Annotated in this window: 43 protein-coding genes (1 of these 43 running past the window's edge); 14 read left to right on the top strand and 29 right to left on the bottom strand. The window is 54.4% G+C overall.

The annotated features are described in order from the left end of the window. The 5 genes from uvrB to ACFE7X_RS16375 form a co-directional block, all read right to left on the bottom strand. The coding region (gene uvrB / locus ACFE7X_RS16355) for an excinuclease ABC subunit UvrB (RefSeq protein ID WP_375436758.1) at nucleotides 1-1,696 on the bottom strand (1,696 nt) is incomplete at its 3' end. A gap of 146 nt (nucleotides 1,697-1,842) precedes the next feature. Beyond that, a complete protein-coding gene (locus ACFE7X_RS16360; protein WP_375436759.1) occupies nucleotides 1,843-2,268 on the bottom strand; it encodes a hypothetical protein in 426 nt (141 codons plus the stop codon). Between the two features lie 51 nt (nucleotides 2,269-2,319). Next, nucleotides 2,320-2,706 (bottom strand): DUF6970 domain-containing protein, encoded by a 387-nt coding sequence (locus ACFE7X_RS16365; protein ID WP_375436760.1) that lies wholly within the window; start codon nucleotides 2,704-2,706, stop codon nucleotides 2,320-2,322. 36 nt (nucleotides 2,707-2,742) lie between these two features. Then, a complete protein-coding gene (locus ACFE7X_RS16370) occupies nucleotides 2,743-4,401 on the bottom strand; it encodes a hypothetical protein (RefSeq protein WP_375436761.1) in 1,659 nt (552 codons plus the stop codon). Then, nucleotides 4,382-5,053, bottom strand: a complete 672-nt coding sequence (locus tag ACFE7X_RS16375; protein WP_375436762.1) for an RNA polymerase sigma factor — start codon at nucleotides 5,051-5,053, stop codon at nucleotides 4,382-4,384. The genes ACFE7X_RS16370 and ACFE7X_RS16375 overlap by 20 nt, the downstream gene beginning before the upstream one ends. Before the next feature lie 404 nt (nucleotides 5,054-5,457). Between ACFE7X_RS16375 and wrbA the strand changes: the two genes are divergently transcribed. Continuing rightward, nucleotides 5,458-6,072 carry an NAD(P)H:quinone oxidoreductase gene (wrbA, locus tag ACFE7X_RS16380; protein ID WP_375436763.1) on the top strand — a complete coding sequence of 205 codons (615 nt, stop codon included), beginning with the start codon at nucleotides 5,458-5,460 and terminating at the stop codon, nucleotides 6,070-6,072. 829 nt (nucleotides 6,073-6,901) lie between these two features. Then, nucleotides 6,902-9,475, top strand: a complete 2,574-nt coding sequence (locus ACFE7X_RS16385; protein ID WP_375436764.1) for a TonB-dependent receptor domain-containing protein — start codon at nucleotides 6,902-6,904, stop codon at nucleotides 9,473-9,475. A 74-nt stretch (nucleotides 9,476-9,549) separates the two neighbouring features. Here ACFE7X_RS16385 and ACFE7X_RS16390 read toward each other — a convergent pair whose 3' ends face one another. Next, the gene (locus ACFE7X_RS16390) at nucleotides 9,550-10,290 is read right to left on the bottom strand and encodes a LytR/AlgR family response regulator transcription factor (RefSeq protein WP_375436765.1); all 741 of its coding nucleotides are present in this window, start codon (nucleotides 10,288-10,290) and stop codon (nucleotides 9,550-9,552) included. A 170-nt stretch (nucleotides 10,291-10,460) separates the two neighbouring features. Continuing rightward, nucleotides 10,461-11,564, bottom strand: coding sequence for a sensor histidine kinase (locus ACFE7X_RS16395; protein ID WP_375436766.1), 1,104 nt, complete (start codon nucleotides 11,562-11,564; stop codon nucleotides 10,461-10,463). A gap of 347 nt (nucleotides 11,565-11,911) precedes the next feature. Here ACFE7X_RS16395 and ACFE7X_RS16400 point away from each other — a divergent pair, with 347 nt between their 5' ends. Further along, entirely contained in the window at nucleotides 11,912-14,416 is a 2,505-nt protein-coding gene (locus tag ACFE7X_RS16400; protein WP_375436767.1) for a TonB-dependent receptor domain-containing protein, read from the top strand. A gap of 178 nt (nucleotides 14,417-14,594) precedes the next feature. On the opposite strand, the gene ACFE7X_RS16405 is transcribed toward ACFE7X_RS16400, so the two are convergent. From ACFE7X_RS16405 to ACFE7X_RS16430, 6 genes are all read right to left on the bottom strand, one after another. Continuing rightward, the gene (locus ACFE7X_RS16405) at nucleotides 14,595-15,329 is read right to left on the bottom strand and encodes a shikimate dehydrogenase family protein (protein ID WP_375436768.1); all 735 of its coding nucleotides are present in this window, start codon (nucleotides 15,327-15,329) and stop codon (nucleotides 14,595-14,597) included. A 193-nt stretch (nucleotides 15,330-15,522) separates the two neighbouring features. Next, nucleotides 15,523-16,179 carry a DedA family protein gene (locus ACFE7X_RS16410; protein WP_375436769.1) on the bottom strand — a complete coding sequence of 219 codons (657 nt, stop codon included), beginning with the start codon at nucleotides 16,177-16,179 and terminating at the stop codon, nucleotides 15,523-15,525. A gap of 355 nt (nucleotides 16,180-16,534) precedes the next feature. Continuing rightward, nucleotides 16,535-17,200, bottom strand: a complete 666-nt coding sequence (locus ACFE7X_RS16415) for a spermidine synthase (protein ID WP_375436770.1) — start codon at nucleotides 17,198-17,200, stop codon at nucleotides 16,535-16,537. Between the two features lie 91 nt (nucleotides 17,201-17,291). Further along, nucleotides 17,292-18,197, bottom strand: coding sequence for a TraB/GumN family protein (locus tag ACFE7X_RS16420; RefSeq protein ID WP_375436771.1), 906 nt, complete (start codon nucleotides 18,195-18,197; stop codon nucleotides 17,292-17,294). 154 nt (nucleotides 18,198-18,351) lie between these two features. Further along, complete coding sequence (locus ACFE7X_RS16425; RefSeq protein WP_375436772.1) at nucleotides 18,352-19,773, bottom strand: PQQ-dependent sugar dehydrogenase; 1,422 nt, start codon at nucleotides 19,771-19,773, stop codon at nucleotides 18,352-18,354. 62 nt (nucleotides 19,774-19,835) lie between these two features. Then, the gene (locus tag ACFE7X_RS16430) at nucleotides 19,836-20,408 is read right to left on the bottom strand and encodes a GNAT family N-acetyltransferase (protein ID WP_375436773.1); all 573 of its coding nucleotides are present in this window, start codon (nucleotides 20,406-20,408) and stop codon (nucleotides 19,836-19,838) included. A gap of 536 nt (nucleotides 20,409-20,944) precedes the next feature. On the opposite strand from ACFE7X_RS16430, the gene ACFE7X_RS16435 reads away from it, so the two are divergent. Next, on the top strand, nucleotides 20,945-23,122 hold the full coding sequence (locus ACFE7X_RS16435) for a PAS domain-containing protein (protein ID WP_375436774.1): 2,178 nt from the start codon (nucleotides 20,945-20,947) through the stop codon (nucleotides 23,120-23,122). A 182-nt stretch (nucleotides 23,123-23,304) separates the two neighbouring features. Here the strand turns inward: ACFE7X_RS16435 and ACFE7X_RS16440 are convergent, their stop codons facing one another. From ACFE7X_RS16440 to ACFE7X_RS16465, 6 genes are all read right to left on the bottom strand, one after another. Further along, nucleotides 23,305-24,135: a phosphosulfolactate synthase gene (locus ACFE7X_RS16440; protein WP_375436775.1), complete on the bottom strand. Its 831-nt coding sequence runs from the start codon at nucleotides 24,133-24,135 to the stop codon at nucleotides 23,305-23,307. Between the two features lie 161 nt (nucleotides 24,136-24,296). Continuing rightward, nucleotides 24,297-25,694 (bottom strand): tetratricopeptide repeat protein, encoded by a 1,398-nt coding sequence (locus ACFE7X_RS16445; RefSeq protein WP_375436776.1) that lies wholly within the window; start codon nucleotides 25,692-25,694, stop codon nucleotides 24,297-24,299. A gap of 248 nt (nucleotides 25,695-25,942) precedes the next feature. Continuing rightward, the gene (locus ACFE7X_RS16450) at nucleotides 25,943-26,950 is read right to left on the bottom strand and encodes an NAD-dependent epimerase/dehydratase family protein (protein WP_375436777.1); all 1,008 of its coding nucleotides are present in this window, start codon (nucleotides 26,948-26,950) and stop codon (nucleotides 25,943-25,945) included. A gap of 90 nt (nucleotides 26,951-27,040) precedes the next feature. Then, complete coding sequence (locus ACFE7X_RS16455; RefSeq protein WP_375436778.1) at nucleotides 27,041-27,724, bottom strand: tyrosine-protein phosphatase; 684 nt, start codon at nucleotides 27,722-27,724, stop codon at nucleotides 27,041-27,043. A 107-nt stretch (nucleotides 27,725-27,831) separates the two neighbouring features. Beyond that, nucleotides 27,832-30,306, bottom strand: coding sequence for a polysaccharide biosynthesis tyrosine autokinase (locus tag ACFE7X_RS16460; RefSeq protein WP_375436779.1), 2,475 nt, complete (start codon nucleotides 30,304-30,306; stop codon nucleotides 27,832-27,834). Nucleotides 30,307-30,358: 52 nt separating this feature from the next. Then, complete coding sequence (locus ACFE7X_RS16465; protein WP_375436780.1) at nucleotides 30,359-31,267, bottom strand: polysaccharide biosynthesis/export family protein; 909 nt, start codon at nucleotides 31,265-31,267, stop codon at nucleotides 30,359-30,361. 236 nt (nucleotides 31,268-31,503) lie between these two features. On the opposite strand from ACFE7X_RS16465, the gene ACFE7X_RS16470 reads away from it, so the two are divergent. The 4 genes from ACFE7X_RS16470 to hpf all read left to right on the top strand — a co-directional run bounded on the left by ACFE7X_RS16470 (nucleotide 31,504) and on the right by hpf (nucleotide 34,352). Continuing rightward, nucleotides 31,504-32,643, top strand: a complete 1,140-nt coding sequence (locus tag ACFE7X_RS16470; protein ID WP_375436799.1) for an acyl-CoA dehydrogenase family protein — start codon at nucleotides 31,504-31,506, stop codon at nucleotides 32,641-32,643. A 145-nt stretch (nucleotides 32,644-32,788) separates the two neighbouring features. Next, nucleotides 32,789-32,986, top strand: a complete 198-nt coding sequence (rpsU, locus tag ACFE7X_RS16475) for a 30S ribosomal protein S21 (protein WP_245119749.1) — start codon at nucleotides 32,789-32,791, stop codon at nucleotides 32,984-32,986. Between the two features lie 142 nt (nucleotides 32,987-33,128). Next, complete coding sequence (locus tag ACFE7X_RS16480) at nucleotides 33,129-34,016, top strand: tyrosine-type recombinase/integrase (RefSeq protein ID WP_375436781.1); 888 nt, start codon at nucleotides 33,129-33,131, stop codon at nucleotides 34,014-34,016. A gap of 36 nt (nucleotides 34,017-34,052) precedes the next feature. Further along, complete coding sequence (gene hpf / locus ACFE7X_RS16485) at nucleotides 34,053-34,352, top strand: ribosome hibernation-promoting factor, HPF/YfiA family (protein WP_277231228.1); 300 nt, start codon at nucleotides 34,053-34,055, stop codon at nucleotides 34,350-34,352. A gap of 115 nt (nucleotides 34,353-34,467) precedes the next feature. Here the strand turns inward: hpf and metK are convergent, their stop codons facing one another. From metK to ACFE7X_RS16510, 5 genes are all read right to left on the bottom strand, one after another. Beyond that, a complete protein-coding gene (metK, locus tag ACFE7X_RS16490) occupies nucleotides 34,468-35,730 on the bottom strand; it encodes a methionine adenosyltransferase (protein WP_375436782.1) in 1,263 nt (420 codons plus the stop codon). A gap of 171 nt (nucleotides 35,731-35,901) precedes the next feature. Continuing rightward, nucleotides 35,902-38,358: a prolyl oligopeptidase family serine peptidase gene (locus tag ACFE7X_RS16495; protein WP_375436783.1), complete on the bottom strand. Its 2,457-nt coding sequence runs from the start codon at nucleotides 38,356-38,358 to the stop codon at nucleotides 35,902-35,904. 111 nt (nucleotides 38,359-38,469) lie between these two features. Continuing rightward, nucleotides 38,470-39,117: a hypothetical protein gene (locus tag ACFE7X_RS16500; protein ID WP_375436784.1), complete on the bottom strand. Its 648-nt coding sequence runs from the start codon at nucleotides 39,115-39,117 to the stop codon at nucleotides 38,470-38,472. 104 nt (nucleotides 39,118-39,221) lie between these two features. Next, the gene (locus tag ACFE7X_RS16505) at nucleotides 39,222-42,470 is read right to left on the bottom strand and encodes a fibronectin type III domain-containing protein (protein WP_375436785.1); all 3,249 of its coding nucleotides are present in this window, start codon (nucleotides 42,468-42,470) and stop codon (nucleotides 39,222-39,224) included. A 150-nt stretch (nucleotides 42,471-42,620) separates the two neighbouring features. Next, nucleotides 42,621-43,097, bottom strand: a complete 477-nt coding sequence (locus ACFE7X_RS16510; RefSeq protein WP_375436786.1) for a GNAT family N-acetyltransferase — start codon at nucleotides 43,095-43,097, stop codon at nucleotides 42,621-42,623. Between the two features lie 223 nt (nucleotides 43,098-43,320). On the opposite strand from ACFE7X_RS16510, the gene ACFE7X_RS16515 reads away from it, so the two are divergent. The 5 genes from ACFE7X_RS16515 to ACFE7X_RS16535 all read left to right on the top strand — a co-directional run bounded on the left by ACFE7X_RS16515 (nucleotide 43,321) and on the right by ACFE7X_RS16535 (nucleotide 52,458). Next, the gene (locus ACFE7X_RS16515; RefSeq protein WP_375436787.1) at nucleotides 43,321-44,730 is read left to right on the top strand and encodes a PQQ-dependent sugar dehydrogenase; all 1,410 of its coding nucleotides are present in this window, start codon (nucleotides 43,321-43,323) and stop codon (nucleotides 44,728-44,730) included. Between the two features lie 160 nt (nucleotides 44,731-44,890). Continuing rightward, complete coding sequence (locus ACFE7X_RS16520) at nucleotides 44,891-47,215, top strand: gliding motility-associated C-terminal domain-containing protein (protein WP_375436788.1); 2,325 nt, start codon at nucleotides 44,891-44,893, stop codon at nucleotides 47,213-47,215. Between the two features lie 347 nt (nucleotides 47,216-47,562). Continuing rightward, entirely contained in the window at nucleotides 47,563-48,936 is a 1,374-nt protein-coding gene (locus ACFE7X_RS16525) for an Nramp family divalent metal transporter (RefSeq protein ID WP_375436789.1), read from the top strand. Nucleotides 48,937-49,065: 129 nt separating this feature from the next. Next, nucleotides 49,066-51,546 carry a TonB-dependent receptor gene (locus ACFE7X_RS16530; RefSeq protein WP_375436790.1) on the top strand — a complete coding sequence of 827 codons (2,481 nt, stop codon included), beginning with the start codon at nucleotides 49,066-49,068 and terminating at the stop codon, nucleotides 51,544-51,546. A 54-nt stretch (nucleotides 51,547-51,600) separates the two neighbouring features. Next, the gene (locus tag ACFE7X_RS16535; protein WP_375436791.1) at nucleotides 51,601-52,458 is read left to right on the top strand and encodes a transporter; all 858 of its coding nucleotides are present in this window, start codon (nucleotides 51,601-51,603) and stop codon (nucleotides 52,456-52,458) included. A 108-nt stretch (nucleotides 52,459-52,566) separates the two neighbouring features. Here the strand turns inward: ACFE7X_RS16535 and ACFE7X_RS16540 are convergent, their stop codons facing one another. The 4 genes from ACFE7X_RS16540 to ACFE7X_RS16555 all read right to left on the bottom strand — a co-directional run bounded on the left by ACFE7X_RS16540 (nucleotide 52,567) and on the right by ACFE7X_RS16555 (nucleotide 56,443). Beyond that, nucleotides 52,567-52,938, bottom strand: a complete 372-nt coding sequence (locus tag ACFE7X_RS16540) for a hypothetical protein (RefSeq protein WP_375436792.1) — start codon at nucleotides 52,936-52,938, stop codon at nucleotides 52,567-52,569. A gap of 142 nt (nucleotides 52,939-53,080) precedes the next feature. After that, nucleotides 53,081-53,482: a hypothetical protein gene (locus ACFE7X_RS16545; RefSeq protein ID WP_375436793.1), complete on the bottom strand. Its 402-nt coding sequence runs from the start codon at nucleotides 53,480-53,482 to the stop codon at nucleotides 53,081-53,083. Between the two features lie 136 nt (nucleotides 53,483-53,618). Continuing rightward, the gene (locus tag ACFE7X_RS16550; RefSeq protein ID WP_375436794.1) at nucleotides 53,619-54,827 is read right to left on the bottom strand and encodes a DUF1501 domain-containing protein; all 1,209 of its coding nucleotides are present in this window, start codon (nucleotides 54,825-54,827) and stop codon (nucleotides 53,619-53,621) included. 56 nt (nucleotides 54,828-54,883) lie between these two features. Then, the gene (locus ACFE7X_RS16555; protein ID WP_375436795.1) at nucleotides 54,884-56,443 is read right to left on the bottom strand and encodes a DUF1800 family protein; all 1,560 of its coding nucleotides are present in this window, start codon (nucleotides 56,441-56,443) and stop codon (nucleotides 54,884-54,886) included. Between the two features lie 121 nt (nucleotides 56,444-56,564). Here ACFE7X_RS16555 and ACFE7X_RS16560 point away from each other — a divergent pair, with 121 nt between their 5' ends. Further along, nucleotides 56,565-57,344, top strand: a complete 780-nt coding sequence (locus ACFE7X_RS16560; RefSeq protein WP_375436796.1) for a DUF5672 family protein — start codon at nucleotides 56,565-56,567, stop codon at nucleotides 57,342-57,344. 107 nt (nucleotides 57,345-57,451) lie between these two features. Here ACFE7X_RS16560 and ACFE7X_RS16565 read toward each other — a convergent pair whose 3' ends face one another. Further along, nucleotides 57,452-57,671, bottom strand: the end of a protein-coding gene (locus ACFE7X_RS16565; protein WP_375436797.1) for a lamin tail domain-containing protein. Its footprint extends 2,387 nt past the window's final position; 220 of the gene's 2,607 nt are visible here — the last part of the coding sequence; its start codon lies beyond the right edge, outside the window — the gene reads right to left on this strand; it ends in the stop codon at nucleotides 57,452-57,454.

Consider the following 57,671-nt stretch of genomic DNA (forward strand, 5'->3'; position numbering starts at 1 on the left):
TTTCGTCGATGGCGCGCTGCATGGAGCCGGTCATGCGGTCGGCGTACATGATGACTTTGCCCCGGTCGTTACGGGCGGCGCGGCCCATGGTTTGGATCAGGCTGCGTTGGTCGCGCAGGAAGCCTTCCTTGTCGGCGTCGAGGATGGCCACGAGACTAACTTCCGGCAAGTCCAGACCCTCGCGGAGCAAGTTCACGCCAATCAGCACGTCGATTTCGCCGAGGCGCAATTGGCGCAAGATTTCCACCCGGTCGAGAGTTTTCACGTCGGAGTGCACGTAGCTGGACTTGATGCCCAAGCGCTCCATGTACTTCTGAAGTTCCTCGGCCATCCGCTTGGTAAGGGTGGTTACCAGCACCCGGTCGCCCATTTTCACGCGGTTATCCACCTCATCCAGTAGGTCGTCAATCTGGTTTACCGAAGGCCGGATGTCGATTTCGGGGTCGAGCAGGCCGGTGGGTCGGATGATTTGTTCGACCACCACGCCGTTGGCTTGGGTCAGCTCGTAGTCAGCGGGTGTGGCACTCACAAACACAGCCTGCTGGTACATGCTTTCGAACTCGTTGAACGTAAGCGGGCGGTTGTCGAGCGCCGAAGGCAGGCGGAAACCGTACTCGATGAGGGCCGTTTTGCGGCTCCGGTCGCCGCCCCACATAGCCCGGATTTGGGGCATCGTGGCGTGGCTCTCGTCTACCACCAGCAGGTAGTCATTGGGGAAATAATCGAGCAAGCAGAACGGGCGCGAACCGGGGTTGCGGCCGTCGAAGTAGCGCGAGTAGTTCTCGATGCCCGAGCAGTAGCCTAGTTCCCGAATCATCTCCAGATCAAACTCGGTGCGCTCCATGATGCGCTTGGCTTCCGAGTCGCGCCCTTCTTTCTCGAAGTAGGCGTGCTGCTGCACCATGTCGAACTGGATTTCCTTGATGGCCTGGTTGAGCGTATCCTTGCCGGTCACGAAGAGGTTGGCCGGGTATAGCGTCACCGACTTCTCATCGGCCAGCTTCTTGCCGCTATTCGGGTCGATGCGGTGAATGGCCTCGATTTCGTCACCATAAAAAAAGATGCGGTACGCATGGTCGGCGTAGGCCGGGAAAATATCTACGGTGTCGCCTTTCACGCGGAACGAGCCGCGGGTAAACTCCATTTCGGTGCGCGAATACAGAATCTGCACGAACTGGTAGAGCAGATTATTGCGCGAGTAGCGCAAACCCGGCGCCAGGTAAATCACGTTTTTGCTGAACTCCTCGGGGTTGCCGATACCGTAGATGCACGACACCGACGCAATAACAATCACGTCGCGCCGGCCACTGAGCAGCGTGGACGTGGTGTGTAGCCGCAGCTTCTCGATTTCCTGGTTGATGGCCAAGTCTTTTTCGATAAACACGTCGGTGCTGGCAATGTAGGCCTCGGGCTGATAGTAGTCGTAGTAGCTGATGTAGTACTCGACGGCATTGTTGGGGAAGAACTGCTTGAATTCGCCGTAGAGCTGAGCCGCCAACGTTTTGTTGTGGCACAGCACGAGGGCCGGCTTGCCAGTTTCGGCAATTACGTTGGCCATGGTGAAGGTTTTGCCAGTGCCCGTGGCTCCGAGTAGTACCTGTGCTGGCTCGCCGTTGTTGACGCCTTCCACCAGTTGCTTGATGGCCTGCGGCTGGTCGCCGGTGGGTTTGAATTCCGAAGTAAGTTGATAGTCCATGCAGAAGAGGTTAGCTACACTGACCGGAAGTTCACCGAAGGTCAGCCTATGATAACTGTATTAGCAAAGTGGAGGTTTCCTGGCAAACAAAAAAACCTGTCCGGGTTGCGGACAGGTTTTCGAGCGTGTGCTGAAGTAGTGAGAGGTTACTGCCGGGTCAGGCGCAACGCGGCCGTTTGGTTTGGCGAAGGTGCCGAAGCCAACGGATACGGGTCGACGGCGGTGAGGCACAGCCAGTACGGAACGGCGTCGAGCACTACAGCAGCCGAATCATTTTGGCAGCCACCCAGGCAAAGGTCCGTTGCTTGGAGAGTGCCGGCCCGGTCGCGCAATTCCACGTTTACTGTGGCTGCGCCCTGCCAAACACAAGTTACATCGGAAGGGCAACGCGAATCGGAAATCTTGGTAACTGTTAGCTGCACGTCCGTACCAACTGCTTTCACGGTGGTACTCTGCTTGTTTTGCAGCTTTATGGTTTGGTTTAACTCTGCTACTTGGTCTGAGTCTTTTTTGCTGCACTGCATCAACCCTAGTAATCCCCAAATTGCTAAAAGAAACAGAAGTGTTTTCATGGTTTGTGAGCGTGTGGTTTGAACATAGACTGCTATGCTTTAAATCAGTACTTAGCGTGGGTCGCGCCAGATGAGAACCGGGTCGGTAGCGTTGGCTTTAAAATCGGGGCAGCGGCCATCTCCTTGGTTGTTGGGGCCCCCACTGGCCGCACACAAAACCGTGCCACAGCTATCAAACAGGTAGTTGAGGGTAATACTCGCGCCGTTTGCACTCGTAGCGCCCCCACCCGTTACCAAATATACGGTTCGGCCCAGGTAGGTGTATTGCGTAATTTCAGCCGCCGGGGTCCGTTTGGGGTCCTTGCTGAGCTGCGCAATAAGGGTGTCGGAAAACTTGCCGGGGCAGGCAGGGCTAATGTTTTCATCGACATCCGTGCTACAGCCACCCACACCAAGCAAGAGCAGCAAAGCCAGCAAATGGGTAAGAATTCGGATCATAAACTCAATTAAATCAGAGAAAGTGACTACAGCCAACTACGGAGCGGTTGGCGTAGGCTTGTGGCTGTTGAACTCTACGCTGGCCTCCACTCCTACGCTGTAAGGACGGCTTTGGCTGAGCAGCCGCTGGCTAGGGTCGGTGTTGAGCGTAGTGAGGCCCATTTCGGTGGTTGTGCCAAGCGCCAAGTTCCAGGTGGCGTTAGCGGGCTGATAGCGCACTCCGGCCCCGCCCCGTACCGAAGCCTGTACTTTGCGGTAGGGCGAGTCGTTGGAAGACAGCGAATACCGGCGCGTTGTTTTCGTCGAAACGTTTGCGGCAAAAGCAGTATTGGAGCGCGTTGCCCCGGAATATTCTTGCAGCTCCGACTTCGTGCTTAGCAGCAACCCCACCGCAGCCCCCACTTTGGCATAGAGCGAGGTGCCCGTACGCTGCGACCCATACCGTATTTCTACGGGCACTACCATAGTACGGTAGCGGTAAGATGCTTTGCGCATAGCCGCTGGAGCGGCAATACTTTGCGCGCCATAAAAGGCAGTGTTGCTAAACAAGTCGGCTACTCCCCGGCTTACCTGCTGGCCGTCCAGAAAATCGTAGCTAGTAGCCGAGGTAGCAGTTTGCTGGCCAGCTTCAACTCCCGAAGTAAGGGTTAAGCGCTTGTTGAGAGTATAAGCCGCCGTGAAGGCCACGCGCTGGCTCAAGCCGGCGCGTAGGTTGCGGCGGTATTCAGTTTCGGCGTCGTCTTGGTAGTAGTTGCGGAGCGCATTGCTCACCATATCTGCTTGAGCAGCCAGCGCCTGTCCATTGGTCCGGGAGAAATCGATGTTAGGGTTGTAGGACGACGCGGCGTAGCTCCCACCCAGGCGCAACCGACGCCACTGCTTGGGGGAAGACGTCTGCGTCTGATTTTGCGCGGCCGCCAACGCGCCAATGGCGGGTTGTGGAGCGGCTAACAATGAAGCTTTCAGCGTATCGGGACGGGAACCCAGCCAGCCGCCGCGCAAACCAGCAAAACGCGGCGCAAGGCTGTTCCAGCCGGACATGGTCAGATTGTTCTCGGTGGTTGGGTAGTTGTTGCCGAATTGGGCGGCCACCAAACTAGAGCTAGCCATAGCGTACCGGCTCCCCGCAAAATCTGGGTTTGCGGCACCCATTACACGCATAGAACTACCCGAACTAGTCGCTTGCGAGGTTCTGGTTTGGGCGTAAGCCGTGGCACGAGTAGATTTGCTAACGGAAAGGCCCGGCTCGAATGCAGTAGCAGTGGTTGCACTTCCGTTTTCGACAGCCAGCAGTTCATCGGTTGGGCCGACTGCATCCGCATCGGCAAGTTGCGGCGCGTTTCCAGTGGTAGCATCCGCGTCCGAATTGGCCGCCGCTAGGGCAGGCTGGCCGCTGACGGCCGCATCGGTACCGCGCTGGGTTGCCAGGCCAGGAGTTGGGGTTTCCCACTGACGCAGCAGTGCCCAACTGCCCAAGCTCAGGAAAAACAGCAGACAGGCCGCGGCCACCCAACGGTGTACGCTCAGCCGACGACGGTAGGTGTTGTTTTGCTCGACAAGCAGCTCGTGGTCGAGTTGCTCCCAGAGACCGGCACGCGGCGTCACCTCGGCCTCGGAGAACTTCTGTCGAAACAGATGCTCCAGGTCGCCGGTGGGCCGGGGATCGGGGGTAGTATTAGGTGCGGAAGTGGCCATGATTGGATTGTGCGTCGAGACGCTCGATTTTCGACTTCAAGATTGCCCGAGCCCGGGAGTATTGTGATTTACTGGTGCCTTCGGAAATGCCTAGCATCTCCCCTATTTCTTTGTGCCCATATCCTTCGATAGCAAACAAGTTGAATACCATCTGGTAACGCGGGGCTAGTTCCTGCACCATGGTCAAGAGCTCCTCGAAACCATAGTTGGCCAAGGTAAATTCCTCGCCCGCAAGCTCTTCTGGGTATTCGCCCTCGCTTACGGCAACCAGAGGCGCATTTCGCCGGTGCTGCCGGAGTGCAGCATTTACCATAATACGCCGAATCCAGAACTCCAACGGACATTCGCGGCGGAAGCTGCCTAGGTTGCGAAACACCGTGACGAACCCTTCCTGCAACACGTCTTCGGCCTCGAAAGTGGTTTGGGCATAGCGCAAACACACGGCCATCATCCGCCCCGCAAATCGCTCGTAAAGGTGTTTCTGCATGAGGCGGCTGCCCGCGAGGCAGCCATCAATTAGTTCGGCCTCGCTTAGCTGAGAGGGCGGCGTGAGTTGACGCACAGGGGAAGCGGGCGAAGTGAAAGCCTCAGTCGATGACGCCGGCGCACCGGCAAACAACCCCCGCAACCCAGTGGCGGGTCGCAGAGCCAAAGACGAAAGTGCACTCACCGGCTTGCCCAACCTGCGGGGTCGGGACCGTGTGCCCTTGCAGACCACGCCTCCTGCTGGAGCCGCGCGTACTGGACGTATATAAATTGCATAGGCCGCTAACTAAGCTAAACAAATTACCTTGAGCTGCCCTTACCAAGGCGCAACTGCAACCAGAAGAGCCCGCGTGCGCCCTCAACGGTTGCATGCGCAGCGCAGCGTGGGTGAAATATTTTATAAGACGCTTTTCCTACTTGAAAGTGGAAAGAAAAACAATTGCGACAAACAAACGTACTCACGGTTATAATGTACCTACATATATTGCCTCATTAGCTTTCCCCATCCCCGGTAGCAAGAAGCTACCTGTCCTTGTTGCAAGCACTTTTTCACCTCCATAAATAAATAGCATGAAAACCTTAATCATTTTTTATTCCACGTATGGTCACATCTACAAAATGGCGGAAGCCATAGCGGAAGGCGCCCGCGAAGTGGAAGGCAATGAAGTGGTAATAAAGCGTGTGCCCGAAACTTTGTCACAAGAGATACTCGACAAAACGGGAGCAACTGGAGCCCAAAAAGCATTCGAGCATGTGCCAGTAGTTACCCCCGAGGAGCTAGTTGATTACGATGCCATCATTTTCGGAACCCCAACCCGCTACGGCAACTTGTGCGGCCAGATGCAAGCTTTCATGGACAGCACCGGTGGCTTGTGGGCTAAAGGCGCGCTAGTAGGCAAAGTAGGGAGTGCTTTCGTAAGCACAGCCACGCAGCACGGCGGCCAGGAAACCACCCTGCGGGCTTTTCATACCGAATTGCTGCACCACGGTTTTGTAATCGTAGGCTTGCCTTACGCTTGGCAAGGCCAGATGGGCCACGAGGAAGTAACTGGTGGTACTCCTTACGGTGCCAGTACGGTAACGGGTGGCCAAGGCGAGCGGCAGCCGAGTGCCAACGAGCTAGAAGGCGCCCGCTACCAAGGTCGTCACACAGCTGAAATTGCAAAACGATTGTCAATTAAATAAAATCGCTAATTTGGCACTTGGTTTATATTTAATAGCACTCGTTCCGCACACTATTGCAACATTGTCCAGCCGCTCCTCACCAGGGTGGCTGGCACTTTTTTATCCCTGCCTAGCTCGAAGAATATGGACCTGCTTTTTCCAACTGTAAATCAATTAATTGATCTACAATACGTTACCTTGCGCTAATCAGCAGGATCTACACTTGACCCGAACAAGAGTTGAAACCTTTCCGTGTGCTGCTGGCTAAGCAGAGAGCTGTGTTCGACTCCAAGCAATTGGTTCTGCTCTACACGTCAGCACGACCCTTACCTTATACTGCCGCAATCAACTAGAGTCTATGGACAGTAGCGGAAAACAGATTTTCTTGTCTATTCAGACCGTCCTGCCAGATCTGGCAGGACGGTCTTTTTTGCTTACTGTCCACACCCTGGCGCGTCCAAAATAATTAGTCTGCTTTGCAGAGACTGCTGCAACACCAGAAAAGTAGCAGTGTCCTTATTCGTCATCAAATATTAACACATACTTATGCGTTGATACGCCGAATTGTGCCGACCTATAGCCTACACTATGAGCAGGTAAGTTCCTGCTCCTGACCACCATAAAACTAGCCAGTCACAACCATTTGAATTAAGTGGTTAGATAACTACAGCTTCTTATCAGAGGATGCGGCTACGTGTTGATGGTGCATCCTTCTTTGGGCCTTTAGCGGCCAACAGCCTAGCAATTTCCCGGCGCCGGGTGTAATGCTTTCTCATGCCTACCGATTACTTATCGGCCGCCAGGCCACAGTGCGCTTCCACTGCATCTTTTTCCGCTCTATTTTCTTCTAATGAACAAACTATTATTAACCTCATTAAGTGTAGCTGGCTTGCTCGCTGGCCCAGAAACAGTAGTAGGACAAACCACGCCGCCCGCTAGTGCCCGGCCGGCCGGGGCGCCCGGAGCCACAACCCCCACGCCGCGCCTTGCTTTGCCTGAAACGCCGAAAGGCGCAGGCCGCGTAACGGGTACAGTGCTGGATGCCACCACCAAAAAACCCGTTCAGTTTGCTACGGTGGCCTTGCTGCCTGCTACCGGCGAAACCCCAATTGATGGCACCGCCTGCGACGAGCGGGGCCGCTTCGCGCTGAAAGGGCTGGCGCCCGGCTCCTACCGGGTACAAATTAGCTTTCTGGGCTACGGCAACCGGCTCGAAAACGTGACCGTGTCGGAGGGCACCACCGACCTGGGCAATATCATGCTGACGGCCACTACCCAAAAGCTGGGGGAAGTAACTGTGACGGGGGAGCGGGACGTAATTGAGACCAAGCCAGACCGTATCGTTTATAACGCCGAAAAGGACATTACCAACTCGGGGGGGACGGCGGCGGACGTGTTGCGCAAAGTGCCGCTGTTGAACGTTGACCCCGAAGGCCGGGTGGAACTGCGGGGTACCTCCAACGTGCGCGTGCTCATCAACAACAAGCCATCCAGCGTGGTAGCTAGCTCCGTGGCCGATGCCTTGAAGCAAATTCCGGCCGACCAGATCAAGAGCGTCGAGGTAATTACGACGCCTTCAGCTAAGTACGACGCCGAAGGCACGGGCGGTATTATCAATATCATCCTCAAGAAAAACAGCCTGCAAGGAGCCAACGGGAGCGTCGGGTTGGCCGGGGGCACGCGCAGCTCGAATGCCAACGCTTCGGTGAATTACCGCAAGGGCAAGTTCGGCGTCAATAGCTCACTCAGTGGGTTTGCTTTCTATAGCCCCAGCCGCAACAACCTCTCGCGCTACCTGAAAAACCCCGACGGCTCTGAAGTGCAGGCCCTAGAGCAGGAAGGCAAGGGCAAGGGGCTGGGCGGCGGCGGTTTCGGCCGCATCGGCCTCGACTACGACCCGGCCGAATACCACAATCTGACCCTGAATTTTCAAGGTAGCCGGTTTGGTAATTCAAACAATAATCAACAGTTCAATAACCTGCTTCAACCGGCCCAAGCTGCCAACCAGTTCACGCGGGATACCGACAGCGAGTATAGCTCCCAGAGCTACGACATCAACGGCTCTTATACCCGCACCTTCGAAGACAAACGACGCGAGTGGAGTGTGCTGGGCCAGCACACCCGCAACCGCAACGTGCAGGACTACGACTTAGAGCAGTTTGAGGGCCGCGACCAAATTGCGCCCATCACGTATCAGGAGCAAAGCGACAACCTCGCGCGCAACCTCGAAACCACGTTGCAGACCGATTACGCGCATCCTTTCTCGGAAACTGCGCTGCTCGAAACTGGTGTCAAAGCCATTATGCGCCGCGTGAGCAGCGATTACGACGTGTACGATGGCCTGGACCTGAACTTCAATCCGGCCCGCTCCAACCTGTTCGACTACAACCAGGATGTGGTGTCGGGCTACGGCACCTACGGGTTTTCGATGACCAAGAAGTTCAACTTCAAGCTGGGGGCGCGAATAGAAAGCACGCGCATCAAGGGCTCCTTTGAGCAGCGGCAAAGCGAAAATTCGGGCGTATCGCAGAAGTACACCAACCTGCTGCCCAACCTAAGCGTGAGCTACCAGCCACAGAACCCGAAAAAGCCGGGCCAAACGGTGCGCTTGGCGTATTCGCGCCGGATTCAGCGTCCGCAGATTTACTTCCTGAACCCCTTCGTCAACGCCTCCGATACGCTCAACGTCAGCTACGGCTACCCTGATCTAGAGCCCGAGCTGACGGACAGCTACGAGCTGAACTATACAACGTTTATCAAGAGCTCGACGCTGAACCTCTCGGCCTATACCCGCCGCACGGGCAACGCCATTGAAAGCGTGCGCTTTATCGACCAAAACGGGGTCAACAACCAGACGTTCCGCAACATCGGCCGCAACAACACCTACGGGGTAAGCGTGTTCGGCTCGGTGAAACCCACAACGAAATGGGATGTGGGCGGCAACGTGAACGTGTATTATGTACGGCTGGAAAGCCCAGCCCTCTCCTTTGGTGATGGGTACGTTAACACGTCGTCCTATTCCAACGACGGGGTGATGTACAATGTGAACCTGAACTCCAGCTACCGGTTCGAGAAAGGCTTAAGCATCCAATCCTACGGGGGCTTGAACTCGCCACGTGTTCAGCTGCAAGGCAGGCAAGCCGCCTGGACGTACTACTCGTTGGGTTTGCGCAAAAAACTGCTCAAGGAAAAAGCCGACATCACGCTGAATGCCGACAACTTCCTGAGTGCCACGCGCAACTTCAGCAGCCGCCTTGACACCGACCAGTTCCGGCAGAGCAGCAACTACTACATCTACCAGCGTAGCCTCCGCTTGGCCTTCAACTACCGCTTCGGCAAAGCCACCAACCAGCCCCAGCGCCCCAAGCGCAGCATCCGCAACGACGACACCAAGCAAGGCGACAGCGGCCAAGGGCAGCAATAACTAAGTGTACACGAGACGCAAAAAGCACGGCCTGCTCAAGCAGGCCGTGCTTTTTGCGTCTTACCTCGCTCCCATCATACCCGCCCGTGGTAGTGGAGGTGTTCTAGGAAGGCTTCTCGGTATGTTTCGCCGATGGGCAGGGAGGTGCCATGAACTTGAACCCGACTGCGCTCGACGAACTCCAGGTGGCGCAAACTGATGAGGTAGGACTTGTGAATACGAACGAACCGGCCGAGGGGTAAGAGTTCCTCTAGGCTCCGGAACGACTGGAGCGTGAGCAATTTACCGGCGGCAGTGTACAGCATGAGGTATTCCTTCTGCCCTTCGGCGTAAAACAGGTCGACTACTACCCGACGGAGGCGGTTGTCTTGCCGGATGAACAGGGCCTCGTTGAGGTTTTCGGCGGGCTCGGTGGTGGCTCCGGCACCTACTAGGGCAAGGGCAGCGCGGGCGCGGTGGGCGGCCTGCACGAACCGCTCGAAGCGAATGGGCTTGAGCAGATAATCGAGGGCGGGTAGTTCGTAGCTTTCCGCAGCATACTCAGCGTGGGCGGTAGTGAAAATGATACGGGGCGCGGGTGCCGGCAGCAGCTGGGCTAGTTGCAAGCCCGTGAGGCGGGGCATGTGAATATCGAGAAATACAATATCGACGGGGTTGTCTTGCAGAAACTCCACTGCCGCTAGCGCCTCCTGAAACTGTGCTTTCAAGGTTAAGAAAGGTACCTGCGCGCAGTACTCGCTTAGCACGTTCAGCGCCAAAGGCTCGTCGTCAACGATGGCGCATGTCAGGGGGCGGCGGGCTAGTGTAGGCTCCATAGAAAGTGAGGCAAGCAAGATTTGAAAGGCAGAAATCCACTTCGTGCTATCTATTCATTGGAGTGGCTGCCGTTCCGACCAAAGGAAAGAATCTGAGGAGAATCGTTCAACGAGATATGCCAGATTCCTCCCATTGGTCGGAATGACAACTCACCTGGGGAGATAGTCTTTTATAGTTGCACCTCTAGTTTCACTTGATACTCGGTGGCGGCATTGGCTACACTGAGGCTGTAGCGGCCCGGATACAGCAGCTCCAAGCGGCGGCGCAGGTTGGCTAGGCCGACTCCACCTAGCGCAGGTGGATGGGGAGTAAGTTGGTTGTTGCAAAAGTTCAGGACCGAGAAGAGCAGGCGGCCATCAGGCTCTAGCTGTAAGTGCAGGCGAGCTACTAGGGGCCGGGCAGCCAGGTCGCCGTGCTTGAAGGCATTCTCGACCAAGGGCAGCAGTAGCATGGGCGGTAACCGGCGGGCATATTCGGCGCCGGGTGGCAGCAACACCGTGAATGGCAGGGCTTCATCCGCTTCGGTGGGAGAGAGGCGCAGTAGCTGCAACGCCAGAAAGCCCCGTAAGTGCCGTATCTCGTGGGCCAAGGGTACCAGGTCGTCGGTACTGTCGTAGAGTTGGTAGCGCATCAGCTCGGCCAGCCGCATCACGGCTTCGGGTGCCTGGGGTGAGGCTTGCAGGGTGAGCGAGTAGATGTTGTTGAGCGTGTTGAAAAGGAAGTGCGGCTGAAGCTGCGTTTTCAACAACGACAATTCAGTACGCAGGTGTTGGCGCTCTAGTTCGCGGCGGTCTTCGCGCTGACACAGGTAGTCGCTGGCCAGGCGTAGGCCGGCACTCAACAGCAAAATCAGGCCGCCGAGCGGGAGGTGATAGGCCAGCAGCAGTTGCACATGCGCCAGCAGATGTAGCTGCAACGGGCCTTGCTGCGCCCCTTCGGCTACAACTACGCTCAGCGCCACCCGCGTTAAAGCAAACAGCAGTAGTGCCGCCACTATTGCCCCCAAGTAAACCAGGCCGCGCCGAGGTTTAAACAAGCGCGGCTGTAGCACCAAATAGTTCAAGTAAAACAACAAGCAGTCGAGCAGGTCGGCCAGCAGGGCATTGCGCCAGAACAAGACGGGATTTTCGGGGGCGGCGTAGTAGAGGCCGGCGCGGGTAAACCAAAGTTGCAAATCCGTATAAACCAGCAACCCGAGCCACACCAGATGGGGCCACGGTAGCCGCGTACGCCAGGAAAAGGCAGGCAGATGACGAGAAACAGCTAAAGGCATACGAGAGGCCGCTTAAAGCGAAATACAGCTTCGCTTACTAGCGGCAAAGTAGCTATTCAGTTAACAGACGGAGTGCTTTTTCAACCACTCCCCACTCCGCGCACAACCACTTCCGTTTTCAGCGCAACCAACAATTTTCTGAATGTGGAAGCACTAAGCTGCGCCCGTAGATAAGCTCCTATTCCTTGCTCGTTGAAATAAAACATATACTTCATTGAATTTTATCGGGTAGCACCTACACTATGTGCTACTTTTAGTGCGTTGTGCCACCAATTACTGCCAAGCAGACTCTTTAGCGCAGTGGCTTCTATTACAGCAGCTTATCCTTTCTAATACTCAATCTTACTATGAAACAAACGCTTATTTTGCTGCTTGCAGCCCTGCTTGCTATGCCCCTAGCGCAAGCTCAAGTGCCCGCAACAGCCACAATCCAAACTGCTAAAGGCACTGGCCGCCTAACCGGCACTGTGGTGGATGCCGCCACCCAAAAACCCGTCGAGTACGCTACTGTTACGCTACTGCCAGCCACCGGCACCACGCCGGTGGCCGGCGGCACCTGCGATGCACAAGGCAAGTTCGAGTTGAAGGACCTGCCCGCTGGCTCGTTTCGATTGCAAGTCAGCTTTGTGGGCTACACCAGCCGCACCGAAACCGTGACGGTAAGCGCCCAAGCTACCGCGCTAGGCGTTTTGGCGCTTACAGCTTCTGCGCAGAAGCTAGGCGAAGTAACCGTGACCGGGCAGCGGGCTTTGGTGGAAACCAAGCCAGACCGCCTCGTATACAACGCCGAGCAAGACGCCACCAACGCGGGCGGTACCGCCGCCGACATACTGCGCAAAACCCCGATGGTCAACGTTGATAACGACGGCAACGTGCAGCTACGAGGCACCAGCAATGTGCGCATCCTGATCAACAACAAGCCGTCGGCCATCTTGTCGGGCAACTTGGCCGAAGCCCTCAAGCAAATTCCCGCCGACCAGATCAAAGCTATTGAAGTGGTTACGGCCCCGTCGGCTAAATACGACGCCGAAGGATCGGGCGGGGTTATCAACATTGTGTTGAAAAAGAACAGCTTGCAGGGTACCAACGGCAGTTTGGGCGCCAGCACCGGCAACCGCAATCAAGGCATCAACGGCGCCCTGAATGTGCGCCGCGGCAAGTTTGGGGTCAATACCAAGCTGAGCGGGTTCAAGAACCGATACCCCTATAAGAGCAGTACCGCCCGCACCGACTTCACCCCGGTAGGCGAAGGCCAGTTAGAGCAACGCTCCAACTCCCGCAACGTGGGCCAGGGAGGTTTTGGGCAAGTGGAATTCACCTACGACCCGTCGCCACTACACAGCTTCACGCTCAGTGGCAACGGCAACTCCTACCAAAGTCGCTCGCCCCAGGACTTGTTCAACCAATACAACTTCAACCCCACTATCGGCCCGGACACACTCAAGCTCGACTCGCTTTACTCCCGCGACATTCTGCAACGCTACGAGAGCCAGAACTACGACATCAACGCGGGCTACACCCGCACCTTCGGCGAAGCACAGGCCCGGCGCGAATGGAGCGTGCTGGCCCAGCACACCCGCAGCCAAAACGACCAAAACTACCGCCTCGACCAATACAAGAGTGCCGACGTACGTAACGGCCCCCTAGAATACCGGGAGCGCAGCGTGAACTTGGCCCGTAACCTCGAAACCACGCTGCAAACCGACTACACCCACCCCTTTCGTGATTCTACTACTCTTGAAACGGGAGGCAAGCTAATCCGGCGCAGCGTAAGCAGCGACTACAGCCTCGACACCGTGCTGCTAAGTAATCGGTCGGATTTCACGCGTAGCCCTTTGCGCTCCAACGCTTTCGACTACCAGCAGAACGTGCTGGCTGCCTACGGCACCTATAATTTCATGGGCGGCAAGAAGTACGCTTTCAGTGTGGGCACGCGCCTGGAGCGCACCGACATTGAAGGCAAGTTTCAGGGCGAGGCGGGCCGCTTCTCCAACAACTACCTGAACATCCTGCCCAATATTAGCGCCACGCGCACGCTCAAGAAGCCGGGCCAGACATTGCGCCTGAGTTATTCCCGCCGCATCCAACGCCCTCAGATTTATTACCTCAACCCCTACGTCAACCAAAGTACACCCAACAGCATCAGCTACGGCAACCCCAATCTGTCGCCGGAAATTACGGATGCCTTCGAGTTGAGCTACGGTACGTTCGGAGAGAAAAGCTCGCTAAACGCTTCCACCTACGTGCGGCGTACCGGCAATTCCATCGAAGAATACAACCTCTACAACGATTCGTTGGCCCGCACCGAAACCACCTTCGGCAACATTGCCACCAACACCACCTACGGCCTCAGCCTGTACGGTTCCCTGAAACCCGTGCCGGCCCTGAACCTGAGCAGCAACGTGAGCCTTGACTATACGCGCCTCTACAGCGCCGCCCTCAAGCAAACCAACAACCGCCTAAACGCATTTGTAAGCATAAATTCCTCGCTGAAACTAGGCAAGGTGTACAGCCTGCAAGCCAACGGCGGCTTCTGGACGGGCGGAGTGCAACTCCAAAGCCGCTACTCTGGCGGCTACTACTACTCTGCCGGCGTAAAGCGCACTTTGCTGAAAGAGAAAGCCGACATTACGTTCAATGCCAGCAACTTCCTGGCCCCCGGCCGTGAGTTTCGCAGCAGCACCGAAACCGCTCAGTTTCGTAGCAGCAACATCTTCTACTCGTATCAGCGCTCCGTTCGCCTCTCGTTCAACTACCGCTTCGGCAAGCTCGACAACTCCCAGCGCCAGCGCCGCTCCATCCAAAACGACGACGGCAAACAAGGCAGCAACAAAGGCGGAGGCGGGCAGTAAAGCAGTGAAGTTGTTGCCAGCCAGGAAATACGCCCCAATAATTGCTCTATCAACCGAGCGTTTCCTGAACAGACAAGCCCTTGACACTTATGCAGTCGTCAAGGTCTTGTTGTGTTTTAAGTCCTAGCATTTTAAAAGGAAAGCTGTTGCCAGCTCCGCCAACTTGTCATTATCACTTTTATTGCCAGATTTCCCAGGCGGCTTCTGCTTGGAGACAAAGCATTTCGAAGCCGTTTTTGGTGTGGGCGCCCATGGCTTGGCCGCGCCGCATAAACTCGGTTTCGCTGGGGTTGTAAATCAGGTCGAAGAGGTAATGCTGGGCGTTGAGGGCTTCGTACGGAATCGGCGGGTGTTGCTCGACATTGGGATAAGTGCCAAGGGGAGTCGCGTTGACAACGAGCAGGTGGTCTTCCAGCACCTGCGGCGTAAGTTCGGCGTAGGTGAGGCCCGTGCCCATGGGGTTGCGCGATACAACCCAGTAGCCGATATTCAAGTCGCGCAGCACTACTTCCACAGCTTTGGAAGCGCCGCCACTGCCCAAAATAAGGGCCCGGCCCGCAAAATCAGACGGTAAAAACCCGGATAGAGAAGACCGAAATCCAACAACGTCGGTGTTGTGCCCAATTAGGCGGCCATCAGTGGCAAACTCGATGACGTTTACGGCCCCCACGCGGGCAGCCGAAGAGGCTATTTCGCTTAGGTAAGGCCAGACCTGCTCCTTGTAAGGAATGGTCACATTCAGGCCGCGCAAGTCAGGGTGCTGGCTCAGTAACTCGGGCAGCGCGTCAATGAAAGGCAGTTCGAATAGCTCGTAATGATAGCCGGCAAGGTGAAGACTGTCGAATTTCTGGCTGAAATACGTCTGGGAAAAAGAATGCTGCAACGAACGGCCAAGCAATCCAAATTCGGGCATAAAGGAGGGATGATATTTCGAGAGGCAAGCAACAAAAAAAACCACCCGGCCCAAAGAACCCGAGTGGTTTCTTGCAAAAGAAACTGTCTTTGAAAATCTGCTATTCCACCTGGCAAGAGGAGTCCGAGGAAAGCCATTCAACGAATCAACTCAGGCTCCTTCCCGCAGGCGGAACCACAACAGACGGTAAGCCTTATGCAACCGGCCGGCCGCTGGCCCGCCGCGACTTGAAAAACTCGAACACCACCGGCAGCACCGACAGCCCGATAATGGCCAGTACTACCAGCGAGAAATTCTTTTGCACCACCGGAATTTGCCCGAAGAAATAGCCAGCCAGCGTCAGGATAGCCACCCAGAGCACTGCCCCCACCACATTATAAGACAGAAATTTGCCGTAGCTCATCGTGCCCACACCTGCCACAAACGGCGCAAACGTGCGGATAATTGGGATGAAGCGGGCCAGGATAATAGTTTTGGCGCCGTGTTTTTCGTAGAACTGCTGCGTCCGTTCCAGGTGCTCCCGCTTCAGAAAGCGGGAGTTTTCGCGGAACACCCGCGGCCCCAAATAGTCGCCGATATGGTAGTTGAGCGTGTCGCCGAGCACGGCGGCCAGTATCAGCAGGCCCACCATGGCCCATACGTTCAGGGGCGAACCCGGCAGCGCAGCCAAGGAGCCCGCCGCGAACAGCAGCGAGTCGCCGGGTAGAAAAGGCAGTACCACCACGCCGGTTTCGAAGAAGATGATGCAGAATAATATGGCGTAAGTCCATGCCCCATAATCCTGAATAATGTCGCCAAGGTGCTTGTCAAGGTGCAGAATGAAATCGACAAGATGGTTCAGAATTTCCATAACGTAGAGAGGCAGTTTAGTTTACAAAGAAAGCAGAAAGCCACCGGAGTACCGAGAATTACTTCCACACTGCCATGCTAGTGGCCTCCGCCACCTTCATCGACCTACGGCCTACGGCCCCAACCTCGTGCCCGACACCCAACGGCGCTACGGAAACCTGCTGCGGGCGGACCTCTTCAAGCTCTACCCCCAGCTAAGCAGCTGCCACAGCCGCCGCGAACTTCACGTGCTGCTGTAGCTGCCCAAATTCACTTCAATGCAGAACGCGCAGTGAGTTTATTGTTCGGAACACCTTCCCTCCTGCTTTTTACTTTTAACGGCACAATCTTACGTTGTGGCAAGCGTAGCATTGAGCTTAAACGTCATCCTCTTTCTGTAGAACCAGTAGTTGGTTGAGGCGCTCGACTTCCAGTGTTTTCACTGCGAAGCCTACGCTTTCCAGATAGGTCGGCAACTCTTCGTTGGCTACATACAACGGTACTTCCGTGAGCGTGTTGAAGAGCACGTAACCGTTGGGGCGTAGCACCCGTCGTAGTTCTTGCCAGAACCTGATGGTTTGCAGCCCACTGGGCAAGGTTAGATCCACAAATAAATCCACGATAATCAGACCGAAGTGGCCCGCTGGTGCGGTGTGTACCCACTCGAAAGCATCGGCGCACACTATTTCCAGTTGCGCATCGGGCCGGATATTGAATTCTGTATCGGCTAGTTCGATCATAACCGGATCTAGTTCCACAGCCGTAAGATAGCCTTGATACTGAAGCTCTTGCCGTAGCGTAGCTACCACCGACCCACCACCCAAACCTAATAGAAGGGTGTGGCTCGCTCGCTCGGGCGCCACAAATAGGAGCCCGTATCGCAGTATCCGCTGCAAGGAACCATAAGAGTAGTTGGCATGGCGAGTGTCAAGCACCTTACGGCTCTGATACCAGGTTACTTCCAACGGTCCACTAATCGTGGACTGCACCGTACGGGTAAAGGGCATCACGTAGCTCAACAAACGCTTTAGCAAAATTAACATAGCTCGGCGAGGCGAGTGATACCATGATGCATTCGCTACTCAAAGCTGCACAAACCGAGTTGCTGAAATACCAAACGCACTATCTCATTTATCACTGCGCCACCGGCCGAACTTGGTAGCCTTGCTGCCGCAGCAGCGCCAGCACACCTTTGGGGCCGCCGAGGTGGGCCGCGCCAATCGCAAAAAAAGTAGGCTTAGCTGTGGCATAGCGCCCGATTCCTGCTATCCAGCGTTGGTTGCGCGAATCGATCAGCAGGTCTTCGTACTTCTGAAAGCCAAACAGGCTTTTGGAAGTCAGGGTATGCAGTTGCTCTACGTCCTGAGCTTTGTAGAGCACCATCATTTGCTGCAATTCCTGCTTGGCAGCAGCTTCCTGATTCACCATATCGGCCAGCATTTTGCTTTGGTCGGCGTACGGAATCTGGTCGAAAAAGCCGAGTTGCTCCTGCACCGTTTCCAGGCCCAGCACTTCCTTTTTTTCTTCTTGCGCCATTTTCACGAAGGTGGCTTCGTAGCTGGCCGGCGTGCACCCGAGCAGCACTGGGTACAGCATTGAGCTTAGAATGAACGGTTTTACCGCTCCAACGGTCTCAATGGGCAGTTTGGTATTGGCTCGCAGATACTTGCCGACGGCCGTGTAATCGGAAGCCGAGAGTAGCTGTTGCAGGTTTTGACCGTCGCTCATCAGCACGTTGCGCTGCATCTCCTGTGCCATGGTGGGACTGTCCATGTCCAGTTCCATTACTACCTGCTGGGTTTTGCCGAAGGTTTGCTTGAGTTGGTCGCTCATTCGCATATCAGCGGGGCACACCAGATGAACAGTGCCATACATGTAGGAGGGCTGCGCAAGACCTTTACCGGAAATTTCCCACAGCAAGCTATGAGCAGAAGGGTTTAGCAAACCGTTATCTGCTTTACCAGCTTGCTTTTGGGCTTGCGCCCCGAAGCAAACCAGCATGAACGTAACGAGCAGGACCAGTTTTTTCGGCGAATACATGGATTGAGAGCAGGATGCTGGAAATGATGCCGCATAACTGGCTGATTCTGGCCAGTCATCACAGCATGCCTTTGCTATTTCTCTCGCTTTTATCGAGCAGCACTATTAGTCAATGACACCAAGCGAATTTGCTACTTATCAGTGCAGCACACCCCTACCGAACCGTACTAGCTAGTTGCGCAGCCGAGTTACGCTTAGGTGAGGTACTTGCCGCCTGGCTGCTTTGCGCCGATACGCGCCACACCTTGTTGCCGGCATCATCAAGCACGAGCAGCGAACCATCGGGCAATTCCGTGACACCAACCGGGCGGCCGTACACCTCTTTGCTATCGGTGTTGGCCACAACGAAGCCACTCACAAAGTCCTCGGGGCTACCCGCTGGCTTACCCTCTTTAAATGGCACAAAAACAACTTTGTAGCCCGTAAACTCCGAGCGGTTCCAAGACCCATGCTGCCCCACAAAAGCACCCTTCTGATACTTAGCCGGGAAGGCTTTGCCATCATAAAAAGCCAGCCCTAGCGACGCCGAGTGCGGACTAAGCGGAACTTCCGGGACTATGGCTTTCTCGACCAAATCGGGCCGCTCTCCTTTGCGGCGCGGGTCCTCGTTCTGGCCAAAATACGAGTAGGGCCAGCCGTAAAAAGCGCCGGGCTGTACACTGGTTAGGTAGTCGGGCACCAAGTCATCTCCTAGTTCATCTCGCTCATTTACGGCTGTCCACAAGGCTTTAGTGGTCGGGTTCCAGTCCATGCCTACCGGGTTGCGTAGGCCAGCAGCGTATACTTTCTCGTCGGAACCATCGGGGTTGATTTCCAAAATATTAGCCCGGCGCTGCTCGTACTCCATGCCGTTTTCGCCCACGTTGGAGCTAGAGCCCACGCTCACGTAAATCTTTGTACCGCTGGCGTTGGCCACCAAGTTTCGGGTCCAGTGGTTGTTATAGCCTTTGCCGGGCAGCGTCAGAATTTTCTCGCCGGGGCCAGTTATCTTGGTTTGGCCGGATTTGTATGCGTAGCGTAACACGCCGTCGGTATTAGCCACATAAAAATAATTGCCTAACACTAACATCCCGAACGGCTGGTTGAGTCCGGCTAGAAAGGTTTCGCGCACGTCTGGTTTACCGTCTTTGTTGGTGTCGCGCAGCAATGTGATGCGGTTGGCACTGGTTTCCTTCAGCGACTTTGAAGGGTCGAGGTCTAGTTTGGCCGTTACTTTTTTCTTGAGAGAAGTCGGAATGGTATTAGCCTCGGCCACCAGCACATCCCCATTCGGGGTTACATAGGCCCACCGCGGACTGTTAAGGCCACCAGCGTATTCGGCCACCGCAAAACCAGCAGGCACCACCGGCGTTTTGCCGGCGGGCCAGCCGATCACCTTGCTGCGTTTAGTAGCAGATTTGGTGGCGTAAGGCTTCGGCAGCGGTGGGGCCGTGGCGGTTGGAGCAGTCGAGTCAGGAGCAGCAGTAGCGGCAGCAGGCGTATTAGTGGGCGTATCGGCGGCAGGCTTACCTTGGTTGCAAGCTGCAGCGAGCAGTAACACAGTGGCTACCGGCAACCGGGACAAAAATCGTAGCATATAAAGAAGTGGAGGCGAATGAATCTCTTTCTCCTACTTCTTTCTCGCTGGTATTGTTACGCTTACAGCTCTGTTGCCACTGCCGCCGGTGTGAGCACGGAATAAATAACTGAATCCAGAAACTGTCCTCGGAAAAAGTAATTCTGCCGAAAATGGGCCTCTTGCACAAAGCCGTGCTTTTCTAATAGTCGCCTAGATGCGGTGTTGTTTGGGTTAACGTTGGCCTCTACGCTATGTAGTTTCAGCTGCCGAAATCCAAAGTCAAGTACTGCCTCCAAAGCTTCACTCATGATACCCTGTTGCCAATAGTCGGGGTGGAGCCCGTAGCCTATTTCGGCGCGGTGATGTTCGGCTATGATGCGCCACAACCCAATCGTGCCCAGCAAGTCATGAGAAGCAGCAGGGCGTACAATGCCCCAAGTCACGCCAAGATTATCAACCGCATTTTGCTCTATTCGCTCAATAAGAGCGGTTGTTTGGTCTAGGGAACTGTCCGGCTCCCGATCCAAGTAACGAATAATGCGCTCATCGGAGCGCTGCTGCAATAGAGCGGAGGCGTCGGTTTGCTGAAGTTGACGCAGCACTAGGCGTTGGGTACGAAGTTCAGGAAAGGGAGTCAGTTGAATGTGTAGCATAGCCTCGTTTTCAACTAGTGTGAATACCAACTCATGACGTGCACTATTTATGGTCAAGCTGGTTTATGCTTTTTACCACCCGCTTATAATCATCAAATTGTAGGTGAGCTAAGTTTAGCATTCCATGCGAAACCCGAATAATGAAGTTTCGGCATCTATCAAGCAAGCTCTACAGTTGCGCGGAACACTAATGATTGGAATACTACTGTCGAGTTTTACTGCTAGTAAAAAAGGCTTAAATGGCAATGAAACCTTATCTACCAGCATTTTTTTCGGAGCACACAATCTCACTTAGGGAATTTCGACGTATTATGTAGTAAAATGTCAGCTCCACAGTAGTGATCTGAGAATAATTAAATATACTTGTAATAATTTAATTATGATATTAAGAGTATCGGGGGTAAAACCTCACTTTTAAGCAGCTCCCCTACTAACAAGTTGCTTTTCGCGCCCTACTAATGCCTGTTGCTTCTATTACTCAGTCAACGTCACACCCGTTTGCTGAGGCCTTTTCTTACCTGCCTACCCCTACTCTTTTGCTAGACAACGATGGCAACATCATAGCTAGCAGTGTAGGCATGGCGGAGCTTTCGTCTGATGCAGTACCAGCGGTACTTGCTGGTCGGTCCTTGCAACACGCTCAGTCTCAACTGGGACCGGTAGCTACCGCGTGGGCTTATGCCTACAGCGTAGTTCGTTCTACACCGTGGGTACAACCGCCTGCACTGCTGCCGGTTGCTTGGCCGGTTGGCAATGGGCAGCCCGCACGATGGTGGCAGCCTTCCTTGACCCGGATAGTATTAGGCTCGAGAGCAGGCAGCTATTGGCTCGCTACGGCACACGTCACCACCCCAACTCTCCCTCAACCAGCAACTAGCCAGTCCACCGAGCCCGACAACGAATTAATGCAGTTGCGGGATGCCTTGGCACACTTGCCGGGCTACGTCCTGACCTTGCGTGGACCCGAGCTCCGCGTTAGTTATGCGAGCCCCAAATTGGCATCCTTACTTGGGCAAGACAAGTTGCTTGATCGTTTGGCGGCCGATGTGCTAATGGCTTTACAGGCCTCGGATGCGCTAACGGCATTAACCAGTACATACCAAACCGGGCAACCCTTTGTAGCGCGCGAGTTAGTGCTGCCAGGCACTGAAGCAACGCCGCATTATTTCAACGTCAGCATTCAGCCTCTACGCGACGCCAATCAGCAGATTTCGGGCGTGCTAGTGTTTGGGCAGGACGTAACCAGCCGGTTCCGACCAGCCACCACACCGGTTGTCACTGCATCTTACCAAGAAATAGTAGAGCACCTGCCTCAGATAACCTCTATTAGCTCTGCCGAGGGCGTAGTGGAATATTTGAGCCCGCAATGGTTTGCTTATACTGGACAAACCACCGATGTGCTTCGTACCCACGATTGGGTGGATGCCTTGAATTCCGATGACTGGGCACAGGTATTACAAGAGCTACCCGAACACTTGCGCAAAGGCGAGGCATGGAGCTGGCAAGCCCGCATTCGTCGCCACGACGGTGAGTACCGGCTTCATCTGGGGCATATGGAGCCGGAGCGGAACGAGGCGGGCCGCATCAGCCGCTGGTTTGGCACCCTGACTGATGTGCAAGATCAGTCTCCAGACTCTACTCCTACGCCTCCCAATTCGTTGGAAGAAGATCCATGTAAAGAGCTTACTGATAATTTGCCTCAGCTGCTTTGGACTCTGAAACCCGACGGTACTGCTGACACTCTAAATCAAGCTGGGGCTACCTACATCGGTCCTAAAACACAGCAACAGGCTGACTTAAAAGGGCAAAACGTAGTTCCAGGCGACGATGTGGTACAAGCTCTTGGTAAATTGCAGCATGATTTCGGACCCGATGAAATCTGGGAGTATCAAAGCCAGATCCAACGGCACGATGGTGAAATACGCTGGTTTCTGCACCGCGCCCAGCCCCTGCGCGATGCCGACGGCACCATTGTGAAGTGGTATGGCACTAGTACTGACATTCAGGAGTTGAAACAAACCACTTTTCAATTACGGAAGCAAAACGAAGATTTACTCCGCAACAACCGGGAGCTTGATGCCTTTGTGCAGGCCGCGGCAAGTGAGCTGCGTCAGCCAATCCATAACCTACACGCTTTATTTGGCCAGATGCGCGAAGCCGTTACCTTCCACGACCCCGACGCTAATGCGCTGCTTGTAATGGCTGATAACAGCTTGACTCGGTGGAACAACACGGTTCGCAACCTGATGCAGCTAGTAAAAGCGCTAGACCAAAATCAGTTACCAGCCGAAGAACTCTCGTTGGCTACCGTAACGCGGGAGGCCTTACTCGGTTTGCATCCTCATCTGCGCGCTTCAGGTGGTGAGGTTTCCACCCACTTCCAGAGTCTGCCAACTGTGTCGTATGTCCGTCCGCACTTACTGAGTATCATTACCAACTTGCTCAGCAACTCTATCCGTCAACACGATCCAAGCCGCCCCCTGCGGTTGCGGCTTGAAAGCAGGCACACTGCCAATGGTCGTGCGCAGCTCGTTGTGCAAGACAACGGACTGGGCATGGAGCCGCCGCGCGGCGGCAGCCGCTCTTCCCGCTCTCAGTCTACTGGGTCGGGTGCTGGGCTTTATCTGATTCACCGTATAGTAGAAGACCACGGTGGCCGCCTCGAAGTGGAAAGTGTCCCAGGCAAAGGCACTACGTTCAGCGTCACGCTGTAAGCAGTTTTTCAAAAGCACAAGAGCCGCTTGGTGTACACCAAGCGGCTCTTGTGCTTCCCTACTCTTACCTGTTTAGCTGGTACAGCATGGGCTCCACTTGTACTGCGGCAAGCGTAATAAGTAGACTTCTTCCCTAGCCTAGGCACATATAATACAGCTACGCTCAACAATGCAGCTTGTCTCTATCCACGCGGCATAGATGTGCCAGGCTTGCCAGTAGGCTTTTCTGGCCGGAAGTCCTCATCTACATTGTCCATGTCAAGGAAATGGGTGAACGTGTCGCCGCGAAGACCGAGGCGAATGGTTTCCAAGCTCACTATTTCGTTGGGTGCAATGTTGCCCAAGTTAACGTTGGCTCCGAGCAGCTTGATGAACCAAACCTGCTGCGCTTTCTGCGGGGCTTCCCATAAAATTTTTTCCGACGGAATCTGAGTTAGAATTTCCTCTACCAGACCCGAACGAACCTCCCCAGTGCTCCGGAACAGTCCAACGTTGCCCGCCTCTCGGGCCTCACCAATTACCTTCACGGCACCGGCTTCGAGTTCGGTTCGCATCTGCGAAATCCACTTGTAAGGTGGAATAATCTTTTCTGCATCCTTCGATCCTACCTCCGACAGCACCTTCACATCCTGAGCCAGTTCCCGAATGTATTCCAACTTTCGGTCGTGATTGAGGTCAATGGAACCATCCGATACTTCGGCGTACTCCATGCCAAATTCGGTTAGCAACCGCCGGTAGTCGTCGAATTGGTTTCGAATAATGAATGCCTCGAACAACGTGCCCCCGAAATAAACCGGAATTCCCGCCTCCTTGTACACTTCCAGCTTACGCTTCAAGTTAGGCGTAACATAAGAAGTGGCCCAGCCCAGCTTCACAATATCGGTGTAAGGGGCACTGACCTCCAGAAAATCTTCGGTTTCGCGCACGCTCAGGCCCTTGTCCATCACCATCGTGAAACCTTGCTCACGGGGTTTGTCAGTACGTTCGGGCAGTTGGGAGAGATGATAATTCATTCGATTAGAACATTGGGTTCTTGGAGTACGAGCTTTTCTCGGCCCTAAGAATTCAGGTGAAGATGGCGGCAAAAGTACGGGCAAAACGCGGGGCACAAAAAGAGCTTGGGGACTTAGCGTTCAGTTAACCTGAACCACCAAATCCCCAAGCTCCTACAACTCTATTTCCGATACTGGTCGATCAGACGAGCTAATGCCTTCTGCGATTCTAGCTCCGGAAAGTAATCAAATAACAGTCGGTGCTTATCGAAATCCAGAACTAAGGCATTTTCCAGTGTCTCGTACGCTTCGCGGTAACGTCCTGCGGCTAGCAGATAGGCACACAAACGGTAATGCAACTCTGCTTCTCCCGGCTGAACCTCAACGGCGTTGCGCATTAAATCAATGGCCCCGTCGAAATTGCCTTGCTCATAGAGGATGATGCTCCAGTTCAGCCAAGCATCTTTGTTGTCGGGCGCTGTTTCCGTGGCTTTTTCGTAGGCTTCCAGCGCGCTTACTACATTGCCTACCTGGTATTCGGCTGCGGCCAGAGCCAGCCAATATTCCACACTTTCGGCATACAGTTCCACCGCCTTCCGGAAGAAGTGAATAGCTTCGAAATGCCGCTCTTGCTCGTTCATGATGATGCCAATACCAAACCAAGCTTCGTCCATTTCAGGATCTAGGTCAATGGCTCGTTGGTAGAAACGGCGTGATAAGTCCCACTGCCGTAGCTTCTCGTGGCACTCACCAATATTGCACAGCGCTTCGGGAGTGGGCTTGCCTTCCTCATAACTCAACTCAAACTCCTGAATTGCTTCCTGGTATTTCTCCTGACTAACGTACGTGCTAGCCAAGTAGGCATGCGCCTCCTGAAACTTCGAATCAACTAGAATAGCATATTCAAAAGCCGCTACTGCCTTGTCAAACTGCTCTAACCGGTAGTAGGCCTGCCCGAGATTATACCACGCCACTGCCGAATAAGGATCCTCGTCGGTGAATCGCTGAAAAAAATCCAAATTGCTTTCCAGGCGCTCACTTACTTCCAAGCAATAGAGCAGTTCCTGTACGGCCACGTCATTTTCCATGTTCAAGCGCAAGCTTTTCTTGTAGTACTTGGCTGCACTTTTAAACTTTTGCCAGCTCTGGTACGCTAGCCCAAGGTTGAAATAGATGTCGTCGCGGTCAGGAGCTCGTTCAGCAGCTTGCAGAAAGTAAGCTACCGCTTCGGCAAACTCACCTTTTTGGGTGGCAATAATGCCGCGAGTTACCGCTACATCCGGATTATCGGGGTCGAGTTGCGCCACATTTTCAATCTGCGTGGCTGCCGCTGTGTACTCGCCTTTCATGGCTAGCACCTGTGACCGGTCGATGAGTAGCTCGGTGCTAAAAGGGTATTGGGCAATAGCGGCTTCGCAAGCCTGTAAGGCTTTGTCGTATTGGGTGTTGGTGGTGTAGTGGTCGATGATGTTTTCGAAGTCGGCCAAATCAAAAAAGACGGGCTCATTGTGGGCTACCATTCGCTCGAAACGGCGCACGGTGTCCAATACCTCGTCCCGGTCCTCAAAATTTTCGTTCATTCTCATTCAGCTACAATCAAGTGCCAGACCGTCAAAACGGCAGCCTTAGCAAACTTAGTCGGGTAGAAATGCCCTTCAAAAGGGTTATGGCCTAATATACAACAACCGCACCGGAGGCCGGCAAGTTCATGCTGAAATGGTAAGATAGCTGAGTGTTGAGGTGGTGAAACGGTAGACTAATGCGCTTAAGATTGTATTAGTGCTAGTTACTGAATCTGCACAAACAGGTTTCCAAACTTGTTGCCTCGCTATTTGGCCAGTTCATTACTCGCTAACTCGCTACAACACCATTCTATGGTTTCTTGGAGCGGCCGAAATGACTTTCCGGTAGCGCGCTTCACTTTATCGGCGCGGTAGGTAGTCCGACGACGACCAGCACGGGCAGTGTCTTTGGTGATAAGAGGTCGTGCGCCGGTTAAGATGGCTCGTATATGCTCTAGGCGCCAGATAGTTTCAGCAGCCCAATCGGGCACAGCAATAGTAGGCGGCTTTTTGCCGAAGCAGGCAGCCGCCTGACTCAGGAACTCTTGTAAGGGCAAGGTGCCGCCGTTTAGCACGTACCGCTCGCCGCTCGCATGTGAGTCCAGCGTAAGATGCAGCATCATGTCTACCACATCTCGTACATCCACTACATTGAGGCTGCCAGGCGTGTAGAAATAGTGTTGTTCCCAGGCGTAGCGGAAGAGGCGGGTGCTGCTACGGGTCCAGTCAGCGGGGCCCAAAATCACAGATGGATTGACCATAATAGCCGAAAGCCCTTCCGATATGCCTCGCCACACTTCTAGTTCGGCCAAGTATTTTGACGTGGCATAGGCCCCATGTGCCGCTCCTAAATCCCACTTGCTTTGTTCATCGAGAACCTGTGGAGTTGCGCTAGGCGGCGCCTCTTCCGTCTCCATAGAAGCGCCGCCTAACGCCGCGACTGACGATACTTGACAAAGCCGCAGTCCTGGCCGCTCTAAACAAGCATCCACCACGGCCGCTGTGCCCTCGACATTTACCTGTAGCAACGCCTCCTCGTCTTGTGGCGCGTATGACACGAGACCGGCGCAGTGAAATACGTGAGACACTCCTTCTAAAACGGTTTTCAACAAAGCCGAATCACGCACATCTCCTTCCACCCATTCCACTGCCGCAGCAGCCTCAATAGCTGGTATCTGCTCACGGTACAGCGCACGCACGGCTAAGCCGCGCGCCACTAGCGCCGGAATCAGGAAACTTCCTACAAGGCCGCTACCGCCGGTGACGAAAATCATAGAGTGAATAGTTGAATTGCTAACCGGCTGGTCGCTCAAAAATACAGATGAATGAACGGCAACCAGTGAATAATTCAACCATCCGATTTTCTATAAAGTGTTGTTCAATAGAGGCAACTCCAACAACTTGAGCAGGTATTCAGTCGCCAACGTTTTGTCACGCAGTATGTGGGTATGCTTGATGTTATGTGCATCAGTGCCCACCATATCTACCATATGAGCATCTATTAGCTTTTCGGCCACTCTTTTAGCCCCCGATGAATAGTACCCGGCCAACGAATTAAGATTTACTTGCAGCAGAGCCCCGTTCTCGCGTATCCTTTTCAAATCATCAAAGCGCCCGTAAAAGTACGTGTAACGCTCGGGATGAGCCAGCACGGGCTGATATCCCATACTCTGCAACCGAAACACTGTTTCAGCTAAGTTGAAGGGTTCGTTGATATAGCTGGTCTCGAACAGCAAGTACCGTTTTGCCCCGCCAAAAGTAAGCAGGTCGTCGTTCCGCTCCAGACGCTGCCCAAACCACTCATCCAGATAGTATTCCGCGGCGCACTCTAGCTCCATATCTGCTAAGCCGGCCTCAGTGGCAGCGCGTTGCATAGCGACCAATGCCGCCTTGATACCTTCGGGAGTGTTCTTGTAAAAGTCGCCCATAATGTGAGGCGTCATTATCACTTTGCGGTAGCCCAAGGCCCGCAACTCCCGCAAAAGCGCCACGGACTGCTCTACTGTTTCGGCACCGTCATCAAGCCCAGGCAGTACATGCGAATGCATATCTGTTTGGAGGGTACTAAGCCCTCCGGTCAGGGGTTCAGCCGAAGTCGGTTTACTTCCAAACCATTTTTGCAGTAACGATACCATACGAAAAGTTGAGGATGGTATCAGGAAAAACGCTTACGCAAGCGCGTCAGTGTGCTTTCAACAGGTTTGGTTTCCTCGTAATAGCCCTGGCCATATCCATAGCCGTACCCATAACCATAGCCATAACCATAAAGGCCAGTTGCACGAGCATCATTAAGGATAGTACAAAGCCGAGTGAAGCTGTTTGCCCGAATGAGCTTATTGATATTTTTCAGGAACGTCTTCTTTGAATAGTTAGCACGTACAATATATATAGGTATATCCGCTTTGCGCATAATCAAGATGCCGTCTGTCACGAGTCCCACTGGGGGTGTGTCGATAAGAATAACATCATATACTTGGTGTAATTCAGCCAGCATTTCATCAAACCGAGGGCTTAATATTAATTCCGATGGATTGGGTGGCGTTGGGCCGGCCGAAATAAAGTCGAGCGTAGGAATCGAAGTGTGTTGCACACACTCCAGCACCGTATGCTTGTCGATAAGAATAGTACTTACACCTTTACTGTTTTCTGCCCCAAAGGCTAGGTTCACTTTAGGCTTCCGCATATCCAGATCCAGAATCACTACACGTTGCTCCGACAGAGCAATGATGCCGCCTAGATTCACGGATACAAAAGTCTTTCCCTCCCCAGAAACAGTGGACGTTACGGAAATCATCCGCTTCTTTTTGGAAGAACTTATGAAGTCCAGGTTCGTTCGTATGGAACGAATGGATTCGCTGATGGCGGACTTAGGGCTTTTATCAACGACTAGCTTCGATACCGCCATTCTTTCTTTGTCGTAAGTAGGAATTACCCCGAGTACCGAAGCCGTAGTAGCTCGCTCCAGCTCACGCACATTAGTTACTGTGTTGTGCATGAGATACCGGACTGCAATCAGTCCCAACCCCAACACAATACCACTAGCCAGTCCTATAGCATATACCATCAGCCGCACGGGCGAGATGGGGTTACCGGGCATACTAGCCGGCGAGAGAATTTGAAAATCAGGAGTAGTACCAGCTATAGCAATATTGAAGTCGGCTTTTTTGCCCATCAACATAGTATAGGTATTCTCATACAGTGCCAACGGACGCTTCAGCTGATCTTCCTCAGTGGCTCTTTCGGGCAGGCGTTGTAGTTCAGCACTGTAATTGTCGCGTTGACGAGCCAGCTTCACCGCCTGCTTACGCAGTTGAAGTTGGCTTTGGGTTAACGTACGCCGAATGTTGCTCTTAATATATTCTATACGGTCTTTACGCGACTGTACAGCTTCTGTGGTTTCTCTGTTGGAACGCTCTACCCGGCGTAAGTCGAACAACATAGAATTTAACTCACCAAGTTGTTGCGAAAGCTGCGCGTCGGCCAGTGTAGCCAAACCAGGAATGCTTTCTTCCACAGTTACATCTTCGCGCGAAGCTATACTTCCGCGTTCTACCATACCCGCCAAATCTTCCAACAGTTGCCGCTTGTCGTCGAGCAATTGCTGCTCTTCCTCTAGCTTCTCAATCCGACCCCGTAGCTCCGTAACACTAGAGCGAACATCATACGTTTTAGTTCGTTTTACAAAATTCTGCAACTCCTTTGCAGCGCCTTGCAAATTCTGCCCATTTTCTCCTAGTTGTTGATCTAGAAACTGCAGAGTTTTGGCATAACCGGCTTGTTTCTGTATTAATTTTTCCTGCAAATAAACTGTGTCAATTTTGTTGACAATAGCTCGCGCTTTAGCAGGATTGAATTCTTGAAAAGAAATTTGAATGGTGTTGGCGTTTGGATTTACTATTTCAACTAATAAGTTGCGGTCGAGGTAACCATTGATGGCGCCTTCATCATTGATAATAAAATGATATCTACGCTCCAGCGCTTCCTTATTAAACAAGGGGCTAGGCCGCACTAGCAAGGTCATTCCTCCAATTTGAAATGGCTGGTTTAATTTGTGCTCTGAAGTCTGTTCTTGGCCGCCTATTAAGTAACTAAGCCGGAATTGCTGCGGGCTAGTGAATTTGAGGTTAAACTTGATATTATAAATAATATCCCCCTTGTACTCCACTCGAAAAGGAGAAATGCCATATAACTCCGACTCCAGTACTGTTCCTTCCTCGTAATAATTCACGTTTAGGTCAAGCGAGTCGCGCAGTCGACGATAAATAATATTAGATTTAATTAACTCAACTTCTCCCGACAATTTGTTAATGCTCTGCTGATTATCAACAGTAGTACCAAGAGCACCACCTAAACCAAGTGCGCCAGCTTCCGTTTTCTCGTCTATTTTCAAGACCGAAGATGATTGGTATACTGGTTTCGTGTAGCGCAAAAACAGCCAAGAGCCTGTCAAACCCAAACCGATGAGCAGTAGCAGCCACAGCAGGCTGCGTCTTGCTACCAATAGCAAGGTGTCAAAGTCCAGTCCATCTCCTTCGTCCGTGGGTTCCGGTTCGGTGGTAGGCACACTTACGCCGCCGCCAGTGGCGTTACGGATTAGCTCTTCGAGTTCGGCGTTTTCGTTAACAGCCATTTAGTGAAATAAAAATTTCGGTGCAGTACAGATAGATATATCTGATATTAGTTTAAAGAGTTCTGCTAATACTAATGATAGCGAGCAGAGTGCCGATTACCGTACCTACTAAGCTTATAGCAGGACCGGCATCAATAAGCGCGTCAGAGAACGGGCGACGCACGGGTTCAATGTATATAATATCATTGGGTTCCACTTGCAGATTAGCGCGTCGCATACCATTTATAGTGGTTAAATCTATTTGCTCTATTTGAGGATTTTTAAGGTCGCCGCGAATAATACGGATATTGGACGCTTTGCCACCCGAGCGGTATAACGAAGCTCCGCCTCCACTATTACCATCAATGCCCCCTGCAGCAGCCAATACTTCTATTAAGTTCATATTGTCATTTACAAGAGGAATTATTCTACCACCTACCGAGCCCAACACTACTACCCGGCTATTAGTGACGCGAGTAACGACGAAAACTCCTTTATAGAACTCTTCGTAGCGCACCCTCAGTAAGCTGTCAGCTTGTAGTAGGGTGTAGCCAGTCACCTTAATCCTGTTTATCAGCGGCAAACGAACAGTGCCGTCTGTCTGTACAGGAAATTCCGAGTCTCCGGCCTGTGATCCAGCCTGTCCGGTACTTGAAGCCAATGTGCGGCTTCCATTGGCTCCAGTAGACAGCATTCCTGCTGGTGCCCCGAACTGTAGTTCCCCGTTAGGATCGATAATCCGCTCGCCGTTGTTGGTATACACTCGCACAGCCAACAAATCATTTGGCTGAATAATATAGTTCCGGTTTACCCGATTTACGACGCCTCGCAACCGAGTTGTGTCTAACCCTTTACCATCGCTGAGCCGGAACATGGTGCGCTGATTGTAGACGCGGGTTGTACCGCAAGAAGACAACCATAGCAGAAGCGGCACGCACAGCAACCAAAGGCGGGAAAGAGAACAGAAAGCAGATTGTTGCATGCAAGCGGAAAAACGGAAAAATGAAAGGGCGTGCTCTACGTAGAGCAGCCTTTAGTCAAGTAAAAATCAGCTAAAAACCCTCAAAGTAACCTAATTGGTGCGCCCTTTCAAAATTGGCACCTCTAGCCGAAATCCTATACTCACCTAGAGCCAAGCCAAAATCGTACCTTCACGAACCCAAAACTGCCCTCATCTGGTTACTACTCTAAATTCCCACTTTTCTTACGCTTATGCCCATGGAACTGGTCGCTACTGAAAACCAGACAATGATTGCCCAAATGGTGCGCGATTTTGGCGCGCTACACATCAAGCCCCACATGATGAAGTGGGACGAGTCACAAGAGTTTCCTGTAGATGTTTTCCGCAAGTTAGGCGAGCTAGGCCTAATGGGCGTCTTAGTACCGCAGGAATACGGTGGTGCAGGCTTCGGCTACACCGAATATGTCACGGCTATTGCCGAGCTAGCAAAAATTGATGGCAGCATTGGTTTAAGTATGGCAGCTCATAACTCGCTGTGCACTGGCCATATTTTGCAGCATGCTTCCGAAGCTCAGAAAAGCAAGTATCTACCCAAACTGGCTTCAGCTGAATGGATTGGTGCTTGGGGCCTTACAGAGCCCAATACTGGCTCCGACGCCGGCAATATGCGCACCGTAGCAGTCCAGGACGGAGACCACTACATACTGAACGGGGCCAAGAATTTTATCACTCACGGCAAGACTGGCAACGTGGCCGTTGTTATTGCCCGTACTGGCGAAGTTGGCGACTCACACGGCATGACGGCATTTATTGTGGAGCGTGGAACACCGGGCTTCACGGCAGGCCGCAAAGAAGACAAACTCGGTATGCGCGCTTCCGAGACGACGGAGATGATATTCACCGATTGCCGCGTGCCAAAGGAAAACGTAATTGGCAATATTGGCGATGGATTCGTGCAGTCGCTGAAGGTACTTGACGGGGGCCGTATTAGCATTGCAGCGCTAAGCTTAGGTATTGCGCAAGGCGCCTACGAGGCCGCCCTGCAGTACTCGAAAGAGCGGCAGCAATTCAACCAGCCCATTAGCAATTTCCAGGGTATTGGGTTTAAGCTAGCGGACATGGCCACTGAAATAGAAGCCGCTTCCCTGCTCACCTACCGCGCCGCCGATATGAAGGACCGCGGCCTCAACGTAAACCGGGAATCGGCAATGGCGAAACTATATGCTTCGGAAGTAGCAGTTCGGGCCGCTAATGAGGGCGTGCAGATTTTTGGGGGTTATGGCTACACCAAAGACTATCCGGCCGAGAAGTACTACCGCGACGCCAAGCTTTGCACGATTGGCGAGGGCACATCCGAAATTCAGAAACTGGTGATTGCCCGCACGATCCTGAAATAAAATCAACGAATTCCGTGGAATTTAAGCTGGTTTCTATGGGTTGCATGACCTTAAGTTTTGAAATCTGCGTAATCCATTTTTAATCTGTGAAATCCGTGATTATCTTTGCGGCCCTTCAAAGCTGAGTTTTCAACCCCATTGACATATGATCATCGTACAAATCAAAGAGAACGAGTCGGTTGACCGCGCGCTCAAGCGGTTCAAAAAGAAGTTTGAGCGCACGGGTGTGCTAAAAGAATTGCGTCGTCGCACGTTCTTCCAGAAGCCATCTATCACCAACCGCAAGCAGAAGCAAAAGGCCATCTACAAGCAGGTGACCTACGGCAACGACGCTAACTCGTAGTCCTTCTTTTCGTTACGGATTAAACCGGCTAAGGTGCTTTGTAGCGCGTTAGCCGGTTTTTTCGCGTCTTACTGTTTCGATTTTTTTACTGCGTTGAAATCCATACATTGGTTGTCTAGCCTCAACGGTTAGCGCGCAATGCATGGATTTATTTTTTAATTACCTCCGGTCTGAACGGCGTTACAGCCCACACACGCTGCTGTCTTATCAGACGGATTTGCGGCAGTTTGCTGATTACCTGAGAACAGCCTATGACCTTACAGACCTAGCGCAAGCCGATCATACGCTTATTAGGTCGTGGGTAGTGACGTTGATGCAGCAAGACCTTGACCCGCGCACCGTCAACCGCAAAATTGCTTGCCTTCGGTCCTACTTCAAGTTTTTGCTGACCACCGGCGTGATTGGGCGAAATCCGATGCTGCGCATTAAAGCGCCAAAGATGGCTAAAAAGCTACCGGAATTTGTGTCAGAGGATAGTCTGAATGGCTTGCTTAACTCCTTTGAATTCCCGGCTACCTTTATTGGCGCCCGAGACCAGCTAGTGCTAGAACTGCTTTATGGTACTGGCATCCGCTTGTCAGAACTCATTGGTATTGCGCCCGATGACGTGAATTTACACGGCCAAACGGTGCGTGTAACAGGCAAAGGCAACAAGCAACGGCTGGTTCCACTGAACCAAACTTTGGTAACCGTATTGGAGCGCTATATAGCATTTCGAAAACGCGAAATACCTAATTCCGACAACACCCACACGGCGCTCCTCGTTACAGACAAAGGTGGGCCGATGTATGAAAAGCTCGTTTATCGAACCGTAAAGCACTATTTAAGTCAGATAACCACAGCCTCTGCTCAGCAACATCCCCACGTATTGCGTCACTCCTTTGCCACGCATCTTCTCAACAAGGGAGCCGACCTCAATGCTATAAAAGACTTACTGGGGCACGCTAATTTGGCAGCCACGCAAGTCTACACGCATTTGTCGATAGATAAGCTTAAATCCGTTTTTGAACAGGCCCATCCAAAGGCCTGAGTTGTGTTTCTTTTTCTACTTTAAACCCTACTACAGATGAAAGTACAGATGCATTCGGTGCATTTCGATGCCGACCAAAAACTGCTCGACTTCATCCAGAAGCGCCTCGACAAGCTTGAAACCTTCTATGACCGGGTCACAGAAGGCGAGGTAATTCTGAAGCTGAACAATAAAGATGGGATTGACAACAAAACCGTAGAAATTAAGCTATTCGTACCGGGCGCTACTCTTTTCTCCCAGGAAGATGCTGCTTCATTTGAAGCAGCCGCTGATGCGGCGGCGGATGGGTTGAAACGACAAATCACCAAGCATAAAGAGAAAATTACCAGTCACTGACTATAGAATCTGCCGCATTTAAGCCGCATCAAAAAGCCCCGCCTGAGGTATCAGGCGGGGCTTTTTGGTTTACTAATTCAAAACGAGGGGTCTTAGTACAAGCTTTCGCTACATATTACAAACCGAACTCCGCTTTGATTTTATCTACGTAATCCAGCTTCTCCCAAGTGAATGTCTCCACAGTGCGGGTAGAGCCATCAACGTCTTTCACTTCCTTGGTGCCGGGCTGCCGGCCCATGTGGCCGTAAGCGGCTGATTCGGCGAAGATAGGGTTGCGCAGGCCTAAGCGCTGCACAATGGCATAGGGCCGCAAATCGAACAGCATCTGTACTTTCTCGGCTATCTGACCGTCAGTCAGCTTCTGGCCGTTGGCGCCGGTAACTTTAGTGGTACCATACGTGGTTACGAACACGCCTACTGGCTGCGCTACCCCAATGGCGTAAGCTACCTGCACGAGCACCTGATCGGCAACGCCGGCGGCCACCAGGTTTTTGGCAATATGACGGGTAGCGTACGCCGCCGAGCGGTCTACTTTCGAAGAATCTTTGCCAGAGAAAGCACCACCGCCGTGTGCTCCTTTGCCACCATAGGTATCCACGATGATCTTGCGGCCGGTCAGGCCAGAGTCACCGTGTGGGCCGCCAATAACAAACTTACCGGTGGGGTTGATGTGGTGGATGATGTCGGCCGTGAACAGCTTCTGAACGTCGGCGCCAAGCTGGGCTTTAACGCGGGGAATCAGAATGTTCTTGATATCGTCGGAAATGACGGCCAGCATCTTGGCTTCGTCGTCGTCGAAATCATCATGCTGGGTGCTAACAACGATGGTTTCGATAGCCTCGGGCGTGTTGTCGTCGGCGTAGCGGATGGTTACCTGGCTTTTCGCATCGGGCCGGAGGTAGGTCATCTCCTTGCCTTCGTTGCGAATCTTCGATAGCTCCTGCAACAAACGGTGCGAGAGGTCGAGCGCCAGTGGCATGTAGTTTTCCGTCTCCTTGGTAGCGTAGCCGAACATCATACCCTGGTCGCCGGCTCCTTGCTCTTCGTCGCTGGCCCGTTCTACACCCTGGTTGATGTCAGGCGACTGCTCGTGCAGGCGGTTCATCACCTCACATGTATCAGCGTTGAACAGGTACTCCGGCTTTTTGTAACCGATGCGGCGGATAACCTCGCGAATGATGGGCTCCGCTTCTACGCGCGCCTTCGACTTGATTTCGCCAGCTACCAGCGCAAAGTCTGTTGTAACGAGGGTTTCGCAGGCGACTTTAGAGGCAGGATCTTGGCGCAAATACTCGTCGAGGATGGCGTCAGAAATCTGGTCGGCTACTTTATCGGGGTGGCCTTCCGAAACAGATTCGGAAGTAAACACGTACGGCATCAGTAGGTAAATCAATGGTCAGCTGACGGGGCCGGTAGCCCCCGCCCTGCCACAGGGCAGGGCCGCAAAGCTACTATTTAGTTGGGAGTTGTGACAACTTAGATTTTTAGATGTGTCTTGATTTTCAACCTGAGGGAGCAAGAAATGCCGTGAGAAAGTGGATTTATTAGCTTAATTCCCGGCTCCACTACTGGTTTGCACCGGCTTCAGATTCGCTTCAAATAGCTTCAGAATACGACGATACTCATCGGTCCACGAGCTGGGCTCCACAAAGCTGTGGTCTTCGACGGGATATACCGCTAATTCCCAATTCTCTTTTTTTAACTCAATTAGGCGTTGACTGAGGCGCACAATGTCCTGGAAATGCACGTTGGTATCGACCATACCGTGGCACATAAGCAGGGCACCTTTCAGGCCAGCGGCATAATTGATGGGCGAAGACCGGGCATAAGCCAACGAGTCGTTGTAGGGTTCGTTGAGAATATTGTCGGTGTAGCCGTGGTTGTAGTGGGCCCAGTCGGTGACGGAGCGCAAAGCGGCCCCGGCCCGGAACACGTCGGGCTGCGTGAACATGGCCATTAGGGTGATAAACCCGCCGTAGGAACCGCCGTAAATACCGATGCGCTGAGCGTTGACGCCATACTTGCTGGTAAGGAGTTTGGCCCCGTCCACTTGGTCTTGCAGGTCGAGGCCGCCCATGGCGCGGTAGATGCCGGTACGTACGTTGCGGCCGTAACCAGCCGAGCCACGGTAGTCGATGTCGAGAACGGTGTAGCCTTTGTCTACGAGCAGGTTGTGGAACATGTATTCGCGCGAGTATTGGCTCCACCATTTATGCGCATTTTGCAGATAGCCAGCGCCGTGCACAAAAATTACGGCCGGGCCCTGCGCCTGGGGAGTAGCCGGGCGGTAAAGTCTGGCGTAGACATCGGCCCCATCGTGGGCTTTAAAGCTGATGACTTCGGGCTTGCGCCAAGGGTAACCTTCAAACTCGGGGGTTGTGCTGTGGGTGAGTTGGCGTATACGGCCGCCGGTACCATTCGGCTTGTTGGGTTGCACATATAGTTCCCAAGGGGAGTTGGAAGAACTGTAGCGCACGGCCACTAGTTTTTCGTCGGGTGAAACCGTTACCTCGTTGCCCCCCACCAAGCTGGTGATTTGCTGGAGCGCACCGCCTTCGAGGCGCATATGGTAGAAGTGCGTCTCGCCGGGATGCGTAGCGTTGGCCGTCAGGTACCACGTTTTTTTGTCGCGGCTAAGCTGGGCAGTTTGAATTTCAAATTTGCCGCTGGTTAAGGCTTTTTTCCAACCGGAAACTACATCCACAGTATAGAGGTGGGAGTAGCCGGTTTCCTCACTCTGAAACCAGATGCGGCGGTTGTCGAGCCAGCCGACGTTGCCTTCGTCGTAGCCGATGCCAGGACCATTAATCCAGGCTTCGTCGCGCTGACGGTCCAGCAACTTGATTTTCTGGGTGGCTGGGTCCAGAGCAACAATCCACCGGTCTTTGTTGTCGGCGGCGCGCACCACCAGAAACGCATGCGCTCCATCTTCCGACCAGAAAGGCCCGTATGCCCGAACACGGCGCGTTTCGGCGGCAGGCTTCTGCTTGCGGGCAGCCGTGGCTTTGCTTGTGTCGGCGGGTTGAGGCGTTTTCACTGGAAGCTGATATTCTTTGCGGTAAGCAGGCTGTTCGTCGAGGCCTTTCAACTCGCGGTAGCCTAGCGTGAAGGTGGTATCCCGGACTACATCATAAATACCTAGCTCGTAAGTGGTTTGCGGCGAACCCACTTTAGTGCGAGAGGAAAGATCCTCGGTGAAACCGGAAGCCGTGATGAAGCTGGGCACTACGGTGGCTTTGGTTGTGGTAGGCTCTTGCGCTAGCGTGTAGGTTACGTAGCGGCCGTCGGGACTGAGTTGCGGGTCGCGCACAGTTTGCTGGCCGATGTAGATGGCTTTGGGCCGTAGACGGGCCAAAAGCCGCTGCTGTTTTTCCCGGGCTTTCTGGTCTTGGTCGCGCTGCCGGATTACTTCAAACAGAGCTAGTTGCTGAGCCCGCAGAAACCGATCTGACTGGTCGAGCAGTGGACTACCGGGTTTGAATCCGCGCCGGAAATCGGTGCGCTGGATGGTTTCGCCGGTGGTCGGGTCCCAGGTGTAGAGGTTTTGGGCGCGGGTATACACAATCAATTGGCCCCGCTGAGCGAAAGCAGGGTCGGTTTCGCGCTCGGCTGTGTTGGTTATGCGCCGGATGCGCTGGGTTTTCAGGTCGAGCAAGTAAATGTCGCCGTCCTTTTCGTACACTTTGCGAGTGTACTTGGCATCATAGTGGCCCTCGCGAGCGGGCAAGACCCGTTGCGCCGCGCTTACTTTGCGGGGCGCGCCGCCCGCCGGCAACACTTGGTAGAGAGAATCCCGACGATTTTTCTCCGGGTTCCAATTGAAATAGATGTGCTTGCTATCCTCGCCCCAAGAAATACCCGACGGCGAAGTACCTATCCACTGCGCTTGGTCGCGCATTATTTTTTCAACGGTAAGCGGAGCCAGGGCCCCCGCGGGAGCAGTAGGCGTTTGGGCAAGAGCAGTGAAAGCAATGAGCAGCAGCCCGAGGCAGGAAAGAAAACGCATCAGTGAAATAATAAGCGAAACAAGAAGCGCAACCTACGCAACACCGAGCAAGGACACCCCGGCCCGATGGTCGTTGCAGAAGCTGCTTTACTAGCAACGGCAACCGAAAGTCTACAGGCCGCCTTGCTCCCAAGCCCGCAACTCCGCTTGCAGATTTTGCCGGGCGGCGGCATCGAGCCGGGTGCGGTAGACAGCGGTGCGGTAAAGCGCGGGCATTGTCAGAAGCTTTTCCAACACTCTACGGCGGCCCCGTTGGTATAGAAAGTCGGGTACTAACCCATACTCCTGGCGCACCTGCTGGGCGTATTGCCAATATTCAATTTCTGGGGCACCCAGAATGCCAAGGTCCGCATCAAGAAACAGTTGCAAGTCGGTATCGTCGTCGGGCTGCGCTTGGGTGTGGTCTTTGGTTCGTTCGATGAGCAGCACGACGCGCTGCTGCCGGCTTTGAGCGAGCACAGTTTCGGCTAGAAACGCAGAGGCCAGTTCGGCACTGCGGGTTTCGTTGTCGTCGCGCAATGGGTTATACACCGCATCATGAAACCAAACAGCCAATTGTACCACTTCCACATCGTGCAGGGTGGCGGCGTCTGCCTGCACGGCATCAAGCAGTACTTGCACGTGCCGCAGCGTGTGGTAATGCCGGCCGGAAGCACTGTAAGCAGCAACCAGTTGCTGAAAAGCTGCCTCCCGACGCTTTTCGTCGGGGAGCAGCGGGGTTGTTAGCGGGTGCCATTGAGCAGCGAGGGCAATTTTCATCAGAGAAATTTAAAGCGCGAGGTGCGTCAAAACAGCTTGTTATGGAGCATAAAAAAGGGAAGAAATTTCCTCCCTTTTTTATGGTAATCAAGTTAATGCAAAGACTAATCAAGAACGACCTTGCGGGTGATGGTGCGGTGGCCTACGCGCAAACGCAGGGTGTAAAAGCCCTTGGCCAGTTGCTCCACGGCTAGTGCCTGCGTAGCCTGCCCGCCCTGCAACACAACCATTTGTTGGAGCACCTGCTGGCCCAAGCTGTTGACGAGCACGGCCTGCGCCGTCTTCTCGGAGCCCGCCCCGCGGATAACCAGATTCAGGTGCCCGTCGTGGCTCGGGTTGGGGTACACTCGCACTTCTCCGTTCACTAGCTCGCCCTGGCCGGTGGAAAGCAAGACACCGCCGGTACCCGCCTGAACAGTAAAGGCGCCTTGGAAGTCGTTGGTGCCGAAGCCCGATACTGCCACGTAGTAAGTGGTGTTGGCTGCCAACCCGGTAAGGGCTAAGTTGCCAGCCGCCGTGTTGGGGCCGGGGCCGGCTTTGCAACCGATTTGGGTAAAGGGACCATTGCAGCTAGTAGCGGAGAACACGCGCACCTGCCCCGCCGGATTGCCCGTTACCAGCAACGCAACACCAGAAGTGCCCGCTGGCGTGGTGAAAGTGAACCACACATCTTTGGGAGCACCGGAGATAGAGCAACCAATGGAAGAATAGCCGTTGGGCGTGGTATTGGTGGCTCCGATATTGGATGCGTTGAGCACCGGACCGTAGGCTCCCGAACCTACGGTGAGGGCGGTGGCGCCACAAGGCTCATCGTTCCCGGTAGGTGCAATGGTGGTGCGGAAGCATACAGGCCCCGAGAAGGCGCTGTTACCGCTGGCGGGGCCACATTCTTGCCGCACGTAGAAGCAATACTGGGTATCGGGGTTCAGGCCCGTGAGCGTCCGGGCCAGGCCGGAGACGCCCGTGATGCGGGTGCCAGTACCCAACGTGAAGTTTTGCGGGCCATACTCCAGCGTGAAGGTGCCGCTCGGCGTGGTCGAATTCACCGACCAGGTTAGGGTAGCCGTGGTAGCAGTAATGGTGCTTGCCTCCAGGCCAACAGGAACCGGACAGTTGCTCGGGGCCACGGCGCACATTGTGAAGTTGCCGAGCGTCGCGGTGTTGCTGTAGCCCGATACCTGCACGTAGTAGTCGGTGTTGGGCGTCAGGTTGGTTAAGGCCAGCACCGGAGCAGCCACTGACGAGGAATTCGACGCTGCGCAGCCGCTGATAACCGGCGCGAGAATCCCGGTACAAGTGGCCCCTGTGAAAACGCGCATCACGTTGGCCGGTGCGCCTATTACGGTTAGGGTTACTTCGGTGGAACCAAGACCCGAGGTAGCTGTCCGAAACTTAAACCACACGTCTTTGGGTAGCGTTAGGCTGCTGGGGCCACAACCCGTGCTACCGCCGTTGGTGTAGCCGCTGGGCGTGGTAGTGGTAGCGCCGGCATTAGTGGTTTGCACCGGCGTTGTGCAGTCGCTGCCTAAAGTCAGAGAGAGGGCACCGCAGGGGTCGTCGTTTGCAATCCGGGTGGTGAATCCCACAGGCCCAACCAAGTTGGACTGGGTGGCACCGCAGATCTGCGACACGTAGAATTGGTACTGCATGCCCGGCTGCAAGCCAGTTAGCGTGTACGGGCTGGTTACGTTGGTAAGTGTGGTGCCTTGGCCTGGCGTGAAGCCCGACGGACCGTACTGGATGTTGTACGCGCCGGTACCTGTGCCTTGCCACGTAATGATAGCCGAGGTAGTGGTAGTGCTGGTAACAGTTAAGTTTACAGGCGGCAAGCAACCGGTAGAGGATTCGAGCCGGATGTTGTCGAGCCCGATGTCCGTTACGCCAAAGTCGGCCCGGCCCCGGAAACGGATAACAGCCGTAGCGGAAGTGGTATTGAGCAGCAAGAATCTGGAGCTAAAGCCCGTTGTAGATGTTCCGCTCACGCCCAAGCGAAGCAAAGCCGGCCCGAAGCTAGCGCCGCCGTCGGTGGAGACATGGATGGTCAGCGAGTCGCTGCCGGTGGTATTGAGGTAGTCAAAGAAAAGCTGCTTGCCGCCGGCCTGGCTTAGGTTGACAAACAAATCTAAGGTGCCTACCGAGCCGCTACTGGCCTGCCCACTGTGGAAGCGGGCCGAGTGAGTGCCTTGGCTGCCCGTGGGCGAGTAGCTCCAAGAGGTAGGGCTCACCCAACCAGCCGAGGAACCATCGTCTTCGCGCCGCCACGAGTTGTTACCCGCAGCCGGCGTATTGCTCCAATTGCTGTTAGGTACTTCGCGCGTGTTGCAACGGCTGAGCCAGGTGTTCTCGAAGCTTTCCACCACAGGCAAGCTGGCGTACGTAGTGGCGCCCACCGTTACATGCACGGGGGTTGACGTGGCCGCTTGGCCACTGCACGTTAAGCGGGCCCGGTAGTAGCGGGTAGCCATTAGCGCAGGGGTGGTATACGTGAGGTTGGTGGCCCCCGCAATATCTGTGTAGGTGGTACCGTCCGTCGATTGCTGCCACTGGTAGGTGAGCCCCGTGCCAAACGAAGCGCCTTGCAAGGATAAGTTTACGGTGCTCCCGGGGCAGATAGCAGTAGCGGAAGCTAGTGTGGTGCCCGCGGCCGGCGGCGCAGTACAGGCAGTGGCCGGCGTGTACGTGATGCGCAGCGTAGGTCGCCGGTCGCCGTAGGAGGAAGTGGTGAGGGGCGTAGAGGCCGTAATCGGATTACTATCGGCGGCGCCCACTGCCAAGCCAGCCGCCGGGTTGGTTACGAAGTTGACCGCAGCCGTTGCGGTACCTAGCTTCTGGTGGTCGAGCAGCACCAGCAGGTTGCCGCCGGTATAAGTGAAGGGCCGACTAAGTGTGACACTGAAATAAGTGCCGGCTGCGCCCGTGAACTGCTGGGTGGAAGAGGTATAAACCGACGTAGCACCAGCACTTAAGTTAGCCCAGGTGGCACCCGAAGTCAACGCAGTAGCGGTGCTATTATTCAGCAACACAGTGAATACGTTGTTGCCGGTTAGCTCACCGGCATCCGACTTCAGCCATGCTAGCTGCGTAATAACGGTGCCAACTGGCACTCCCAACTCGGCTGGGGTGTACAAGTGGGCGTAGCGGGAATAGTTGAAGATAGAAGTGGCGGCTGACCGATAAATTGGGCCGTACAAGTAGGAACTGGTAGCTGGACCAACCACTGGTACAACCGTTGAGCCGATAGTGGCCGTTTGAGCCCATGCTCCGCTAACCGCCGTTAGCCAGACAAAGAGCAGCAACCACCGTGCAGCACAAAAGGACTGCGCCCCGGAGCGCATAAATAAAGGTGTAAGCATAGAACGAAAGAAATGGATGAAAAATAGATCAGCTAAAATGAGCCTCTAAATATAGGCGCAACCGCGAACAGTTATATACTATTTATTCTATTTATAGCCCTAATTTTTTCAGTCACCTCACGTTCCTCTCTCTTTGTCAATATCCTGCAACTAGTTGCGCTCTGTAGGGGCACTTCCTGCGCCGTAAGGATTGGGGTGCCTTACTTCCAAATACCGTTCGGGGGCGGCAAGCGGCTGGAAGTTGAACTGCCGATAAAGACCGTGCGCATCAAGAGTGGCCAGCAACTGGCGGCGCAAGCCTTGTAGCTCGGGATGTGACCATACCACGCGCATCAGCCATTTCGCAAGTCCCTGCCCCTGGTAAGCAGGTAACACAAACACGTCGCAGAGCCAAGCAAAAGTGGCCCGGTCCGTCACCACCCGCGCAAAGCCAACAAGTTGGCCATCGGGCGTATAGAGGCCGAAGTTCAGGGAGTTGGCAATGGCCCGCGTTACGGTTTCGAGCGGTATGTTTTTGGCCCAGTAAGACTCCTCAGCCAAGTACCGGTGAATAACGGTTATATCCAGCCGGGCCGGATCGGTGCTGACTAAGAACTGGTCGTCGCGCAAGTACTCGGTGGGCGTCATTTATTTTCTTGAAAACTGCAAAAATTAAAAACAAGCTGGTGGCCGGGCCAAATAATTGCAAAACGCCTAAAAATGCGTTTGCGAGACCTACAGACAAGCCTATTTGCTACGGCTCACCGCCAAATTTTCAATAAATCAGCAGCCAGTAAGCCCATCCATTGTATACTTTCTTGCGTTGATTAAGTTATTCAGTATCCCATCACTCCTACACTTTTTACTGCCTATGAAATCTTTCGCTACTCTGCTTTTGCTTGGCTCGTTGTCGGCTTCGGCCGTTGCTCAGCAAGGCCCAGTGCTGGCTACGTATCCTGTTGGCAGCACCACCGTTTCGGCTTCCGCCCTTACCGGCAACCTCGACACGCCCTGGGAGCTCCTTTGGGGGCCCGACAATTTTCTGTGGATGACAGAGCGCGCGGGTCGTATCAGCCGCATCGACCCCAACACCGGCCAGCTTATTCCGCTGCTTACGGTGGCCGACGTAACCGAAACTGGCGAGAGTGGCCTGCTGGGCATGGTCCTGCACCCCGACTTTGCCACTTCGCCCTACGTGTATATTGTGTATAACTATACCGATGCGGGTACGCTCAAGGAAAAACTGGTGCGTTACACCTATTCCGCCACGGCCAACACGCTCAGCAGCCCAACGGTGCTGCTCGGCAACATCACGGCCGTTACCACTCACAGCGGTTCGCGCCTGCTTATCCTCCCCGACCGCACGCTGCTTATGACCACCGGCGACGCCCAGCAGCGTTCTGATGCACAAACGCCTGCTTCGCTGAACGGTAAGATTTTGCGGATGAACCTGGACGGTACTGTGCCAGCCAACAACCCCATACCCGGCAGCCTGATGTACTCCCTTGGCCACCGCAACCCGCAGGGCTTGACGCAGGCTCCATCGGGCCGCATTTACAGCTCGGAGCACGGCGAAAACATCGAGGACGAAGTGAACTTGATAGACGTGAACCGCAACTACGGCTGGCCCAGCGTGGAAGGGTTCTGCAACCTAACTACCGAGCAACCCTTTTGCGCCGCCAACAACGTGCGCGAGCCTCTCGTTTCCTATACGCCCACTCTGGCCGTAAGCGGCCTCACCTATTACAATCACCCGGCCATTCCGCAGTGGAACAACTCCCTGCTTATGCTTAGCCTGAAAGCCGGCACCTTCACTCAATTGCAGCTCAACTCCGCCGGTGACCAAGTAGCCGGCCAGAATAATCTGTGGGTTGGAACCTACGGCCGGCTGCGCGCCATTTGCGTGTCGCCGCAGGGGCGCGTGTACGTGGGCACTAGCAACCGCGACAACCGCGGCACCCCCGCTGCCACCGACGACCGGATTTTGGTGCTTGAAAACCGGGCTTACGTGCCGGCCGCCGTGAAAAATGGCGTATCTAGCTTGCTACAATTGTCGCCCAACCCTGCCACCCAGAGCGTTGCGGTTCGGCTGCCAGCCGTGGTTCGCACGCCTACCACTATTCAGTTGCGCGACGTGCTGGGCCGCACCACTCGTACGGTGCAGCTTGCTGCGGGTCAGCAGGAAGTGAGCGTAAATCTGAACGGCTTGCAAAGCGGCTTGTATATGGTGCAAACCCAACTAGGCGACACGCGGTACACGCGCCGCTTAGTGGTCGAATAAACCAAGGAGCCTGCCATAAGGAGCACGTGTGCTTTGCTTCTCTACTAGACCTTCTGCCTGGTACCCATAAAAAAAGAGTGTCGCTCTTTTTTTATGGGTATATTAACTTTATACCTTCCCCCCATCCTATGGCTCCATTGTTTCCATCATTCATCCATTTATGCGAAAAACTTTACTTTTCAACTTTCTTGTTACGGCGCTGTGTTTGCTTTTCTCAGGGCTCCACTCCGTCACTGCATCCCACTTCCAAGGCGGCGAATTAACTTATACTCCGGTTACGGGGATACCCAACCGCTATAAGGTCACGTTGCGCATCTTTCGCGACTGTGGAGGCGCCGCCCTACCGACTAGCGTCAGCTTGCTTTACCGAAACACGGGCTGCGGATTTACGGGTAGCACCATCACAATGCCTTTGATTGGTGGTAGCTCAATTGGGTCGCCTTACTGCGCCAGTGCCCCCAGCGGCCCGAATCCTTGCGGAGCGGGCTTGCCTACCAACTACCAAACCGGCCGCTTCGAAGCTACTGTCACCTTGCCTCCCTCCGCCGAGTGGCGCCTGAGTGTGGAAGTGAATGCCCGCCCCACCTTGGGCAATACCCAGGGCGATACGGACATGTACTACGAAGCCACGCTCAACAACCTAATAAACAACCAGAGCATCAGCAACAGCTCGGCTAAGTTCGACAGCCTCAACGTACCCATTCCGTTTGTTTGCTATCAGCAGCAAACGACTCTCAACTTCACTGCCACCGACGCCGATGGCGACGAATTAGTTTACTCACTGGCCGCGCCCCTGCAAGGCTGCAACGATCCGCTGCCCTACCAAAGGTTTAGCGTGGGTTCTAATATTGACCTGACGGCCCAAAATGGTGGTAGCCCTTGTGTTGGGACACTGCCTAACGGCGGCGTATACAGCCCCACTCTCCCGATTGCCTCTTTCGCTTTCACTGGTAATTGCCCCGTGAAAACCGGAACTTCTACCTTCTTATTCAACCCTAGCATCGGCAGCTTCACTTTCACTCCCTATTTCTACGACAACGCAATCAACAGCGCGAAAAACAAGTACGTAGTGGTGGGCAGAGTTGCGGAATACCGGCTTGTGGGGGGGATACGCACCTTGATAGGAACTGTGCGCCGGGACATTCTGGTGGTCGTTATCAACTGCGCCAATGGGGTTCCGGCTACGCCGGTAGCTAGCGGCAACAACGCCAACTCGGGGGTACAGATCGTCAATACCAACGACTCTACGTTCATCACGGCGTCTACTTGCAACTACACCCGCGTGCTGGTACGTTTCACTGATCCCAACCCCAACGACCTGCTCTCGGTTACGTATCCGGCGCTGGTAGCTACTTCGCCCAGTCAGACCACTTATCTTCCCGAAGACGTGGGCACGTTCCGCGTGATAGGCAACGGTACACGCCGGCCGATTGGGGTGCTAGATCTTCAACCGGATGTTTTCTATAAAGACCAAACCTTTCGTATCCCAGTGCAGATTCGGGACAACGGCTGCCCCGTTATCGGGCAACAGTCGCGGGTTATTGTGATTTCAGTGAAGGGGCGCAACTCGGCCCGCATAGTGGCCGCGGCCAACACCACGTCTATCTGCGTCAATACGTCCGTTAGTTTAACAGCCTCGCTCGCTCGCCCCGACTCTGTCTTGCAAGGCATTGGCACGCCCACGCCGCTTCCCCGAACTGCGGTTTACACGTACCGCTGGGACCCCGCCGACGGTTTGGCAACAGCCGATATGACCAAACCAACCATAACGGTGCGGCCATCGCAAACCACGCGTTACCGGGTACATATCAACGCGCAGGACTTTCGTCAGCAGCCTATTCCTACCTGCGTCGATACGTCTTCCATTCTTATCCGCGTAACGCCAACGCTTACGGCCCGTTTCCTGGTCGTTAGCCGGGCCGCCTTTTCCCTTAATGGCATTGCCGACAAAGAACGAATTCCGCCGCGCATTTTCACTTTCCAGAACACGTCGGTGGTACCACGCCCTGCCAACTCCACCGATACCGCCGCGGTTATTTCCACTTGGACCTACCAGCGCATAGCCGATGTCGATAAGAATCCGCTTACCGGCGAACCAGAAGTGACTTTCTCGCGCCGCTTCACTCCAAACGAGTTGATTTTGCGTGAGGGAGGCACCTACCGCTTCAGGCTGCACATCATCAACCGCGCCGGCACCACCGACTGCCCGTCCAGTGAAGCCACGCAAGAGCAAGTGGTACGCGACTTCGAAACCCCCAACGTTTTCACGCCAAACAAGGACGGCAAGAACGACGTGTTCGTGCTGACCCGGGATGAAATAGGCTCGAAGGTGCAGATTTTCAACCGCTGGGGCCGAATGGTGAAGGAATACGCCAGCTACCAAAACGACTGGGACGGAGCCGACCAGCCGGCCGGTGTTTACTACTATCTGCTAACGGACCGAAACGGGAAAACCAGCAAAGGCTGGGTTGAGTTAACTCGCTAGCTCGTCAAACGGGCGAAAAAAGGGCGTTGCACTGGTTGCAACGCCCTTTTTTTTGGCTTGAAAAATTGCAAGGCTATTCTTGATCAACACAATTGAAAATGAAGACGGGTTTGTCATTTCGGGCGGAACGAGGAATCTGAAAGCCAAGGCCAGCCGAAAAATCAGATTCTTCGCTTCGCCCGAAATGACAGGCGTGAACTTGGTAAAGCGGCTTTCAACGATTACAGCTTAAATCACTCACACAATCGAAAACTATTTCGAGCGCTTAACAGTATTTATACTGTCTTAAAAATAATTTTAGACACCTCTAAAATTGCTATCTTGTGCGTTCTTTAGTGCCTGACTCTATGCCCCTTATTACTGAAATTCCACCGGCGCCGCCGGTAGCTACGCCCGTAGCAGAAACGGGTTGGCGGCGGGCGCGTAGTGGCAACTCCTTGAGTGAAGTGTACGCCAGCATCAAGGTGCCGGCCCAAAATGCCTCTTTTTGGCGCAAACTGCTAGCTTTTTGGGGACCGGGCCTGATGGTGGCGGTTGGCTACATGGACCCCGGCAACTGGGCCACCGACCTTGCCGGCGGCTCCCAATTCGGCTATACGCTGTTATCGGTTGTCTTGGTTTCCAATTTGTTTGCCATGCTGCTTCAGCACCTGGCGGCCAAGCTGGGCATCGTGACGGGCCGCGACTTGGCGCAAGCCTGCCGCGACCATTACTCGAAGCCCGTGGCCATGGTGCTGTGGTTTCTGTGCGAAGTAGCCATTGCCGCCTGCGACCTGGCCGAGGTTATTGGTTCGGCCATCGCCCTGAACTTGCTGTTTGGCTTGCCGCTTACCTGGGGCGTGGTGCTTACCATCCTGGATGTGTTTGTGGTGCTGCTGTTTCAGAGCCGCGGCTTCCGCGTGCTGGAAAGCATAATAGCGGGGCTGATTGTGGTGATATTCGGCTGTTTTCTGTACGAAATCATTGTCTCCCGGCCCGATTGGTTTGGCATTCTGGGCGGGCTCGTACCGCAGCCGCAGGTGGTCACCAATCCCAAGATGCTGTACATTGCCATCGGCATTTTGGGCGCTACCGTGATGCCGCACAACTTGTATTTGCACTCCAGCATCGTGCAGACGCGCGCCATCGAGCAAACGGAAAGCGGCAAGCGCATGGCCATTAAGTTTGCTACCATCGACTCGACAGTGGCGCTGTTCATGGCGTTTTTCGTGAATGCCGCTATTCTGATTACCGCGGCGGCGGCCTTTCACCAAAACGGCTTGCACGAGGTGGCCGACATCAGTGACGCGCATAAGCTACTGGCCCCGGTACTCGGCGCGGGCGCGGCCAGTATCGTGTTTGCGGTGGCGTTGCTGGCTTCCGGTCAGAACTCGACGCTGACTGGCACGCTGGCGGGGCAAATTGTGATGGAAGGTTTCCTTAATCTCAAGCTGAAACCGTGGCTGCGCCGGCTTATCACGCGCGGTATTGCGGTGGTGCCCGCCCTGATTGTGACTTTGCTCTACGGCGAAAAAGGCACTGGCCAACTGCTGGTGCTGAGCCAAGTAATTCTAAGTTTTCAGCTAAGCTTCGCGGTGGTGCCGCTAGTACTCTTTACGGGTAGCAAAGCCAAGATGGGCGTGTTTGTGAACCGGCCTTGGGTTCAGACGATGGCTTGGCTGGTGTCGGGCATCATCATCGCGCTGAACGTGTATCTGCTATTCGAAACTTTCTTCGGATGAATCTTGCAATGCGTGGTAGCTGTTAGCTGCCGCGCATTTTTTTGCCAACACTTTTAGGTTCGTCTAAATATTTTTTTAACCGGGCTTAAAGACCACTCCAAACTGGTCTGCTGCCTTTCCCTACTTGTTATGAAGCTCTCCTACTTCCTGACGCTTTTTCTGCTCCTGACTACCGTTCGCGGCACCCAAGCGCAAAGCCTAACGGGCACAATTCGGGGGCAAGTATTGGCGGGCGGCAAAGCCCTGGAACTAGCCACAGTGGCTTTGCCGGGCACTACGCTTGGTACGTCTACGGATGCGCAAGGCCGCTATGAGCTGCGGGCGGTGCCCGCTGGAATGCATGCCGTAGTATTCTCCAGCGTAGGCTATCAGCTTCAGCGGCAGCAACTAACCGTGACAGCCGGCCAAGCCACGGAAGCCACAGTCAACCTCACGGCCATACCCGCAGCGCTGGCCGAAGTGGTGGTAACGGGCGTGAGCCGGGCCACTGAAATTCGCAAAAGCCCGGTGCCTATTGCCGTGCTTAGCAAGCGGGAAGTGAACCTCAACAGCAACGGCAATCTGATTGAGGCGGCCGTGAAAGGTGTGCCGGGGTTGAGCGCCGTCACTACCGGTCCTAACATCTCCAAGCCCTTTATTCGGGGCTTGGGCTACAACCGGGTGCTCACCATGTACAACGGCCTGCGCCAAGAAGGCCAGCAGTGGGGCGACGAGCACGGCATCGAAATCGACCAGTACGACATCGACCGGATAGAGGTGGTGAAAGGTCCGGCCAGCTTGATTTATGGCTCCGATGCGGTGGCGGGCGTCATCAATATGCTGTCTCGCCTGCCCAATGGCCCGGCCGGCCAGCTCCACGGCGACGCCCTAACCGAGTACCAAACCAACAACAACTTGTTCGGTACCTCCGTGGGGTTGAATTACAATGAAAGCGGCTGGCAATACGCGGCACGGGGCTCTTATCGATTGGCACAAGCCTACCGCAACGCTCTGGAAGGCCGCGTGTATGGCACCGCGTTTCGGGAGCTGAATGTAACCACGATGGCCGGAGTGGAAAAACCGTGGGGCTCCACGCACCTCTACGCCACGCTCTACGACAACCGCCAGGAAATACCCGACGGCAGCCGCGACTCCCTAAGCCGGCAGTTTACGCGGCAAGTAGCCGAGGGCGACCAAGACGACATCAAAAACCGCCCGCTCGTACCCACGGCCGACCTGAGCACCTACCGTATCAACGCGCTACACCAGCGCATCCAGCATTACCGGCTGCTCAGCCGCACCCGGTTGAAGGTGGGTAGTGGGGAAGTACAGGCGCTGCTCGGCGCGCAGCAAAACGTGCGCCGCGAGTACAACCACCCCACGGCGCCCGCGCAAGCTGGCTTGGCCGTAGCGTTGAACACCTACAATTACGACGTGCGCTACGCCGCTCCCGCGTGGCTCGGCCTGGAAACCACCTTGGGCCTAAATGGCATGTACCAAACCAACCACAACCGCGCCGCCACCGATTTCCCTATCCCCGACTACTCTTTGGCTGATGTTGGCGGCTACGTTTACCTCAAGAAAACCTTGGGCAAGCTCGACCTTTCGGGCGGCATCCGCTACGACATGCGCTTACTGAAGTGGGCCGACTTCTACGTGGGCCCGGATTATACTACCGGTTTCGCCCGGCAGTTGAGTGCCGCCGAAGTGAATGGTGCCGACCCGCAGTTTGCCGCCTTTCGCACGCATTATCGGGGCGTTTCGGCCAGCTTGGGCGCGACGTATAACCTCACGGAGCGGCTGTTGCTGCGGGCCAACGTGGCCCGGGGCTACCGGGCGCCCAACATCACGGAAGTAGGTTCCAATGGCCTCGACCCCGGCGCCCACATTGTGTATTTAGGCAACCGCAGCTTCGGGCCAGAGTTCAGCTTGCAGCAGGATGTGGGCTTGAGCGCCTACTTGCCCGATGCGGAAGTAGGCGTAAGTGTCTTCAACAACGCCATCGATAACTACATCTACCAAGCCCGCCTCAATGGCCCCGATGGGCAGCCGGTCATTATCGTACCCGGCAACACCACCTACCAATACCAGCAGGGCCGGGCGCGGCTTTACGGGGCCGAAGTAACAGTAAACCTGCACCCAAAGGCCCTGCCCGCATTGGCTGTCAACAACAGCTTGGCTTACGTTACGGGCCTAAATAAAGAAGTTAGCCTACTGGAAATCAATGGTGCTGCCGCTAAGTATTTGCCGTTTATTCCGCCCCTGCGCACACGCTCCGAAGTGCGCCTGACCAGCCAAAGTACCTGGGGGCCACTAACCAACGCCTACCTGCGGGCAGTGCTAGATTACAACGCGCCGCAAAACCGTTTCTACGCCGTTGATAACACCGAAACCCGTACGGCCGGCTATGCTCTGGTAGGGTTTGGCGCAGGCACCAACCTCACGGGTGGCCCAACTAAGCGCGAAATTCTGCAAATGTTTGTGCAACTCGACAACGTGTTCAACACGGTATATCAGTCGCACCTTAATCGGCTGAAATACTTCGAGTATTATGCAGCCTCTCCCACTGGCCGACAGGGCATTTACAACCAGGGACGCAACCTGAGCTTGAAAGTAATTGTACCGTTTTGAATTGTTTGTGGTACTTGTTCGTAGAAGGCGCACTCTCCTCCCTTTCCTACACGTATGAAGAACCGCTATCTGCTTTTGGGCTTACTCTTAGCTGGTTTTGGCGCTCAGGCCCAAGCTCCTGCCGATACCCTCAACCGCACCAAACAAGGCACTTCCGATAACACACAAGGCTCTCAGCGGCAGCTTCGGCCACTCAATGCCGACCGGCCTGGCGTAACGGAAAGTCCCAATACCATCGACCCCGGTCACATACAGCTTGAAACCGACCTGGTGCGGCTCATCAATAGCAAACCCGGCCAGTTGCCTCGCGACCGAATTTTGCGTTTGAATGCCTTAGCCATCCGGGTTGGCATTAGTGATAAAACTGAAGTACAGGCTTTCATTGACCCCTACACGGTGGAAAAAACCTGGGAACCAGGGGAGCCAATGGAACGGCACGCGGGTTTTGGCGATGTTGCCTTGCGAGTGAAGCACAACTTTATCGGAGATGACGACGAAAAAGAACGGCTCGTCGTAGCCGTCATTGGCCTTGTACGGCTGCCTACCGGCGGCCGGGAAGGAGCAGGTGGCTACGAGTATGGCGTATTTGTACCCGCTACTTATAACCTGAAGGGCGACTGGCATGTCAGCGCTCAAGCGGCTTCTTTCTTGAGCTACGACCGGGAGGAAAAGAAGCACTTCGTGGAGCTAGCGCCTTCTTTTGCTCTTGACCACGGCCTCAACAAATGGCTAGCCGTTTTCACTGAATTCGCAACTCGCTACGACTTGAAAGACAAACAGTGGATTTCGGCCATCAACCTCGGGCCCATCTTCCACATCACGGAGCGCCTCCAAATGGACTTCGGCCGCCGTTTTGCCCTCAGCCAGTCCGCCACTCGAGAATACTATGTTGGCTTGGTGATTGAGCGCTAATTCAGCTAACTACCAGCAATTACCTGTTTTCGTAACGCAAACTGCCCCTTCAATCCTAAAGTTGAAGGGGCAGTTCGTGTCTGTGTTGCACCACGCTATACACTACCGCTAGTTGTCGGTCATTAGGGAGCGGGTGTGCGCTTTCCAATCCGTGATAAACCAAGTGACGACGGACACAGCGCCCAAAGCCCAGGACAGGTTACGCTCGGCGCTACCCTGCGGGAACTTAAACACCAGCGGCGCCGCTAAGAGAGCCAAACCCGTCAGCAGATCGAGCCAACCATGAATTTGCAACGGCACGACCCGGATTAGGCCTAGCTTGAAATCAGTTAGCAGGGTAAGACCCAAGTAGCCACCGGCCATTACGAAACAAGCAGCATCAACGGCGGGCTCTAAGTCGAACACTATGGGCGCCATTGCTAAAACGGTGATAAAGAGTACGTCCACGACGCCGTGGGCAGTAGGTGACAGTAATTTCATTTAAAGCGCTGCATTAAAATGGAACCATGTTTCTTCGTACAGCATACCAAATCCGAAGATATTGGCGGCCATGATTGGAACACCGTCCACAAAGATCCTGGCTGCCTATGGCAGCCAGGATCTTTTGTACTTGCTGCTTGATCTAGTGCTGATGGTTGGGCATCACAGAATTGTGAGCAGTGGTATTGGTGTGCGTATTGGCCCGCCAATCGGTGAGCATCCATGTGCCGAGAAACAGAATCCCCATGCCTATAAAGAAGTTGCGGGCCGTTTCGTTGTCGTCATGAAAGCCGAACAGGAAAGGCGCCGCCAGCAGCACCAGGCCGCTTACCAACTCCAGGCCGCCGTGAACCGGGAAAGGAATCATGCGAGCTACGCCCATCGGGAAATCGGTCAAAAGGGTAATAACCAGATAGCCAGCCGCTAACACATAACAGACGGTGGCATAGGTGCCGTCGAAATCGAAGATGGTGGGGGCAAGTGCAAACAAGGCAATAGTGCCGTAGTCGAGCATGCCGTGCATACGAGGTGATATTACTTTCATGGCGTAATCGGGGTTAGGTGGAAAGGGAAGTCTTATGCCTTTCTACGCCCTTCGTATGCAAAGGATATGGTTGAGCTACTGCTATTTAGGCTTCAATTGTTGTATTCATAGCAGGCAACTCAAGGTACTGTTGTGCTTATACTAGACCTGGCAGCCGCTCGAACTCCCGACCCAGGATGGCCTTGTCGTCGGCTTGTAGCCAGTCGTGCAGTATGGTGGCGTAGAGGCTGCGAAAGTCCACTTGGTGCCGCAAGTCGCCATCGAGCAGGTTTTGCAGATCGGGGGCATTATTGAGGACGCCATGTTGCCGGAGGCCCCCGCCGAGTAGCAGCACGTTGTTGGCCGTGCCGTGGTCGGTGCCGTTGCTGGCATTTTGGGTTACGCGGCGGCCAAATTCCGAGAACACCAATACCAACGTGTCGTTGAAATTACCGGCTTTTTGCAGGTCTTCAACAAACGAAGCCAAGCCGTTCGACAAGTCGCCGAGCAGTTTGCCCTGCTGCTCCTGCTGCCGCACGTGCGTGTCGAAGCCGCTGAGCGACACGTAGAAAACGCGCGTGTCAATACCTGAATTGATTAGCTCCGCCGTGGTTTTCAGATTGCGGCCAAACTCCGTTGTTGGGTATATAATGCCGGACTTGTACACCTTAGACGTCTGGTATAAGTAATCGGCCGAAGACGAAGTTTCGGCCAGGGTCTTGTACAAGTAATCCAGCTCCGACACGGCGCCGGTGGGTATTGAAACGCTCACTTGCGCAATGAAGCGGTTTTGCGTTATCTGATGAAATTTCTCGGGGTTCTTCAGCGCTAATCCTTTGCGCAACTCCCCTTTCATGGCCAAGCTCAGCGTGTCGTCCACTTCCAAGCCGTTATAGGGCACTTGGCAGGTCGGACAGTTCGAGTCGAGGTAGCGGCCGAGCCAGCCCGTGCTCAAGTATTGGTCGGAGGCCGAACCGCTCTGCCAGATGTCCATGGAGCGGAAGTGCGACCGGTCGGGGTTGGGGTAGCCCACCGAGTTCAGCACGGCTACGTGGCCTTGGTCGTAGAGGCCCTTCAGGCGCATCATATTGGGGTTGAACCCTAGGTCTTTATCCAAGGTAAGCACGCCGCTTTGCTCCTTGATGCTAAGAGTGGGGCGGGCCTTGTAATACAGGTCGTTGCGGTACGGAACGATAGTGTTCAGTCCATCATTGCCGCCCCCGAGTTGCACTACCACCAGCCGACGGCCGTTGGCATCGGCCAGCTTCTGAAGGCCCCGGCGGTCCAGTGCGTGCAGAAATTTCGGCACAAACAGCAAGCTGCTGGCCAGCACAGAAGTCTTCAGAAAGTTGCGCCGAGAAGTCATATTTCTTGATGCTTATAGTAGTAGGTTCACGAGCGATGTAGAGCCAAGGGCCGCGTCTACATCAATTGGTACTCCGGCAAACTAAGCAAGCTGGTTATCATCGCGCGCAGGCGGCCTTCGGCCGGCGCATTGTCGGCCGCTTTCTGGATTAGGACCAGATTATCGGGGCGAATGGGAACTTGCAACACGAACTCACTGAGCTTACCGGCATGCTGCGCGGGGGCGGTTTCGGCTAGCATAGCTTGCAGGGGCGCCAGCTTCACGGTGGTTTTCACCTGCTGCCGAAACGTACGGTCCCCCTTGGACACCTGCGGGGCAATGTCGTTTTCGTCTTCTTTCAACGCCACGTTGAACTCGGTATTTCGGAGCAGCACCGATGGCAGTTGCAGCCGGTAAAGCAAGGACGACGAGTCGATCCAGTTGCGTCCGCCCACCCAACCGGCCACGTTCGGCGGCTCGAAAAGGGTCTGGCCCAACGCCTTCTGAAACACAATCAGCGGCTTGTCGTCTACGAGTTGCAACCCCATAGTCCGCTTGATACCGGCTAGCAACTCGATGGGCGACTTGATGCGTGTACCGACGTTGGTGGCCGCGTAAAACCAGTCGGCCGAAAACATCTGCTCCACCAGCGCGCCGATATCGTAGTTGCTCTTGAAAAAGGCTTGCGCCAACGGCTGGATGTGGACCGGGTTGGGCGCGTCATTCACGAAGAAGCGGTACAGCTTGGTGGCAATGAACTCGGCGGTGCGAGGCTGCTCCAGAATGATGCGTAGCGCCTGCTCGCCGGTGAAATTGCCGGTGCGGCCCAGAAAGGTTTTAGGGCCCTCATCGTGCTGGTTTGCCCGGAACACGAATTCACCTTGCAGATTGTATCCCCAACCGGTGAAGGCGCGGGCGGCCTCTTTCACGTCGTGTTCGGTGTAGTTGCCGCGGCCCATCGTGAACAGTTCCATCACCTCACGGGCAAAGTTTTCGTTGGGACGCTGCTTGCGGTTTTGCTGGTTGTTGAGGAATTGCAGCATGGCGGGCTCCTTGCTTACCGCCAAGAGCAGATCACCGAATTTGCCGAGCGCCAACTGCCGGATGGTGTTATTCAGGTGCAGCGCGGCATCGGGGCGCCGCACGCGGCACGCAAAATGGCCGTGCCAAAAAAAGGTCATCTTCTCCCGCAGTTGCGCCGCCGAAGTGGCCATGCGGTTCATCCAGCCCGTATTCATGGCGTAAAACGACTGACGGATATTATCGTTTTGCATTTTGCGCTGCTGAGGCGTCATGTCCTGCCGACGTAGCGGCGGCTCTTTGCCGCGTTGTACCGCCGCCTTAGCCGACATGGGCGCACCGGGCGCCGGCTGCTGCACACCCGAACGCATCGCCGGCTGATCCGGAGTTGTTATCATGGCAGCTTGCGGAGTACCTGCGCCCGGCGACACGGCCACGAACGGCGTAAGAGGCTCTTGATAGTGCATCTCGGGGCTATCAAGTATATCTATTTTCTCGGAGTCGCGTAAAAGCTGGCGTAACGCTTTCCGTGGATTCCAGCCACTGGCCACGTCTTCGGGCCGCGGCCCGAAACCGGCGCGCCAGTATAAATGCTGAAGTTGCTGTTGCGTCGTCATGGCGCTTGGACGCCAGCTAATGCCAGAAGTTTAATACAACTGAATATGGATATTAACTTAAACAGATTTGGCTCGTAAACCTTTAGATTGTATTTTTACAACTTAATCCCGGATAGATTATATGAAAAAGGACCTTGTGACTGTAGTAATACCAATTCATTTGGAAGAGCCAACTGAATTGGAGAAGATTTCACTTACCCAGATCCTTACCGTTCTGCACAAGCATCCGATTACCTTCTTGGCTCCTGCTAGCTTAAATACCACTTGGTACGAAGACTATTGCCGGGGCAAAGCCAGCATTGCCATCGAACGGTTTGCCTGGGAAGGCCATGAAGCTTTCGGCCAACTATTGCTTAGTCCCGCTCTTTACAAGCGCTTCTCCAAGTACGAGTATATGCTGGTTCACCACATGGACTCTTTTGTATTCCGGGATGAGCTAGAAAAATGGTGCCGCTTGGGCTACGACTTTATTAGCGCGGTCATTTTTCATCCGCAGTGGACAGCCATCGTTGACCATCCTCTCCGGAAGGCAATAGGATTTGGCGCCCCCGAATACTTTGGCAACGGTGGTTTCGCCCTCAAAAGAATCGACACTTTCCACCATATCACCTCGAAGTACAAGCTCTACATCGACCTTTATAACTGGATTAGAAAGCAGCGCAAGAAGCAACTGCTGGAAGATCTTTTCGTTATGCAGCACTTCCCTAAGCTTGCCAAATTCAAGGTACCAGCCAAGGCGTTGGCTCAGAAGTTCGGAGCTGAGTACGTGGAATGGGAAGAGCAAGACTTGCCATTTACCAACCAGAATATCAACAGTTTACCTTTCGGCGTCCACGGCTGGATTCAGTTTCATCAGGACTTCTGGCGGCCTAGTATCCGGCAGTTCGGCTATAGCGTTTGATGCGCTAGATACGCGCAGAGTAGTTGAGTTGCTAGCTAATACAGTGGTGCCTTGCCTCAACAAAACGTTTCGTTAAGTCAGACTACCGCATTTTTATTGCTCTTTACTCAGAAGCGCGCCCCTAGCACTACCGTTTTGCGGTAATTCCGCTTCTCGCCACTGCTAGGCTTCAGCAACTCAATCTGTACTACGTAGTAGCCAATAGCCGCTTTTTGGCCTCTATCATTGAGTCCATCCCACTGGAAGAAACCATTGGCAGCTAGGGTTTCGTTGCGCACCAAGCGGCGTGTTAGCCGGCCTTGCGCATCGTAAATGATTACACTGGCG

Source organism: uncultured Hymenobacter sp., assembly GCF_964242765.1.
GTDB lineage: Bacteria > Bacteroidota > Bacteroidia > Cytophagales > Hymenobacteraceae > Hymenobacter.

Bases quoted from the DNA above. Each gene is read 5' to 3' on its own strand.
- ACFE7X_RS16535 (WP_375436791.1), top strand. From the start codon at position 51,601: ATGAAGAACCGCTATCTGCTTTTGGGCTTACTCTTAGCTGGTTTTGGC.
- ACFE7X_RS16540 (WP_375436792.1), bottom strand. From the start codon at position 52,938: ATGAAATTACTGTCACCTACTGCCCACGGCGTCGTGGACGTACTCTTT.
- ACFE7X_RS16405 (WP_375436768.1), bottom strand. From the start codon at position 15,329: ATGCCCGAATTTGGATTGCTTGGCCGTTCGTTGCAGCATTCTTTTTCC.
- ACFE7X_RS16415 (WP_375436770.1), bottom strand. From the start codon at position 17,200: ATGTTAATTTTGCTAAAGCGTTTGTTGAGCTACGTGATGCCCTTTACC.
- rpsU (WP_245119749.1), top strand. From the start codon at position 32,789: ATGATCATCGTACAAATCAAAGAGAACGAGTCGGTTGACCGCGCGCTC.
- ACFE7X_RS16365 (WP_375436760.1), bottom strand. From the start codon at position 2,706: ATGATCCGAATTCTTACCCATTTGCTGGCTTTGCTGCTCTTGCTTGGT.
- ACFE7X_RS16505 (WP_375436785.1), bottom strand. From the start codon at position 42,470: ATGCTTACACCTTTATTTATGCGCTCCGGGGCGCAGTCCTTTTGTGCT.
- ACFE7X_RS16550 (WP_375436794.1), bottom strand. From the start codon at position 54,827: ATGACTTCTCGGCGCAACTTTCTGAAGACTTCTGTGCTGGCCAGCAGC.
- ACFE7X_RS16460 (WP_375436779.1), bottom strand. From the start codon at position 30,306: ATGGCTGTTAACGAAAACGCCGAACTCGAAGAGCTAATCCGTAACGCC.
- metK (WP_375436782.1), bottom strand. From the start codon at position 35,730: ATGCCGTACGTGTTTACTTCCGAATCTGTTTCGGAAGGCCACCCCGAT.
- ACFE7X_RS16545 (WP_375436793.1), bottom strand. From the start codon at position 53,482: ATGAAAGTAATATCACCTCGTATGCACGGCATGCTCGACTACGGCACT.
- wrbA (WP_375436763.1), top strand. From the start codon at position 5,458: ATGAAAACCTTAATCATTTTTTATTCCACGTATGGTCACATCTACAAA.
- ACFE7X_RS16450 (WP_375436777.1), bottom strand. From the start codon at position 26,950: ATGATTTTCGTCACCGGCGGTAGCGGCCTTGTAGGAAGTTTCCTGATT.
- ACFE7X_RS16495 (WP_375436783.1), bottom strand. From the start codon at position 38,358: ATGCGTTTTCTTTCCTGCCTCGGGCTGCTGCTCATTGCTTTCACTGCT.
- ACFE7X_RS16525 (WP_375436789.1), top strand. From the start codon at position 47,563: ATGCCCCTTATTACTGAAATTCCACCGGCGCCGCCGGTAGCTACGCCC.
- ACFE7X_RS16560 (WP_375436796.1), top strand. From the start codon at position 56,565: ATGAAAAAGGACCTTGTGACTGTAGTAATACCAATTCATTTGGAAGAG.
- ACFE7X_RS16500 (WP_375436784.1), bottom strand. From the start codon at position 39,117: ATGAAAATTGCCCTCGCTGCTCAATGGCACCCGCTAACAACCCCGCTG.
- ACFE7X_RS16510 (WP_375436786.1), bottom strand. From the start codon at position 43,097: ATGACGCCCACCGAGTACTTGCGCGACGACCAGTTCTTAGTCAGCACC.
- ACFE7X_RS16395 (WP_375436766.1), bottom strand. From the start codon at position 11,564: ATGCCTTTAGCTGTTTCTCGTCATCTGCCTGCCTTTTCCTGGCGTACG.
- ACFE7X_RS16425 (WP_375436772.1), bottom strand. From the start codon at position 19,773: ATGCTACGATTTTTGTCCCGGTTGCCGGTAGCCACTGTGTTACTGCTC.
- ACFE7X_RS16410 (WP_375436769.1), bottom strand. From the start codon at position 16,179: ATGGAAATTCTGAACCATCTTGTCGATTTCATTCTGCACCTTGACAAG.
- ACFE7X_RS16515 (WP_375436787.1), top strand. From the start codon at position 43,321: ATGAAATCTTTCGCTACTCTGCTTTTGCTTGGCTCGTTGTCGGCTTCG.
- ACFE7X_RS16360 (WP_375436759.1), bottom strand. From the start codon at position 2,268: ATGAAAACACTTCTGTTTCTTTTAGCAATTTGGGGATTACTAGGGTTG.
- ACFE7X_RS16440 (WP_375436775.1), bottom strand. From the start codon at position 24,135: ATGAATTATCATCTCTCCCAACTGCCCGAACGTACTGACAAACCCCGT.
- ACFE7X_RS16385 (WP_375436764.1), top strand. From the start codon at position 6,902: ATGAACAAACTATTATTAACCTCATTAAGTGTAGCTGGCTTGCTCGCT.
- ACFE7X_RS16555 (WP_375436795.1), bottom strand. From the start codon at position 56,443: ATGACGACGCAACAGCAACTTCAGCATTTATACTGGCGCGCCGGTTTC.
- ACFE7X_RS16465 (WP_375436780.1), bottom strand. From the start codon at position 31,267: ATGCAACAATCTGCTTTCTGTTCTCTTTCCCGCCTTTGGTTGCTGTGC.
- ACFE7X_RS16445 (WP_375436776.1), bottom strand. From the start codon at position 25,694: ATGAACGAAAATTTTGAGGACCGGGACGAGGTATTGGACACCGTGCGC.
- ACFE7X_RS16420 (WP_375436771.1), bottom strand. From the start codon at position 18,197: ATGTATTCGCCGAAAAAACTGGTCCTGCTCGTTACGTTCATGCTGGTT.
- ACFE7X_RS16430 (WP_375436773.1), bottom strand. From the start codon at position 20,408: ATGCTACACATTCAACTGACTCCCTTTCCTGAACTTCGTACCCAACGC.
- ACFE7X_RS16530 (WP_375436790.1), top strand. From the start codon at position 49,066: ATGAAGCTCTCCTACTTCCTGACGCTTTTTCTGCTCCTGACTACCGTT.
- hpf (WP_277231228.1), top strand. From the start codon at position 34,053: ATGAAAGTACAGATGCATTCGGTGCATTTCGATGCCGACCAAAAACTG.
- ACFE7X_RS16470 (WP_375436799.1), top strand. From the start codon at position 31,504: ATGGAACTGGTCGCTACTGAAAACCAGACAATGATTGCCCAAATGGTG.
- ACFE7X_RS16480 (WP_375436781.1), top strand. From the start codon at position 33,129: ATGGATTTATTTTTTAATTACCTCCGGTCTGAACGGCGTTACAGCCCA.
- ACFE7X_RS16370 (WP_375436761.1), bottom strand. From the start codon at position 4,401: ATGGCCACTTCCGCACCTAATACTACCCCCGATCCCCGGCCCACCGGC.
- ACFE7X_RS16455 (WP_375436778.1), bottom strand. From the start codon at position 27,724: ATGCATTCGCATGTACTGCCTGGGCTTGATGACGGTGCCGAAACAGTA.
- ACFE7X_RS16390 (WP_375436765.1), bottom strand. From the start codon at position 10,290: ATGGAGCCTACACTAGCCCGCCGCCCCCTGACATGCGCCATCGTTGAC.
- ACFE7X_RS16400 (WP_375436767.1), top strand. From the start codon at position 11,912: ATGAAACAAACGCTTATTTTGCTGCTTGCAGCCCTGCTTGCTATGCCC.
- ACFE7X_RS16520 (WP_375436788.1), top strand. From the start codon at position 44,891: ATGCGAAAAACTTTACTTTTCAACTTTCTTGTTACGGCGCTGTGTTTG.